Genomic DNA, 54355 nt, shown 5'->3' with positions numbered 1-54355 from the left:
CTTGATTTTCGCGGGCCGAGAGGCGAGGTTGCCGGCCGCCGGGATCGCCCCGGCAGCGGCCCGCGACGTTGGAGGATGATGTGGCAAATCAAGTACAGGATCTGACCCCGGACGAGGTCTCCAAGGGTGTTGCGGAAGGGCGCTATCTCCTCGTCGACGTGCGCGAGCCGAACGAGGTCGAGGCCGAGGCTTATCCCTACGGCGTGGTCGTGCCGCTCTCGACCTTCGATCCCAAAGCGATCCCCGATCCGGAGGGTAAGGAGGTCGTGTTCGCCTGCCGCTCGGGCAAGCGTTCGGTGACGGCCTCACTGGCGGCGCAGGCCGCGGGCCTGCCTTACGACAAACATCTGGCCGGCGGCATGCTGGGCTGGAAGGCGGCGGGTCTTCCCAGCAAGGTCGGCGGCTGACCCCGCCGATGTCCAAGAGCTCGTCCCTCAACAAGGTCTTCGCAGACCTTCCCGTCACCATCTTCGAGGCGATGTCGCAGGCTGCGCGCGACAATGCCGCCATCAATCTTGGGCAGGGCTTTCCCGACGATCCCGGGCCCGAGGACATCCGCCGCGCCGCGGCCGAGGCCTCGCTGAACGGCTACAACCAGTACCCGTCGATGATGGGCCTGCCGGAACTCCGTCAGGCGATCGCGACCCATTACGGCCACTGGCACGGCCTCGAGCTCGATCCGATGAGCGAGGTGATGGTGACCTCCGGCGGCACCGAGGCCCTGACCTCGGCCATCCTCGCCGTGGTCCAGCCCGGTGACGAGGTGGTGTGCTTCCAGCCGGTGTACGATTCCTATCTGCCGATTATCCGCCAGGCCGGCGGCATTCCGCGCCTGGTCCGGCTCGAGCCGCCGCATTGGCGGCTGAATGAGGACATGCTGAAAAGTGTCTTCAATTCAAAGACCAAGGCGGTGCTTTTCAACAACCCCCTGAATCCGTCCGCGGTGGTGTTTCCGCGGGAGGACCTCGAGCTGCTGGCGCGCTACTGCCAGGAGTTCGACGTCATCGCGATCTGCGACGAGGTCTGGGAGCACGTCACTTTCGACGAGCACAAGCACATCCCGCTGATCACCATCCCCGGCATGCGCGACCGCACCATCAAGATCGGCTCGGCCGGCAAGATCTTCTCGTTGACAGGCTGGAAGATCGGCTTCGTGTGCGCCGCGCCGCCGTTGCTGCGCGTTGCCGCCAAGGTGCACCAGTTCCTGACCTTCACCACCGCGCCGAACCTCCAGGCCGCCGTCGCCTACGGCCTCGGCAAGCCCGACGAGTATTTCCTGTCGATGCGCAAGGACCTGACGCGGAGCAGGGACCGCCTCGCCAAGGGCCTGGAGAGCCTCGGCTTCCCCGTGCTGAAGTCGCAGGGCACCTACTTCCTCACCGTCGACCTGTCCCCGCTCGGGCTGAACGAGAGCGACACCGAGTTCTGCTGGCGGATCGTGAAGGACTACAAGGTCGCGGCTATCCCGGTCTCGGCCTTCTACGAGCAGGACCCTGTGACCTCGGTGGTGCGCTTCTGCTTTGCCAAGAAGGACGAGACGCTCGACACCGCACTGGAGCGACTGTCGGACGCGGTGCGCGGGCGCAAGAGGTAGGGAGATGACCAACGTCAGCCGCTGTGGTTTTGGCCTTGCGATCGCCGCCGCGCTGACGTTGCTCTCCGCTCCTGCCGTGGCCGAGGAGCGGGTCGTCAACTTCTACAATTGGTCGAACTACGTGGCGCCCGACGTCCTCCAGGCCTTCACCAGGGAGAGGGGCATCAGGGTGGTCTACGACACGTTTGACGCCAACGAGACGCTGGAGACGCGCCTGATGGCCGGCAAATCCGGCTATGACGTCGTGGTGCCCACCGCCTATTTCCTCCAGCGCCAGATCAAGGCCAACATCTTCCAGAAGCTCGACAAGTCGAAGCTGCCGAACCTGGCCAATGCCTGGCCGGTGGTGACCGAACGTCTCGCGATCTACGACCCCGGCAACGTCTACGCCGCCAATTACATGTGGGGCACGACCGGCATCGGCTACAATGTCGCCAAGCTGAAGCAGATTCTCGGAGCGGATGCCAAGATTGACAGCTGGGACATCGTGTTCAAGCCGGAGAACCTCGCGAAATTCAAAGACTGCGGCGTCCACATGCTGGATTCCGCCGACGACATCTTTCCGGCGGCGTTGAACTATCTCGGGCTCGATCCGAACTCGACCAAGCAGGCCGACCTCGAAAAGGCCGCCGATGTCGTCACCAAGGTGCGGCCCTCCGTGCGCAAGTTTCATTCGTCCGAATATCTGAGCGCGCTCGCCACCGGCGAGATCTGCTTCGTGGTCGGCTGGTCCGGCGACATCATGCAGGCCCGCGCCCGCGCTGCCGAAGCCAAAAGCGGCATCGAGATCGGCTACGCCATCCCGAAGGAGGGCGCGCAGATGTTCTTCGATAATCTCGCGATCCCCGCGGATGCCAGGAACGTCAGCGAAGCCTACGAGCTGATCAACTATCTCTACCGTCCGGACGTGGCCGCCAGGAATACGGACTTCCTGTCCTACGCCAATGGCAACCTCGCCAGCCAGAAACTGGTCGATCCGAAAATATTGAACGACAAGAACATCTATCCGGACGAGGCGACGCTCGCAAAGCTGTTCGTCATCACGGCGCGTGAGCCCGCGACCCAGCGGGTCATCAATAGGCTTTGGACCAGGGTGAAGACGGGGCGGTAAGCACTACTGTCCGCTACCGCCACCTGCGGTGCAGCCACAGCCACTGCTCCGGATGCTCGCGCACCCAGTTTTCCACCACGCTCGTGATCGCCTGCGTGGTGCCCTGGATGTCGATCTTGCCGTCGGCGTCGCGCACCGGGTGGACCTCTTCGGTGATCTCGGCGGTGAAGCGGCCGCCGGGCAGGCGGATGACGCGGACGCCGTGGATCGGGCATTCGACCTGTCGTAACAGGCGCGCCAGCATCGGATTGGCGCGGGTCTTGCGGCCGAAGAAGGTGACCTCGACTCCGCCGGTCAGATACTGGTCGATCAGCATCGCGACGTGCTTGCCGTCCTTGAGCGCCTGGGCAAGCCGCAGCGGCGCGTCGCGCCCCGCCGGGATCAGCGTGCCCATGTTGACCTGTCGCATCTCCTGGATGATGCGGTCGGCGGAGGCGATATTCGGGCGGCGGTAGAGGATCGCTGCATCGAGCCCGTGTGCGACCGCGGCGAGCGCCGGTAATTCCCAATTGGCCAAATGTGCGGCGAAGATCAACGCTGGCTTGCCGTCGTCGCGGATTTGATCGAACAGCTCGATGCTGCGGCTGGGCAGTTCGATCCGACTGTTTTCTGGATGATCGCGGTCGTAATCCCAGACCTGGTCCATATGGGCGAATTCGGCGCCGACGCGACCGAGATTGTCCCAGACGCCCATCAGGATGGCTTCGATTTCCTCGGGCGACTTGTCCGGAAACGCCGCGGTGAGATTGGCGCGGCCGATGCGGTGCTCGCGCAGGCGCGGGCCGATCAGTTTGGTGACGCGTGCGAAAAAGTCCGAGGTCTTGGCTGGATCGAAATAACGCGTGGTGCGCAACATGCCGACGGTGGCAGCGCCGATCAGCCCTCCACCGATCGACTTTGCCGTCTGCCGCGCGCGGGCCTTCGTCCTCGCCGGAAGCAGCGCCATGCGTCCGGTCAGGCCGGTTCGCGGGTCAGGATCAGCGAGGCGTTCTGGCCGCCGAAGCCGAACGAGTTCGACATCACCGCGGTGACGCGGGCATCGCGTGCCTTGTTGCCGACGACGTCGAACAGGATCGTGGGATCCGGATTGTCGTAGTTGATCGTCGGCGGGATACGCTGATGCTCCAGCGTCAGCAGCGAGAAGATCGCCTCGACCGCGCCCGCGGCCGAGATGGTGTGGCCGACCATCGACTTGTTGGAGGTGACCGGAATCTTCGAGACGAGCTCGCCGAACACGGCCGATGTCGTATTGTACTCCATCTTGTCGTTCTCGGGCGTCGCGGTGCCGTGCGCGTTGATGTGGTCGATCTGATCCGGCGTCATGCCGGCATCGGCCAGCGTCTTGTTCATGCAGCCGATGATCGGCTTGCCGTCGGGCGAGGAGCGGGTGCGATGGAAGGAATCGGTGAGCTCGCCGCAGCCGGCGATTACGCCGAGTATTTTTGCGCCGCGCGCGGTGGCGGCTTCATAGCTTTCGAGCACCAGCGCACCGGCGCCTTCGGCCATGACAAAACCGTCGCGGTTCTTGGAGAAGGGACGGGAGGCCGCCTGCGGCGGGTCGTTCTGGGTCGAAAGCGCCGAGAGCAGCGAGAAGCGCACCAGCGCCTCCGGATTCACGGTGCCGTCGGTCGCCACGCACAGCGCGGCATCGGTCTCGCCGCGGCGGATCGCCTCGACGCCGAGCTGAATCGAGGTCGCGCCCGAAGCGCAGGCCGTCGACAACGAGATCGGCGAGCCCTTGGTGCCGAAGGTCTCGGCGAGGTAGGCCGCGACCGAACCGAACATGAAGCGGTGGTGATAGGCGCTGTACTTGCCGCCACCGGAGATGCGCAGCAGATCGTCGTAATTGAAGTCGGGTTTGCCGACGGCGCGGCCGAGTTCGCGGCGCTGCGGCCATTCGACTTCGACCGGTGCGACCGCAAGAAAGAGAGGACCCGGGAAATCCGCCTTGGTGCCGATCCCGGCCTGGTCCAGCGCTTCCTGCGTCACCAGTTCCGCCATCCGTTCGGACAGGCCGGTGGAGGAGAACGGATCGACGCTGACGAAATCCACCGTGCCGGCCATCGTGGTTTTGAGGCCGTCGACCGGAAAGCGCGTGATGGTGCGGATGCCGGATTCGCCGGCGACGAGCTTCGCCCAATTGTCGGTCTTGCCGTTGCCGAGCGAGGTCATGATGCCCATGCCGGTGACGACGACGACGGGACGCCCGAGTTTGTCGCGTGGTGCAGTCATGTCGATCCCCGCTTGAGCTGGAGCATGATCCGAAAAAGCGTGACGCGGTTTTCCGAGAAGATCATACCCAAACAATAACCTGCCAAAGCGTAACGCGCTTTAGCTTACTGCCTCGACCAGCGCCATGCCTTCGCCGCGCCAGTGTCCGGCCCCCACCACCACAATCTGGGTGGGCGCTCCCTGCATTTCAATCTCGGTGCCCGTGGAATCGTTCGGCGGAAACAGCGCGCCGCGAGAGATCGACAGCGCGGCGAGCGCGATGCCGAGCGGGAATTGCGTCTCCATGGTGTGGCCGAACATCGTGCCGGTCGAGCGCACCGGGAAATCGGCGTGGCCCTTCAGGAAGGCGCGCTCTTCTGATGTCGCAGGCTCCGCGCCGGTCGCGCCGGATATGATCGCGCCCTTGCCGTCGCGCTTCGGCAACTTTGCCCAAAGCTTCTCCAGCGTCGCGGCCATGTCGCCGGGGGTCTTACGACGGGCAAGGTCGGCAACGACGCTCGACAGCTTTGCGAATGGTTTTGCGCCGCGCGCTTCCGCATGGGCCTTCGATTCCAGCACCAGGAACGCGCCAGCCGAGCCGAGCGCGAAGCCGGCGTGGTCCTTGCGCGCCCACACGGGGGCGAACTTGTCCTTCAGATTGAAGTCGCCGAATTCGTAGAGGACCATCAGGTCCTTGCGCTCGCCATTGTGCGAGCCGCCGATCAGCGCGATGTCGCTCTCGCCGGAGGCGATGCGCGACAATGCAATGCGGGCGGCATCGGCGCCGGCAACCTCTTCACCCATGAAGGTGCGCGAGGTGCCGCCAATGCCGTGCACGATGGCGATGTTGCCGGCGAGCAGGTTGGAGAGCTGGGCCAGGAACAGCGTCGGCCTGAGATCGCTCATCAGCCGCTCATTGAGGAAGCCGGGCGCGTTGGCGCCCTTGGCCTCGGCCGTGAGCACGCCGGTGTCGACGTTGAGATCGCGTTCACCGCCGCCGGCGGCGACCACCATGTCGATCTTCGACAGGATGTCCTTGTTGCCCTTGATCCCGGCGGAGTCGAGCGCAAGCCCGGCCGCATAGGTGCCGATGCGCTGCCAGGCTTCCATCTGGCGCTGGTCGCCCTTCTTGGGGATCTGGCTGTCGAAGGTGACAGGCATCAGGGGGTGCACAATGTAGGGTGCAAAGCCCTTCTCGTCGACATTGATGCGCTTCTCCTGAAGCGCGGCCCAGTTGGCGTCCAGGCCCTCGCCGAGCGAGGTGGCCAGGCCAATGCCGGTGATCCAGACTTCCGTCTGGGCAGGCTTCGAAGCAGTCTCGGTCATGGCAATACGGCCTGTTGCGGAAAGCCGACGCGTTTGGCGACCGCGTCCATGTGGGCGCGCATATCCGCATGGGGAAAGGGAATCTGCGTGAAGGTCAGCGTCGAATTCGCGCGCAGCTTGCCGCCGACCTTGATCTTGGCTTCGGTCACGGCGTAGCCTGAGCCCTGATGGGCCAGGCTCGCCTCGATGCTCATGAGATCGCCGGGGAAGACCGAGCCGCGGACCTTGGCCTCCTTGACGGCAGCCAGGATCGGCATACGCTCGAATTTGAGCACGCCAAGCTGAAGCCAGCCCGAGGCCTGCGCCATCGATTCGATCAGGAGCACGCCGGGCATCAGGGGATAGCCCGGGAAGTGCCCTTCGAAGATGGTGCTCTCCATCGGGACCTGAGCCTCGACAACAATCGTCTTCGCGTCGACGTTGAGGTCGACGACGCGATCTATCATGTGGAAGTATTCGAGTTGCATGACCGCGCGCTTAGGCGCTCGCGCCCTTGGCCGCAACCAGTTCGTCGATGCGGGCGCACAGGTTTTTCAGCACGAAATACTGCTCGGTGGTCGCTTTGCCGTCGTTAACCTCCTGAGTCCACTTTTCCAGCGGCAGCTTGATACCGAACTGCTTGTCGATCGCGAACGCGATGTCCAGGAAATCGAGGCTGTCGATGCCGAGGTCATCGATGGCATGGCTATCCGGCGTGATCGTGTCGCGCGGGATGTCGCAGGTTTCAGCGATGATCGTAGCGACCTGATCGAATGTGGAGGACATCACTAAGCCTTTGATATATTGCAGATGTTTGTCAGATTTTCCAGAGTGGAACGATGGGTGGGCATCGCGCCCCGATGACGCCCTCAACCCCCCTCTGGCCGGGTCGAAAGCCCGTATATCGGAGCGCCGCCCTGAGTTCAATGGAGCCGGACGGGTGTGGGGACCGGGCTGGGGACGCCCCGGCTGAGCCGTTTCGGCCGAAGGAGCGCCAGCGGGCCTACCAGACGTCTTGCTTACCAGATGTCCTGCCTAGATGTGCGGCGTCGTGATCTTGACGCAGTCGCGGCGGCCCATCAGCACGCAATCCTGGGTCCGGCGCAGGTCGGCGATGCTCACCGCGAGCCAGATCCCGATCGCGGTCAGTGCGATGGTGAAGGCCAGCGCCGCGATATTGGCGAGCATGCGACGGCGGAAATCGTCCGGTTCGGTGCGGGGCTCCTCGTAGCGCGACAGGTCGAGCCGCTCGGGCGCGACGCGCAATTGCTGCACGCTAGCGTTGCCGCGGTGGGCCGTCGGGGAAGGCGAGGTGCGCGGCCTGAACTGGAGCACCCGGTGCTCGTCATCCGAGCTTATGGGCCGCTGGGTTGTCATGGTGCAGGGATCACTCCGAAGCAGCGATTTTTAGATAGCATACGTAGTGAACGCGTTGCAGAAAATTTTCTCAACGCGCACGTGCATTGCGCGTTCGCACTATCCTGCAGGACTGCGAACGAAGGACCGTGGAACCGTGGTCGTTCCGGGCCTGCAGAGGGTGCGATGCAATAATATCCACCGAGCCGAATGCATTTGCCGGCGCGGTGCCCATGACATAGTCCAGGGAACCTGACCACGCAGCTGCAACCATGTTAGGGGCCTTTCGACCATGACCAATACGCGCGAACCGAGAGTGCATCCGGTGTCGATCCTGTCGCTGCGGCCGACGCAGATGACGGTCGGGATGCGCGAGGTCAAGGAGAAGCGCAAGCGCTGGCGCGAGCACGACAAGAAGAAGCAGGCCGATCTGCTCGGCAAGCATATGATCCCCGTCGTGCACGGCCCCGACGAGCGCTATTACGTGATCGACCATCATCATCTCGGTCGCGCGCTGCACGACGAGGGCGTCAAGGAGGTGCTGGTCACCATTGTCGGCGACCTCAGGATGGTCGAGCGCGAAGCGTTCTGGGGCGTGATGGACAACAAGCGCTGGGTTTACCCCTACGACGCCAAGGGCGAACGGCGACCATTCCGCGATTTGCCCAAATCCGTCGTCGACCTCAAGGACGATCCTTTCCGGAGCCTTGCCGGCGAACTGCGCCGCATGGGCGGCTTCGCCAAGGACACCACGCCCTTCTCCGAATTCCTGTGGGCCGACTATCTGCGTCGAAAGCTGTCGCGCAAGGCTGTGGATGCCAATTTCGACAAGGCGCTCGAGAAGGCGATGTCCTCAGCCAAGAGCAAGGATGCGATCTATTTGCCCGGCTGGTGTGGGCCAGCGGACGATGATTAGGCGCAACGCTCGCAGCAGCGAGGCATGCGGCTCCGCAAACCGGATCTGATCACAGCCTCTTGAGCGAAACCATCTTCCGTCCGCACGAAGCAGTGCTGAAACCAAGCCGTGCCATCTGTTGGAATTGTCGAGCTCACACAGGAGGCCGAAATGCGCCATCTGGTTTTCGCCGTTGCCCTGCTCGTGGTCGCTTCAGCCGGGATCTCGGCGTCGTTTGCCGCAGTTCACCATGCCAAGACGTTGACTTTTTCCGAGCGCTTTGCCCCGGCGCTCGAGTTGATGGCGCAGCGCTAGGACAGGTTCACGCCAGTTCAACCAGCAGCGTCGCGATCGATTTTGCGCAACCGCACAAAGGCGGCCCAGGCCCGCGGATAATCCTTGTCCGCGGGATCAATCGTAAGTAGCGCGCGGCATGCTTCCTTGATCTCCTCGGGCGAAGGACGCTTGGCCGGAACCCCGGATGATTTGGCCTCCTCCCAGCGAGCCTCGATGCCTTTCGCAAACGCCAGGGCCTCGGCGCTCGTCCGCTTCTGCGCCGATTTCGCCAGCGGATGGTCCGAGGGGAAGTTCGGCCATGCAGCCGGCGGCTGATCGACACGCCACGTCAGTTCATCTGCTTGTCGCGCCTCCACGCCCGAACCTGAATGCTGTGCTGCTGGCGCCCATCCTGCCCCTGCCGAGGCTGGCGAACCCGATGAGCCGGCTGATCTCCGCGGGACCGCCGAACCTGGCGCGACCGCCGCTGTCTGTGCGGCCAGCTGGCCAAGCTGTTGTTCCATCGTTCCGCCGCTGGACTTGGGGATGACTTTTTCGATGGTCTTGATCATCGACAGCGCGCCTGGCGGTGTCAGCGTGTTCTGGTCGGCAATTTTGTCGTCGGCCGCGCCCGGGCAGGGCTTGTAAGCAGAGCGCTGCGACGTCATCCGGCCGTCGTCGTCGATACGGGCAAAATCGATCGCGACGGTGTAAACGAACGCGGCCTCGACATACTGCCTCTCCTTGTCCATCGCTTTTACGGAGCCGCATACGTATCTTGCCTGGTCTGCATCGATCGTTCGCAGGCCGTTGAAGTGAGCTGAATTCGGCGCAACGAGGACGCGCAAGACGGCAGCCCGCGCCTTGCCATGCTCCGATTCGAACATGCTCCATATCTCGTTCGCGTTGATGATCTCCGGCTGATAGTTCCATGCGTATCCGGCCGCGAAGAATGCCGTGCCAATACAGGTCGCGATAACAAATGCCCGCACGTTCATGAGAAGCCCCCCAACAGGCACGGCTCATCCGCGTCTCCGGGGACGGAAACTGCGCAAGTTGTCCCAAGGCGTTTGTGCTAGTTGAGGGTGAGATTCTTAATTAAACGTGTGCGATTGCGAAAACACAGAGTTCCCGTCAAGCGGGAACTCATCCGCTGCATTGTGGCGATGCGTTCCTTCCGCGCTCGCGGCGGTCGGTCATTTCTTCGGCAGCCGTCCCATCAGATAGAATTCGTCGTTCGGCCGCATGCCGGTGAAATTCGCCAGCCGGTTCGACAGTGCGAAGAAGGCGGAGATTGCGGCGATGTCCCAGATGTCGTCCTCGCTGAAGCCATGCGGCGCGAGCGCAGTGAAATCGTCCTCGGAAATCCGCTGCGCATCGGCCGAGACCTTCATCGCGAAGTCGAGCATCGCCTTTTGCCGCGGCGTGATGTCGGCCTTGCGGTAGTTCGTGGCGATCTGGTCGGCGATCAGCGGGTTCTTGGCACGGATACGCAGGATCGCGCCATGCGCGATCACGCAATACTGGCACTGATTGGCTGCCGAGGTCGCGACCACGATCATCTCGCGTTCGGCTTTGCTGAGGCCGCCGTCCTTCTCCATCAGTGCGTCGTGGTAGGCGAAGAAGGCGCGGAACTCGTCCGGGCGGTAGGCCAGCGTCAAAAACACGTTCGGCACGAAGCCGCTCTTCTCCTGGACGGCGAGGAGACGCGTGCGGATGTCGTCAGGGAGCGCATCGAGGGCGGGAGCGGCGAAGCGTTGCACAGGCTTTGTCATGGGCATGGATTCCGGCTTGGGGCCGGCAACCTTAGTCGATGCGGGTGCCATGCTCAACGTGACGCCAGGCTCGCAATGCCGGCGCTGGAAAACAAGCGTCGCTTTACCGCAGCGGCTTCTTCAGCAGCGAGAAGCGGTCCGGATCCAACCCCATCGACGGTTGCAGCATCGGGGCTTCGATGCTGGAGAGCGTCTTCGCGGGCGGCGCCGAGAACACCGGATCGTTCGGCACGTCGCGCTGCGAGGTGGCACCGCGCCAGCGCTCGAGCACGGCGCCGACGAAATGCATGTCGTGACCGGAGGTGACGGAGGGCACGCTGCTGATGGTGGCTTCGCCGCGCGGCAATTGATGCGGCGGCACCTCCTTGAAGCGCAGCCGCGTCGGCAGCGCGACACCTTCGCCGAATGCCAGCACTTCTCGGGTGCCGAGCGAGGGAACGAACGAAAGCAGGTTCGCGGCCGCATCCGACACCGCGGCGCGCAGCAGCGCCTGGTCGCGCTCGTTGGCAAGGCGCATCGTGAACAGCGTGTTGCACTGGGAGATGATGGTGGCGTCGAGCTCGGCCGGACGCTGGGTGATGAGGCCGAGATAGACGCCGTATTTGCGGCCTTCCTTGGCGATGCGCGACACCGCCTTGCGGGTCGGCCCGAAGCCGACATTGCGATCGGCCGAGGCGTAGCGGTGAGCCTCCTCACAGACGAACAGCATCGGCGAAACGCCATCGCTCCACAAGCCGAAGTCGAAGGCCATGCGGCAGAGCACCGAGACGACGGAATCGATGACCTCGGCCGGGAAGCCGGCGAGCTGCATCACCGTCATCGGTTTGCCGTTGGCCGGCAGGCGGAACAGATGACTGATCACCTCGGCCATGGTGTCACCGCCGACATTGGCGTTGTCGAACATGAAGGCGTAGCGCGGGTCGTTGCGGACCGCCTCGATGCGGGAGATCAGCTTGTGATAGATGATGCGCGAGGAGCGGTTCTCGAGCTTGCCCATGCGCTCGTCGATCAGCGACATCAGATCGACCAGGCGATAGGGCACCGGCGTATCGACGGTGTAGCCGATCTGCTTGGGATCGATGCGCTTCAGGCCAATGCGGTCGGCGTTCTGGTACTGGGTGTAGACGCCCTTGGCGAGCGGAATGACCTCGGCGAGGACGTCGAGCTCCTCAGGCACGCCGGCGCGGCCGCCGAACAGCACGTCGACGATTTCCTCGAAATTGAACAGCCAGAACGGCAGTTTCAGATTGCGCGGGTTGAGCACCAGCGCGCGGTCGCCGAAGCAGCGGCCATATTCGTTGTGCACATCGAGCAGGAAGATGCGCAGGTTCGGGCGTGCCTTGAGGATCTCGTTGAGCAACAGCGACACACCGGTCGATTTGCCGACGCCGGTCGATCCCAGCACTGCAAAGTGCTTGGAGAGCATTTCCTCGATGTCGACATAGGCGACGACGGAGCTGTCCTGCTGAAGGAAGCCGACATTGATCTGGTCGGAACCGGTGGGCGCGTAGATCGTGCGCAGCTCCTGGCTCGTGATCAGGTCGACCGAATCGCCGATGGTCGGATAGTTGGTGACGCCGCGCTGGAATTTGGCCTTGCCGGTCGCGTTGAGGATTTCGCCCAGCAGGTCGACCGAGGCGATGGCGATCAGATTGTCGTTGCTCGAGAGGTTCTCGCAGGACACCTCGGTGATCATGGCGACGATGACCGAGCTGGCGCAGCGGATACTGACGAAGCGGCCGACGGTGGCCCGAACTTCCGAGACCGGCATGCGGCTTTCAGCCAGCAGCCCGACCCGGGCGAGCGATCCGCGAACCGAAATCACGCGTCCAAAGGATGTCACAATGAATGAACCTGGCAAGAGCAACGGGTTGCCCGGACTATGCACGGCCGTCGCTGGACAAACGGTTAAGCGGCAGGCGCCGGCGCTTCGTTAAATCCGCGACAATTCGGGTGCGAGGTTTGTTCCCAATACATACTCCCTGGCAGTAGCGGCGGAAAATGCTGCTTTTTCCCGGCCGACGGGTGAGAGTGCTTAAGAGAGATTTTACCATTCGGGCAGTCGGTCCGCGGTTCCGGGACGGGTTGGTCATCCCGGATGGCCCGTCATCCGTTCCGGGCGGCGATGTTTGATTTGTTGACGGGACCTAATGATTTGTACATTGGTACAAATAAACCGGCGGCCTTGTGCCGCCCACCGGCGCGTGAGTGGATTGCAGCCTGTGCCAGATCGCGGGATCCGGTCCAGCGGATCGCAAGCCACATCTTGGAGGACACCATGCAGCCCGAACCGATCCTCGATCTCGCTCATCTCGGCCACATGGAGCTGTTGACACCCAAGCCGGACGAGAGCCTGAAATTCTTCGTCGACGTGATGGGCATGACCGTCAGCGGACAAAAGGGCGAGTCGGTCTATTTGCGCGGCTGGGACGATTACGAGCGCTATTCGCTCAAACTGACGGCGTCGAAGACATCGGGCATGGAGCACATGGCGTTACGTGCGCGCAGCCAGCAGGCGCTGGAGCGTCGCGTCGCGGCGCTGAAAGGGTCCGGCTTCGACATCGGCTGGATCGACGGCGACATGGGGCAGGGGCCGACCTTCCGCTGCCGCGATCCCGATGGACACATCGTCGAGCTCTACTACGAGACCGAATGGTATCAGGCGCCGCCCGAGCTGAAGCCCGCACTGAAGAACCAGGCGCAGCGCTTTCCCGCGCGCGGCGTCAATGTCCGCCGCCTCGATCACCTCAATTGCCTCGCCGTGGACATCAAGGCCAACCGGGAGTTCTTCGAGAATTATCTCGGCTGCCGCCTCACCGAGCAGATCGTGCTGAACGACGGCCGCGAAGCGGCGATGTGGCTGACGATGTCGAACAAGAGCTACGATTTCGCCTATTCGCTCGACCATTCCGGCACGGCCGGCCGCTTCCACCATGTCACTTACGCGCTCGACAGCCGCGAAGAGATTCTGCGCGCTGCCGACATCTTCCTGGAGAACGGCATCCACATCGAGACCGGCCCGCACAAGCACGCGATCCAGCAGACCTTCTTCCTCTATGTCTACGAGCCCGGCGGCAACCGCGTCGAAGTCGCCAATGCCGGCGCGCGCCTCATCCTCGCGCCCGACTGGAAGCCGATCGTGTGGACGGAAGACGAACGCAAGAAGGGGCAGGCGTGGGGCCTCAAGACGATCGAGTCGTTTCACACGCACGGCACGCCGCCGGTGCAGCACAAGAAGTAGCGCTCAGTTCGCGGCGGCTCTCACACGCGCAATCGTCTCCTTCACACCGATCCATGCTGGCCTGTCGGGTGCGAACTGCTTGCGCAGGAAGGTGACCAGCTCCTCGACCTGCGCATCGCTCATGCTGTTCTTGAAGGCCGGCATATAGCCGAGATTGCTCGACACCGGCTCGGCGATGCCGTGCAGGATGATTTGCACGAGATTGTCCGATGTGGCGCTGTGCAGGTTGCTGTTGAGGGCGAGCGAGGGGCGGCTGCCGAACAGCGCCAGGCCGCCGACCTCGTGGCAGACGGCGCAGGCGCCCTGATAGAGGCGCGCGCCGGTTGAGGACGCCATCGTGACTTGCGTTGAAGCTTCTAGCTTCAGAGCGATCGCATCCTGCGCTTTCGCGTCGGTCGCGGTGTCATAGAACGAGTTGAGATACACGGCCATGGCGCGGATGTCCTGATCGGGCAAGGCTGTGAGATCCCTGACAACAGGCGCCATCGGTCCGGCGGCGACGCCATGATACCGCGAGTGGCCCGTGCGCAAATAGGCGAACAGCTCGTCCTCGCTCCATGGGATCGGCGCGTGCGAGAGTGAGGTCAGCGGCGGCGCCTCCCAGCCCTCGGCAAAGCCGCCGGCGAGATAGGCGCCGCGCTGCTCGGCGCCGAGCGCGTTGCGCGGCGAATGGCAGGCGCTGCAATGGCCGAGGCCCTCGACCAGATAAGCGCCGCGATTCCAGACTTCGGACTTGGCAGGATCAGGTTTGAACTCGCGCGTCTGATGGAACAGCGTATTCCATCCGGCAAGTAGCGGGCGGAGATTGAACGGGAAGGCGAGCGTATTCGCAGGCTGCGTCGCGCGCACCGCAGGCTGTGCCATTAGATAGGCATAAAGCGCCTGCATGTCGGCATCGCCAGTCTTCGAAAAGTGCGTGTAGGGGAAGGCGGGATAGAGTTGCCGTCCGTCGCGATGCAGCCCGTCGCGCATCGCGCGCTCGAATGCGGGATAGGACCAGGCGCCGATGCCGGTCTCGACGTCGGGCGTGATGTTGGTCGCGTAGATCGTGCCGAACGGCGTCTCCAGCGCGCGGCCACCGGCGTTGAGCGCACCGCCGATCATGGTGTGGCACTCCGCGCAATTGCCGAGTGCGGCCAGTTGTTGCCCGCGCGCGATCGTCGCTGCGGAATAGACCGATGGGTCTGGCCGCGCGATCGGTGCGATGGCGCGGCCGGGCAAAACAGCCGCACCGATGCCAATCGCCGCGGTGCAGACGGCCGCGACCGTCGCGAAGATGCCGGCGCGTTTGGCGAATGGATTCTCCCAGATACGGGATGGTTGTGGCGCAGCGGGAGTGGGCAGCGCCTGCGGCGTGGTCGGCCCGCCGCTGTGCAATCCATTCAGGATGCGCTCGGGCGTGAACGGCGGCTCGCGAAATCGCACGCCGGTGGCATCGAAGATCGCGTTCGCAATCGCAGCCGCACTCGGGACCGAGGCGGATTCGCCGACGCCGAGCGGCGGCTGGTCCGGCCGCGGCAGCAACAACACGTCGATCTTGGGCACGTCAGGGAAGGGGATGATCGGATAGGCGCCCCATTCCCGCGCCGCGACTGCGCCGCGCTCGAACGAGACCTCCTCCATCAGTGCGCGGCTGGTTGACTGGATGACGTTGCCATGGATCTGGTGGCGCACACCGTCCGGGTTGATCATCAATCCGGAGTCCTGCCCAGCAACCACGCGCGTCACGCTGACCTCGCCGGTCGACTTGTTCACGGCAACGTCGGTGACCCAGGCCGACCAAGCCGCGCCATAGCCGGGGAATTTGCTGTGGACGTAGAGCGCATAGGCAAAGCCGCGCCCATGCACGATCTCGCCGTCTTTCTCTTCGCGCACCGGCCGCGGCGTCCAGCCCGCCCGCTCGGCGACCGCATGGACGAGATCGACCGCGCGCTGGTCCTTCAGGTAACGCAGGCGATATTCGATCGGATCGACGCCGGCCTCGGTTGCGGCCTCGTCGATATAGGATTCATGCGCAAAGGTGTTGGGCAGGGCCGAGACGCCGCGAAACCAGGACGCGCGCACGATCGGCGCCATGTCGTGGGCTACGACGCGCATGTGGCCGTAATCGTAAGGCGGGATCGCGGTGCGGTCGCCCATCTGGAGGACGTCCGGCCTCGGCGATATCCGTCCCGTCAGCAACAGCGCCAACGTCGGCGCGGCATTCGACGGATAGCGCGTAGCGAGATCGTAGGCAGCGACGTCGCCCGCCGCATCCAGACCGCCATTGACGTCGATGAGCTGCGCGGCGCCTTTGGGCTCCCAGGCGTGTTCCTGCTCGCGCGTCAGCTGTACGCGCACGGGCCGGCCGACCGCGCGCGAGAGCAACAAAGCGTCCGCGGTGACATCGTCGGCGCAGTTGCGGCCGTAGCATCCGGCGGCCTCCAACCTGATGACCTCGATCTCGCTCTCGGGACGCTCGATCAGCAGTGACAGGTCTGCGCGCAGCACGTGCGGGTTCTGCGTGCCCGACCAGACACGGATGTTGCCGTCCTGGAAGTCGGCGACCGCGCAGGACGGGCCGATCGAGGCATGCATCTGATATGGCCAGACGTAAGTGCGCCGCATCGGCTTGGCCGCACCGGCAATGGCAGCATCGACGTCGCCCTTGTCGATCAGCGTGCGCGGCGTGGACGGGCTGGCACGCAGCGCCGTTTCGACGTTGGCGAGATCGGTCAGATCCGGCGTCGGTCGCCAGCTCACCGCAAGCTGCTCCGCCGCGCGGATCGCGTTCTCCTCGCGCTCCGCGACGATTCCGACGAAATCGCCGATGCGTACGACGGCCATGATGCCGGGAATGTCGCGCACCGAGGATTCATCGACCGAAATCAGGCTGGTGCCGACGAACGGGCCGGCGTCGACGCCGGCATAGGGCGGGCGCACCACGCGGCCGTGCAGCATGCCCGGCATACGGATGTCGTGCACGAAGGTCAGCTCGCCCGTGGCCTTGGCGGGCAGGTCGACGCGTGGCATCGATTGGCCGACAATGGCGTAATCGCCGACCGGCTTGACGGCGACGTCGTCGGCAAGCTCGAGACGAATGGTCTCTCCGCCGATCAACTCGCCATAGCTGACGCTGCGATTGTCGTGCCCGCGCACGAGGCCGTCTTCGATCCTGAGATCGGCTGCCGGCAGCTCCAGGCGCTCGGCCGCACGTGCGATCAGGAAGTGACGCGCCTGCGCGGCGGCTTTGCGCAGGGGAACGGCAGTGATCTGAATGGTCTCGCTTGCGATCGTGGCGCCCTGGTTCGGCACCGTTGCGGTGTCGCCGAGCACCACGACGAGGCGGGCAAAGGAGACGTCGAGCTCTTCAGCCACGATCTGGCCAAGCGCCGTGCGGATGCCGGTGCCGAGATCGACATGACCATTGTAGGCTGTGACCGAACCGTCCGCGGTGATGCGGACGAAGGTCTCGGATGTGCACTCGTCCACCGTGCGGACGACGACGAGCGAGCCGGATTGCAGCTCAGCTCCGTTCGGATGCGGGGAGGCCATCAATCACCGGCCTCGGCAAGCTGACCAGACGCACGCATCACGGCGCGAAGGATTTCGATATGCGTGCCGCAGCGACAGAGATTGTAGCGCAGCGCCGCCAGCGCCTCCTGTTCGGTGGGCTGAGGGTTGATCGCAAGCAGCGCCTTGGTCGTCATGATCATGCCGTTGAGGCAATAGCCGCATTGCGCGGCCTGCTCGTCGATGAAGGCCTGCTGCACCACATCCGGCTCGGCGCGGGTGCCGAGCCCCTCGAGCGTCACGATGTCGCGGCCGGCGCAGCCACTGATCGGAATGACGCAGGAGCGCGCCGCAGCGCCACCGATCAGGACAGTGCAGGTGCCGCATTCACCGAGGCCGCAACCGTATTTCGGACCGTTGAGCGCGAGATCGTTGCGCAGCACGTAGAGCAGCGGCGTGTCTCGCGCCGCAGTGATCTCGTGGATTCTGCCGTTCACGGTGATGCGGATCGGTGTCTGCGTCATCCTCGTTCCCAAGTCGAGTCGTTGAGCGCCGCGGCCAAGGCTTCGCGAATTCCAAGTCCGCGCAAAATCTACGTTGCGACGATACCGTTTGTACACAAACGTGCAAGCCAGACATGCCGCAGTGCAGCGCGAGTGCCTTCTTTGTGGACAGGGCGGATAGGCAAATGAGGTTTTATGCGGCAGGCGTATGTTTTGCGCCGCACCGCCGCTTGACAGTCATCGGGAGGGCGCGCAACATCGTTCGTGTACAAATGATAACTGCACAGTCGGCTGGCTTTGACATGGTGACTGAACCTACGAGCGCCGCCATCGACAAGATCCGCTGCGATGCGTGTCCGGTGATGTGCTACATCAAGCCGGGCGCGGCGGGCGCCTGCGACCGCTATGCCAATCACGAAGGCAAGCTCGTCCGCGTCGATCCGCATGTGATCCTGGAGCGCACCGTGTCGCATGGCGGCAAGCTCGTTCCGTTCAGCCGCACCGAAGATTGGGACGGCAAGATCGTCCACGAGCCTTCCACCTTTGTAACGGCGATCGGCGCGGGGACCACCTATCCCGACTACAAGCCGGCGCCGTTCATCGTCTCGGCGGAGGTCGATGGCGTCGACATGGTGACTGTCGTCACCGAGGGCATCTTCTCGTACTGCGGCATCAAGGTGAAGATCGACACCGACCGTTATCTCGGGCCGGAGACGGCGACCGTCCGTGCACAAGGCGAGGCGGTCGGTCATGTCACCACCAGCGAATACGGTTCGCAGATGCTGTCGCTCGGCGGCGTGCACCATCTGACCGGCGGCTCCAAGAAGGAAGGCCGCGTCACCTGCGACACGCTGATGGACCTCGCAAATTGCAAGGCGGTCGAACTCACCATCGACGGCGGCGCGAGCGTGGTGGTGCAGGCCGGCCAGCCGCCGATCGTCAACGGCATGAAAGAAGAGCGCATGCGCGTCGGCTGCGGCTCGGCGACCATCGGCATGTTCGCCAAGCAATGGCACGGCAAGGTCGACGAGGTCGTCGTGGTCGACGACCATATCACCGGCGTGCTCTCGGAGCACCAGGCCGGCAAGCTGCTCGACATCGCCGATACCGGCATCAAGATGAATGGGCGCCGCTCGACGCCCGGCCGCTATTTCCAGGTCGCCGATCCCGGCACGGGTTGGGGCGGCACCAATATCTCCGATCCGCTCGCAATCCTGGGACCGTTCGACGCGAAGGAGGCCAAGCCTGGCCTCTCGATGCTGATGGTCTCCACGACGGGCGAGCATTCGTCCTATTACGTGCTCGACGAAGCCTTGAAGCCGGTCGAGACCGAGATGCCGGAGGACCTCAAGTTTTCGGTCGAGCGCATTCAGGAGAATTGCGAACCGGCGCTGTGTACGGTGCTGTTCATGGCGGGCGCCGGTGGTTCCTTGCGGGCGGGCGTGACCGACAATCCGGTGCGGCTGACGCGCTCGGTGAAGGACGCGCTGACGCGCGTCACCAGTGGCGGCGCGCCGGTCTATGTCTGGCCGGGCGGCGGCATCACCTACATGGTCGACGTGACGCAGATGCCGGCGGGGGCATTCGGTTACGTGCCGACGCCCGCGCTGGTGGCGCCGATCGAATTCACGATGAAGCTGTCGGACTATGCGGCGCTCGGCGGGCACATGGATTATGTGAAGCCGCTCGCCGAAGTTCAGGGCGGCGACGATGTCCGCCAATTGCCCTGGCAGAACCCGATCCCGGGACCCCGGGCATGACAAGGCTCCCGCAAATCGCGTTGCTGTCTGACGGCCGGCGGCTGCATTTGCAGGATGGACCGATTGACCTGATCGTCGAGGCGGGGGGGGCGGCCGACGCAGTGCGCGAGGCCTATAAGGCTGCGGCCGAACGGTTCACCGGGCTTCTCGACGAGCTCTGCGCGGAACTGCCGGAACTGCGGACCGCTGTCGAGGAGCGGACCTCGTTGAGAGGCGTTGTGGCGCGTCGCATGCACGCCGCGGTGGCGCCCTATGCCGGTGATGGCTTCATCACGCCGATGGCCGCTGTGGCCGGCAGCGTGGCGGAGGAGGTGTTGGGCGCAATGCTGAACGCTGCGGCGCTCGATCGGGCCTATGTCAACAATGGCGGAGACATTGCCCTGCATCTCGGCGAGGGCGAGCATTTTTCGGTCGGCCTGATGGACCGGCCCGATCGCGACGGCGTGATGCGGACAATCAGGGTGGACGCCGATGATCCCGTGCGTGGCATTGCGACCAGCGGACGGCACGGCCGCAGCTTTTCCCTCGGGATTGCCGATGCGGTGACCGTGCTGGCCGGAACGGCGTCGCAAGCCGACGCGGCCGCGACGATCGTTGCGAACGCCGTCGATCTGCCGGAGCATCCCGCCATCATCCGAAAACCTGCGAACGAACTTCAGCCCGACAGCGATCTTGGCGCGCGGCTCGTGACCCGCAACGTTGGTGGATTGTCGCAGAACGAGATCACCACCGCGCTCGAATCTGGCGCGGAATGTGCACGGCAATTATTCGATCGCGGATTGATCGAGGGTGCCGTGTTGCAGCTTTGTGGTGATATGATTGTCATCGGGACCAAGGATATTGAACGGCAACGATCGCGCCCGCTTGTACAAGAGAACGCGGTCCATGCCTGAACTGGGAAGCGGTTTGAGGAAACAATCATGAGCGCGATCATCCGCAAGATCGTCACCGTCGTCGAAGAGACGCAGATGGAGATGGGCCGCCAGGTCTCACCGCCGACGCGGCGTGCGGCGGCGATCGCCGTGATCGAGAATCCGTTTGCTGGAAAGTATGTCGAGGATCTCTCGCCGCTGATCGCGATTGGCGAGGAGCTCGGCGAGCTGCTCTCGAAGCGCGCGGTGGCGGCGCTCGGCATCGACGGGTCCAAGGCGCAGAGCTATGGCAAGGCCGCGGCCGTCGGCGAGAATGGCGAGCTGGAGCATGCAGCCGCCATCCTTCACCCGAAAATGGGCGCGCCGGTGCGTAAAGTGCTGGGCAAAGGCGCTGCGCTGATCCCGTCGTCGAAGAAGCGCAGTGGACCCGGCACGACGCTGGACGTTCCGCTGGGCCACAAGGATGCAGCCTTCGTGCGCAGTCATTTCGATGGCATGGAAGTGCAGATCAACGACGCGCCGCGCGCCAACGAGATCATGGTCGCGGTCGCCGTCACCGACAGTGGCCGTCCTTTGCCGCGCGTCGGCGGGCTGACCGTTGCGGAGATCAAGGGCGAAGACGGACTGCGTTAATCTTTTCAGAAAGTGGAGGTTGGGATGCGAGCAAAGAACTATTTTGTCGGGGCGGCGTTCGCGCTGTTGGCAAGCGGCATGGCTCATTCGGCCCTTGCGCAGGACATCAAGATCGGCGAGATCAACAGCTACTCGCTGCTGCCGGCGTTCACTGAGCCCTATCGCAAGGGCTGGCAGCTCGCGGTCGAAGAGATCAATGCGGCCGGCGGCATCAACGGCAAGAAGCTCATCGTCGTCTCCAAGGACGATGGTGGCAAGCCGGCAGATGCGCAGACCGCGGCCAACGAGCTGGTGTCGAGCGAGGGCGTGGCGATGCTGACGGGTACGTTCCTGTCGAACATCGGTCTTGCGGTCAGCGACTTCGCCAACCAGAAGAAGGTGTTCTTTCTGGCGGCCGAGCCTCTGACGGACGCCATCACCTGGTCGAAAGGCAACAAGTACACGTTCCGACTGCGTCCTTCGAACTACATGCAGGCCGCGATGCTGGTGGAAGCGGCCAGCAAGCTGCCCGCAAAGCGCTGGGCGACGATCGCGCCGAACTATGAATACGGCCAGTCCGCGGTCGCGGTGTTCAAGAAGCTGATGTCGGAGAAGCGGCCCGACATCCAGTGGGTCGATGAGCAGTGGCCGCCGCAGGGCAAGATCGACGCCGGTCCGGTAGTGCAGGCGGTTGCCGCGGCCAATCCCGAAGCGATCCTCAACGTCACCTTCGGCGCCGATCTCGTCAAGCTCGTGCGCGAAGGCAACACCCGCGGCCTGTTCAAGGGACGCGAGGTCGTCTCCTTCCTCACCGGTGAGCCGGAATATCTCGATCCACTCAAGGAGGAGACACCCGAGGGTTGGATCGTCACCGGCTATCCCTGGTACTCGATCAAGACGCCCGAGCACGACGCGTTCCTGAAGGCCTATCAGGCCAAGTACAACGACTATCCGCGCCTCGGCTCGATCGTTGGCTACCAGACCATCAAGTCGGCGGCGGCGATCCTGGCGAAGGCCAATTCGACCGATCCGGAGAAGCTGATCACTGCGGCGGAAGGACTTTCGATGCCGTCGCCGCTGGGCGAGATCACCTTCCGCAAGATCGATCACCAGTCGACGCTCGGTGCCTATGTCGGCAAGACCGCGCTGAAGGACGGTAAGGGCGTGATGGTGGACTCGTCTTACAAGAAGGGCGCGGACTATCTACCAAGTGATGCCGAAGTCGAGAAGCTGCGTCCGAAGGATTGATCCAAAGTGAGACCGGGGCCTCGTGGTTCGAGACGCGCGGCGCAGCCGCGCTCCTCACCATGAGGGTCCCGACCTCATCCTGAGGAGGCGCGTAGCGCCGCCTCGAAGGATGAAGCCTAATATTGCGACTTACGCTTAACCCGGACCGCAGATGGCCTTTTACGTCGTACAGTTTCTGACCGGTCTCGCCAGCGCAGCGTCGCTTTTCCTGGTGGCGTCGGGCCTGTCGATCATCTTTGGCGTGACGCGGATCGTGAATTTTGCGCATGGCGCCTTTTACATGATCGGCGCCTATGTCGCCTTCACGCTGACGGAGCGCCTGTCAGGTGCATTCGGCTTCTGGGGCGGCATCGTGGTGGCGGCGTTCGCGGTGGCGCTGATCGGCGTCATCGTCGAGATGGTGCTGCTCCGGCGCATCTATCACGCGCCCGAGCTGTTCCAGCTGCTTGCGACCTTCGGCCTGACCTTGATGGTCGAGGACCTCGTCGTCCTGATCTGGGGCCCAGACGATCTCGTGGGGCGCCGTGCGCCCGGCTTCAAGGGGGCGATCGACTTCTTCGGCCAGAACATTCCGAGCTATGATCTGTTTCTGATCGTGCTCGGACCGGTCGTGCTCGGCATTCTCTGGCTCTTGTTCCAGCGCACGCGCTGGGGCGTTCTGGTGCGCGCAGCGACGCAGGACCGCGACATGGTCGCGGCGCTGGGCGTCAATCAGAAATGGTTGTTCACGAGCGTGTTTGCGGTCGGCGTTTTCCTCGCCGCTCTCGGCGGTGCGCTCCAGATCCCACGCGATGCCGTGCATCATGCGATGGATTTGCGCATCATCGTCGAGGTCTTCGTCGTCGTGGTGATCGGAGGCCTCGGTAGCATCATCGGCGCTTTCGTCGCGGCTGTGCTGGTCTCCGAGCTCAACGCCTTCGGCATCCTGATCTTTCCAAAAATCTCTATCATCCTGGTCTTCCTGGTGATGGCGGTGGTGCTGATCGTGCGGCCCTGGGGCTTGTTCGGCAGGCCCGAGGCGCCGGCCCGCAAGACGCCGGGTCTCACCGTCAATCCCTGGCGACCGCTGACGTCGAATGAGCGGTTGGCTGCGTTTGCAGCGCTCGTCGTCGCGGCGACACTACCGCTGTTCGCCGGCAATTATGCACTGACCGTCGGCTCGGAGATCGCGATCTCAGTGATCTTCGCCGTCAGCCTGCACTTCCTGATGTCGGTCGGCGGGCTCGCGTCCTTTGGTCACGCCGCCTATTTCGGCCTCGGCGCTTACGGCGTCGCTTTCCTCGCCAAGATGGCCGGACTGCCGATGATCGTCTGCCTGTTGCTCGGTCCGCTGCTCGGCTGCATGGGCGCTGCCGTGTTCGGCTTCTTCGCGGTGCAGCTCTCCGGCGTCTATTTTGCGATGCTGACGCTCGCCTTCGCGCAGATCGTCTGGTCGATCGCGTTCCAGTGGGTGAGCGTCACCGGCGGCGACAACGGCATCCTGGGCGTCTGGCCCTCGAGCTGGGCGGCGAGCCCATCGCATTTCTATTGGCTGTCGCTCGGTGTTGCGGCGCTCGTGACGATCGCTTTGCGGGCCATGGTGTTCTCGCCGTTCGGCTATGCGCTGAGGGCGACGCGCGACTCGCTGCTGCGCAGCGAAGCGGTCGGCATCAACACCAAGCGTATCCAGTGGACCGCCTTCGTGATCGCGGGCACGACCGCGGGCATTGGCGGCGCGCTGTTCGCCTACCTCAAGGGCAGCGTCTTTCCGGACAATCTCGGCATCTCGCTCTCGGTCGACGCCCTTGTCATGGTGCTGCTCGGCGGCGTCGAGACGGTGTCGGGCGCGGTGATCGGCGCCATCGTCTACAAGGCCTTGAACATCTGGCTGGTCAGTCAGACCGACCTGTCAAAACTCGTGCTCGGCGGTTTCATCGTTCTGATCGTCGTCGTCTTCCCCAAGGGCATCGTCGGCATGCTGGAGATGCTAGCGCAGCGCCGCAGGAAGACGTCGCCGCCGGGGTCACCCTTGCTTGCCAAGCCGATCGAGTCCGCCGAATGAGCGTCGCGCCCCCACTTCTCGCGGTCGAAGGACTGACCAAATCCTATGGCGGCGTCCATGCCGTGCGCGGCGTCTCGTTCTCGCTGCGCGCCGGTGAAATCCTGGCGCTGATCGGACCGAACGGCGCGGGCAAGAGCACCTGTTTCGACATGCTCAATGGCCAGAACAAGCCTGATACCGGCCACGTCCGCCTGCTCGGCGAGGACACAACCGGCAGGAAGCCGCGCGAGATCTGGCGGATGGGCGTGGGTCGCACCTTCCAGATCACCGCGACCTTCGCGACCATGACGGTGCGCGAGAACGTGCAAGTCGCGCTGATCTCGCATGGCAAGCAATTGTACAATCTTTGGGGCTCGGCGCCGAACTTCGACCGCGGCGAAGCCGGGCGACTGCTCGAGCTGGTCGGCATGGGCGGTTACGCCGATCGCCCCTGCGGCGAGCTTGCCTATGGCGATCTCAAGCGGCTCGAGCTCGCCGTCGCGCTCGCCAACCAGCCAAAGCTGCTGCTGATGGACGAGCCGACCGCCGGCATGGCGCCGCGCGAGCGGGTCGATTTGATGCGGCTGACCGCGCAGATCGCCCGGGAAAAATCGATCGGCGTTCTCTTCACCGAGCACGACATGGACGTGGTGTTCGAGCACGCCGACCGCATCATCGTGCTCAACCGCGGCACGCTGATCGCCGAGGGCTCGCCCGCCCAGGTCCGCGGCAATCCGCAAGTGCAGGCGGTCTACCTCGGCGAGGGCCTGCTTTACGAGGCCGGGCATCGCGAGGGAGCATCGGCATGAAGCTCACGGTGCAGGACCTCAATAGTCATTACGGCCCGGCCCATATCCTGTTCGACATCGGCTTCGAAGTCGGCGAGGGGGAAGTCGTGGCATTGCTCGGCCGCAATGGCGCCGGCAAGTCGACGACGTTTCGCTCGATCGTCGGGCTCGTCGCGCAGCGCTCAGGACGGATCATGTTCGAAGGCAAGGATGTCTCGGCGCGTCCGACACATGAGATCGTGCGGGATGGGCTTGGTTACGTGCCGGAGGAGCGGCGTATCTTCACCGATTTGACGGTGGAAGAGAATCTCGAGGTCGGCCGCCAGCCGAAGCGCCCGAACGCGCCGCACTGGACTCGCGACAAGCTGTTTTCGCTGTTCCCTAACCTCGGCGAGATGAAAAATCGCCCGGGCGGCCGCATGAGCGGCGGCGAGCAGCAGATGCTCACCATCGCGCGCACGCTGATGGGCAATCCATCGCTGGTGCTGCTGGATGAGCCCTCGGAAGGCCTGTCGCCGAAAATCGTGGAGCAGATGGTCGAGGCCATCCTGACCATGAAGAAGGAGGGCGTCAGCATCGTCGTCTCCGAGCAGAATCTGCATTTTGCGCGGCTGATCTCCGATCGCGCCTATATCATCGAGCGCGGCCGCATCTGCTTCGGCGGCACCATGGCCGAGCTCGACGCGCGTCCGGATATCCGCGACGCGCATCTGTCGTTGTGAAGGCAAAGGGCAAGGGCATCGAGCGGATGGCGAGAAGCGTCGCGGCGAAGAAAAGCGTCAAACCGGCAAAGCCGCCTTATGTGCTCGACGAGCAGGTCGGCTTCATCCTTCGCCAGGTCTGGCAGCGCCACAGCGCGATCTTCTCTCGCGAGATCGGCACCAACATTACGCCGACGCAATGGGCGGCGCTGTCGAAGCTCGCCGAGGCCGGGCCATGCTCGCAGAACCAGCTCGGGCGCCTGACGGCGATGGACGTGGCGACCATCAAGGGCGTGATCGATCGGTTGACGGCGCGCGGCCTCACCGAGACCAGCCAGGATCCGGAGGATGGACGGCGGCTTCTGGTCAGCCTGACGCGCGCGGGCCAGCAATTGGCGGAAAAGGTCGCGCCGAATGCGCTTGCGATCACACGAGAGACGCTGGCGCCGCTCGAGGCAAAGGAGCGCGAGATGCTGATGGCGCTGTTGAACAAGCTGCGGTGAGGCGCGACTAACCTCGGTGAAGGTCTTGTCGAGGTTTTTGACATGAGAGCGGCGACCCGGTTTGCTATGGCTCTGGGCATGAGTGTGATGCTGGCGGGCCAGTCTGCTCCCGCCCTGGAGGCGCAAGCCTATGAGGGGTTCTGGGCGTCAACCAAAAAGGATTGCCGCGACGAGGACAGCGCCAACCGCATGAGCATCGAGGGCGGCAACCGTCTCTATTGGTACGAGACCCGGTGCCGCGCCAGCGAGATCACTGCCGACGGGAAGCTCGCCTGGAAAATGAAGCTCGCCTGCGAAGGCGAGGGTGAGAAGTATCGCTCCAGTCCCCGGGTTTCCATTGCCGCGGACGGCAAGCTGGTGATGGACAACAGCCCGGTCGGGCCGGGCAAGCGCCAGACCTATGTGCGTTGTGAGATAGCGAAACCGCGGTGATCCTGCTACGTCTTCCCCGGCCATTTTGCGCGATAGCGGATTTCGCTGCCATCGGCGAGCCGCCGCCACGTTCCGAACTCCGGCGTATGCGGAGCCGAGGCCGTCAATCCGATCGGGTAGATTCGGCTGGGCTGTCCCTGGATGTTGACGGCGAGTTGCCGGTGCGAGGTTCGGAACGCCAGTTCGACTTCGCCTGCGATGACGGGCTGATCGCCGTCACTATGGAAGCCAGCTGCGTTCAATTCGCCCGGCATGGTGTTGAGGTCCGTCTGCAATTCGATGGTGATATCTTGCGGTGATTTCGGCACTGTTGCGCCGGCCGGAAGGCGAACCTCGAAGACGAGCAGAGGAGTGGCGCCGTTTCGGTTGAGCCAGGGCGTGGCCGTCATGTACGCGACGCCCAGGTAGGTGGCGGCGGCGGCCACGCAAAGCAGGACCACGACACCAAGCGATTTCAGGCTGTTGCGCGCGAGACCGCTATTGCCTGCATCCGTGCCGGAACGCGTTACCAGCCAGCTGGCAAGCACCACGCCAGCGATCGCTCCGATGGGTGAGTAGACGAACAGTGCCAACAGGCCAGACGTGATCGGGTCCGCCCGGTTGCCCAGATCGAGCACTGAAAACAGCACAAAGGTCGCGACATAACCTCCGACCGCACCGGCTACACCGGCGGCAATCCGCGACGAATTCTTCATGTCTCCCTCGGCGTTCCAGCAATGAACTGCCTGCGTTAGACGCAGCAGGCCGACGACTTGTTCAATGCTGTCAAGGGAGCACGGGAGCGGCGAGCCGCTCCGGCTGCGTCACTTCGCCACCACCTCGGGCACCCTGCCGGCCGGCGGGGTGTTGCGGCTGCGCTGGGTGCGCACGATACCGTCAATGATGGTCATGCCGATGCCGGGGAGGTCGCCGAGTTGGACGCTGTCCAAAATGTTCTTGCCGGCCGAGTGCTGCGCCTTGTCCATGATGACGAAATCGGCCGAGCGGCCCACTTCGATCAGGCCGCAATCCAATTCGCGCATCCGCGCCGTGTTGCCGGTCGCCAGGCAAAACGCGACCTCGGCCGGGAGGTCGCCAAGCGAGGACAGCATCGACACCATGCGGAGAATGCCGAGCGGCTGCACGCCGGAGCCGGCCGGCGCATCGGTGCCGAGGATGACGCGGTGCAGATCGCCCATCTCGCGCGCAATGCGCAACGTGAACAGCGCCGAGCGCTCGTTGCCATTGTGAACGAGCTCGAGGCCGCGCTTGCAGCCCTCGCAGATGCAGCGGATCTGGTCGTCGGGAAGCGCGGTGTGACCGCCATTGATGTGGCCAACCACGTCGGTGTCTGCCTCAAGCACCACATCCTTGTCGATCAATCCGGAGCCGGGGATCGAAGGACCGCCGGTGTGGATCGTGCTCTGGATGCCATATTTGCGGGCCCAGCCGACCATTTTTCGCGCCGTGGGGCCGTCCTTGACGCCGCCCAGGCCGACTTCGCCGAGCAGCTTGACGCCGGCTGCGGCCAACTCCTTGAAGTCCTCCTCCACCATCTCGCACTCGATCACAGGCGCGCCGGCGTGAACCTTCACGCCGCCAGGCCGCAGATTCCAGAATGCACGCTGCGCGAAGATGGCCATCGCCTTCAACCCCACGACGTCGCGCGGGCGGCCGGGCATATGCACCTCGCCGGCGGAAATCATCGTGGTGACGCCGCCATGCAAATTGCTGTCGATCCAGCCGATCTGGTTCTGGCGCGGCGTCCAGTCGCCCGCAACAGGATGGACATGGCTGTCGATCAGGCCGGGCGCCACCGTGGTGCCGTTGGCCTCGACGATGGTGGTCGCGCCTTCGGTGTTGAGGTCCTTGAAGCGGCCGATCGCGGTGATCTTGCCGTTCTCGGCGACGATGGTGTCGCCGTCCAGGATCGGCTTTTCCAGCGCGCCGGACAGGATCAGGCCGATATTGCGGATCACGAGCTTCGAGGGTCCGGTGGCCTGGGGTGCGTCATGCGCCATGGAATGGGTCCTTGTCCTTAACTGCAACGCTTCCGATCTTGGGCAGCCTTGACCGCGGGATCAAGCCGGATTATTCATTAGTATACAAATGATCGTATACAAACGACGCATAGCTGCCGCCTTGAAAACCGCCACGACGCGCCACGGAAGGGTGAGATGAGCAATTTCAATCAGGAAGCCGTTTTGAGCGTCCACCACTGGACCGACACGCTGTTCTCCTTCAAGACCACCCGCAGCCCGACCTTCCGCTTCCGCAACGGCGAATTCACCATGATCGGGCTCAAGGTCGGCGAGAAGCCGCTGCTGCGGGCCTACAGCGTCGCCAGCGCCAATTACGAGGACACGCTGGAGTTCTTCTCGATCAAGGTCGCGGACGGCCCGCTCACCTCACGGCTCCAGCATCTAAAGGAAGGCGACGAGATCATCGTCAGCCGCAAGGCCACCGGCACGCTGGTGATCGACAATCTGGAAGACGGCCGCAACCTCTACCTCATCGGCACCGGTACGGGCCTTGCGCCGTTCCTGAGCGTGATCAAGGACCCCGAAACCTACGAGCGGTTCGAGAAGGTCGTGCTGCTGCACGGTTGCCGACACGTGAAGGAGCTCGCCTATGGCGAGATGATCACCGAGACGCTGCCCAAGGACGAGCTGATCGGCGAGTACATCCGCAACCAGCTGATCTACTATCCGACCGTGACGCGCGATCCCTTCCGCAATCGCGGGCGCATCACCGATCTCATCACCTCGGGCAAGCTGTTTTCCGACATCGGCCTGCCGGCACTGGAAGCCGCCCACGATCGCGTCATGATCTGCGGCAGCCCGGCGCTGGTGGCGGATACCCGCGTGCTCCTCGGCGAGCGGGGTCTTGTCGAGGGCAATCACGGCGAGCCGGCCCAATTCGTGGTCGAAAAGGCCTTCGCCGAGCGCTGAGCCCGGAACCCCGCGCAAGAAGACCGTATTTTCGCCGCCGCGCGCCCGTTGCGGCGTCGATTCGGCACGCGATACACTGTGGGAACGAATCAGCGGAGTTCCCACATGGTTGCGGACAGCGACAGCAATATCGCCTGGCACCGGGTTCAGTTGAAGAAGAACCGCGCCGAGTTGAAGACGCTCGAAACCGCGCGCTTCACGATGGGCGAGATCGCGTCTTCGAAGCGGAACGGCCAGACCCAGAAGGCGCTCGGGGAACTCAAGCGCAAGATCCTGCAATCCGAGCGCGTGATCGCCGATCACGACAAGCGCACGCGCCGTCCGCTCACCACCGACCTGCGAAGCCTCAGCAACGGCAGCTGGAGCAATTGGGACGCCTACACCAACCAGCAGCAGCGCAAGATCGGCCCGCGTTCGCCGGGGCGGGGGTAGACTCGACTCTCACGCCTGCACCGAAGCCGAAGCGGAGGTTCCGTATCCCTTGCGCGGGCGGCGTCGTGCACCATCTTGGTGAGACCCCGTCAACCGCTTCGGTGATCACATGGCACCACGCCTCGATTTCACCAGCGAGGCCTTCTTTCGCGATCCGCCCAAGGCGATCGCAACGTTGCGCATGTCCGGTCCTGTGGTCGCGGCGCGATTTCCTCTCGTCGGCGATGTTTGGATCACCACGACCCATGAGGCCACCGCGCAGGTCCTGAAGGACGGCACCGATTTCACGCTGCGCAAGGAGGATGGGGACGTCGCGGGTTTGCGCTGGTGGATGCCGAACTACGTCAGAACCATCGCCAACAACATGCTGACAATGGACGAGCCTGACCACACAAGGCTGCGCAGCATTGTTGACGAGGCCTTCCGCCGCCGCGCGATCGTCGCGATGGAGCCGCACATCCGCGCCATCGCGGACGGTCTCGCCGACGAGCTGTTCCTGGCAGGAAGCCCGGCCGATCTCGTCCAGCGCTATGCGCGCATCCTGCCGCTCGCGGTGATCTCCGAGCTGCTCGGATTGCCGTTGGCCGATCGCCCCCGCTTCATCGCCTGGGCCAATACGATGTCCTCACTTACGAACGTCGCCAGCTTCTTCCGCATGCTGTTCGCGTTCCGCAAGATGCGAGCCTACCTCGAACGGCAGCTGCAGATTGCCCGCGTGCGGGGCGGCGAAGGCCTGATCGCGGAGCTGGTTCAGGTCGAGCGCGAGGGCGGCCAGATCACGCCGGACGAAATGGTGTCGATGGTGTTCCTACTGCTCGCGGCGGGCTCCGAGACCACCACGCATCTCATCAGCGGTTCTGTCTACGAGCTCCTCAGAAATCCCGGCGTCCGCGACTGGCTGGCACAGGACTGGAGCCGCGTCGGGCTTGCGGTGGAGGAATTCCTGCGCTTCGTGTCGCCGGTGCAGTTCTCCAAGCCCCGCTATGTGAGGCGGGATATCGAGCTCGCGGGCGTGCGTCTCAAGAAGGGCGATCGCGTCATGGTGATGCTCGCCGCCGCGAACATGGACCCGGCGATGCATGAGCGCCCCGAGAGCCTCGATCCCGCGCGCAAGCCGAACCGTCACATGTCCTTCGGAACGGGCATCCATTTCTGCCTCGGCCATCAACTCGCGCGCATCGAGGCAGCGTGTGCCCTGGAAGCGTTGTTTGTGCGATGGCCGCGGCTTGGCTTTGCTGTGGACGTGTCTCAGATCCACTGGCGCAAGCGACCGGGCATGCGAGCGATCGCGAACCTCCCTGTCGCGCCCGACGGCCACGCAGCACAGGCGACAGCATCAGCTGGATCGATGTTGGTTCGTTCCCAGCCAGTGGCCTGCTGAGACTTACACCTTGCGGAAAATTTCTCTGCAGTCGTCGGTAGGAACGGCATGCCGTTGCTCTAGTTGTTTTTGCGACATCGAAAGCCGCGACGAGTTCCTCCGGTCGATGTCGCAGATCAACAACAGGAGACAGCATCATGACCGGCAAGATGCCACCTGTTCCCGCCGAGAATCAAAGTCCGAAGGGAACCGGCGACAGCAAGCAAGTGTCCTCGACTGCCCCGCGCGGCCAGCAGCGTGCGCAAAATCCGGACCAGCAAAGCCAGCAGGGCAACATCAAGCAGAACACCACCAACCAAGGCTATCAGCAAGATCGCTGAGGAGCGGACCCTCATGTCGACATCCACCAAGACACCGAACAGCATCCGTCAGGGCGGACCAGGCGCATCGCATGAGAATGCGAAGGCACCGCTCGAAGTGAAGAAGCCCGCGGCGGACGACCCGCAGCGCAACCACAGCCGCGTCTCCGGCGGAGGTGGCGAGCACGATTCACACCACAGGCATGACGAGGCCGGAAAAGGCGGAGGCAGGTGAGGCATGACCAACAAGCAACCCAAACTCTACGCACCGACGGAAAAGGATATGCAAAATAACCCCATGATCGGCGGATCGAAGGGCGCAACGATGGCCGGTATCTCGCCTGAGGACCTCGAGGACGCCTTGGGCGAGAACACGATCGAAGGCGACGTCGAGAACGACGTGAACGCCGCTGGCGACATCGACAAGGACATCGCACGCAGTGGCACGCACCGAAGAGGCCGATAGCTCCGGAGGACGAGCATGCAAGGCAAGAAGACCCACGAGCAACAGGTTCGCATCCTCGAGCGCAAGCCGGATGTTCCAGACGCGCGAGAGCTTGAGCGCGCCCTCGGCCACAATCCGGAGAATACGGCCGTTCACCGGGCGAGACCTGAGGCGCGACAGAGTGAATTCCCGGTGAGCCGAGGCGGCCTCAACCAGGAAAGCGATCACAACAAGCACAATGATTCCGGCCAAAGCGGACACAAGCCGCCGAAACCGACGCCGGCACAGCAGAAGCATTGAGCTGCACGGGCGATCAAAGCAAGAGGAGAAAAAGATGCCAGGTGGTCGTGGCAGCAAGACGCATTTCAGATCGGGCATGCACGGCAAGGGCGACGGCAGCGGCGCCATGACGGACGTGCCCAAGGAGAAGATCGGCGACAACATGGTGCTGTCAAACCGCGACAAGGCGCAGCACTCGGACATTCGCGGCATGGACGGCAAGGCGATCCAGACCGAACAATATCAGGACCACTCGGCCAACCGGCTCGACGAGGAGCCGGGCACCGACGAGACCTGAGAGCGGCGTTCCTTCCCGCTGAACTCGCGGACCGGCTTTCAGCCGGTCTGCTTTTTTGTCGACCCGAGATCACGCTCCCAGCCGAACACGGAACGGCCGTCGAGATCGGGCGAGGCCGCACGCTCTCCGGCGATATAGGATTCGACGGATGGCCCATGCGCGGTGCGCTCCAGCCGCCGCGCCTGGTCGTCGAGGCGCTTGATGGCTTGCATCTCTTCCTCGCGCCCGAGCTTTGCGTTCTGAATCGCCCCCTTCAGCACGCGAATGGTTTCGTCATAGACCTTGAGTGGAACAGGGTAGGGATGCCGGTCCTTGCCGCCGTGGGCAAGCGAGAAGCGCGCGGGATCGTTGAAGCGGTAGGGCGCGCCGTGCACGACTTCGGCGACCATCGCCAGCGAACGAACGGTGCGAGCGCCAACGCCGGGAGTCAGCAGCAGCTCCGGAAAGTCGACCGGGCCGCGCTCGGCCGCAGCAGCGAGTGTGCCGTGCAGGCGGCGCGCAAACACGTCCTTCGGCCGCACGTCGTGATGCCCGGGCATGATCAGGTGCGGCAGCGTCGCCTGTGCGGGCGCGGGCGCAGTTCCGGTGAGCCGCTCGAATTCGGAAAGGATACGATCCGGGCCGAGATCGCTCAGAAGCTCGAGCTGCGCGGTGCGCGAGATCTCGGCGCGATGGTCGGTGAGGTTGACGATCTCGCCTTGCCGCGGCCCGTCGATCGCGCTGTGCGGTGCGTCGACAAAACTCTTCAGCGCCTCGGAATGCCAGTGATAGCGGCGGGCCTGCCGCTTGTCGCCGTTCATGCCTTGCTGCACCACGGTCCATTTGGCGTCGGCGGTGACGAAGAAGCCGTGCAGGTAAAGGTCAAAGCCGTCCTGGACCGCGGCGCTGTCAACCTTCGCCACGAGGCGACTCGCACGCGTGAGCTTTGCGCCGTCGAAGCCGATTCGGTCGCCGAGCTGCATCAGCTCGTCCGGGGTCTTGCGCGAGTGCTGGCCACGCCCGCCGCAGACGTAGATTCCGAGCTCGTCCTGGAGCGGTCCCAGCCCGCGCTTCAGCGCGCCAATCACCGACGTCGTGATGCCGGAGGAGTGCCAATCCATCCCCATGACGGCGCCGAACGACTGGAACCAGAACGGGTGCGAGAGCCGCTGGAGGAATGCATCGCGTCCGTAGTGATGCACGATCGCCTGTGTGACGATCGCGCCGAGCGACGACATGCGGGTCGCCAGCCAGGGTGGAACCCGGCCGGTGTGAAGGGGAAGATCGGCGCTGCCGGTCCGTCGAGTCATGATTGACCACAAATAGCGCAGTTCGGCGATGATTGCACCAGAGGGATGCTGCATTGCACCGAGCGGGGGAGCGAACGACGCTGCAACGCGTTGAACGCAAGCGCGGATGCAATGCGGGGACATTAATGGATTGGCAGACCCTTTTGGCCGACATCGACAGGATGTTCGGGTGGATCCCGTCGTGGTTCGTCGGCCTCACTCTAGTCTTGGGCGCGATCCTGATCGCCCTGTCGATCTATCGCCTCTCGGTTTGGCTGTTCAACCGCGCCTTCGGAACCCGCCTCCCGCTCGTGAGCGTGTTCATCGCCCGCACCGCGGGCCCAACTCAGCTGGCCCTCAGTCTTGCCGCCGTAGCGTTGGTGCTGCCGCTCGCGCCGCTGGACGACGCCTTCCGCACGCCGCTGACGCGCCTGTTCGTCGTCGCCTTCATTGCGCTGATCGGCTGGATCTCGATCCGGATCGTGGATATGAGCGCGGCACGGTATCTCCAGAACTTTCGCGACGTCACCGAGAATTTTGTCGCGCGCAAGCACGTCACCCAGGTCCGCGTCTTCAAGCGCGTCACCGATATCATCATCGTCATCATCACGGTGTCGACCGCGCTGATGACATTCGACTCGGTCAGGCAATACGGCGTCAGCCTGTTCGCCTCCGCCGGTGCCGCCGGTATCATCGTTGGTCTTGCCGCCCGGCCGCTGCTGAGCAATCTGATCGCGGGCATGCAGATCGCAATCACCCAGCCGATCCGCATCGAGGATGCCGTCATCATCGAGAACGAGTGGGGCTGGGTCGAGGACATCGCCGCGACCTATGTGGTGATCCGGCTGTGGGACTGGCGCCGCATGGTGGTGCCGCTGTCTTATTTCATCGAAAAGCCATTCCAGAACTGGACCCGCGACACTGCGTCCCTGATCGGCGTGATTGCGTTTCATGTCGATTATCGTGCCGACGTGCCGCGGATCCGGCGCTGGCTGGAAGAAGCAGTGAAGGAGTCCAAGCTCTGGGACGGCGAGGTGGTCAATCTCCAGGTCGTTGACGCGGATGCTCGCACCATCGAGCTCCGCGCCCTCGTCAGCGCCAGGAACGCGCCGCAGTCCTGGGACCTGCGCTGCGAGATGAGGGAGAAGCTCATCGCCTTCATCCGGGACGAGATGCCGGAAGCGCTGCCGCGCGAGCGCGCGATCCTGATCCCGTCGGGAGGAGGCGACGATGACGCCGATTTCGTGCGGCGTCCCGCGCCGCCGGAGAAGATGCGGGCGAGCGCACGCATTTGACCTACTTGCGCGTCGGCCTTCGTGGCGCCGCGCAAGCCTGCCTGGCGCTGGATCGTGTCCAGCGCGCTGGTCCTCATGCGAAGCACCTCACTGCGCGCGGATGTCGGCGGCCTTCAGCACCGGCTCCCATTTGGTCGCCTCGGCATGCATGTAGGCGCCGAAATCCCTCGACGATGAGCCGACCGGGGCCGCGCCGATCTTGCCGAGCGTCGACAGTACGTTTGGGTCCTGCAGCGCCGCCTTCAGATCGCTTTCGAGCTTCGTGACGATCTCCGGCGGCATTTTTGCGGGACCAAGAACGCCCCACCAGACGGAGACGTCGTAACCCGGCACGCCCGACTCGGCGACGGTCGGAACATTGGGCAGCGCCTTGGAGCGTTCGGCCGAGGTCACCGCGAGCGCGCGCACCGCGCCGCCTTCGATCTGGCTGATGGCTTCCGCAAGTGGATTGATGCTGAGCGGAATGTCGCCGGCGATCACGGCGGTCAGCGCGGGGGCGCCGCCCTTGTAGGGGATCGCGACGATCTTGGTGCCGGACATGTATTTCAACAGCTCACCCGCGAGGTGCGCCGAGGTGCCGTTGCCGGACATGCCGTAGGAGAGCTTATCCGGCTCCTTTTTCGCCGCGATGAGGAGATCACTGAGCGTCTTATAGGGGCTGTCCTTGGCCACGACGATCGCGAGCGGGGAGGAGGCGACTTCGCTGATCGCGGTGAAATCCTTGAACGTGTCATAGGGCACCCTCGGATAGATGAACTGGTTGAGTGGATGGCCGCTCGCGACGAGGATCAGCGTGTAGCCGTCGGGCGCGGCCTGCGTCAGCGCTTGGGACGCGACGATTCCGCCGGCGCCGGGACGATTGTCGATCACCGGCTGCTGGCCCCAAGTCCCGGCCAGCGCCTGAGCCAAGGTGCGCGCGAGCACGTCGACGGCGCCGCCGGCCGCATAAGGCACCAGGATGTGGACCGGCTTGCTCGGATATTTGTCGGCCTGTGCGGCGGTCCCCGCGAGCAGCAGACCGGCGCCCACCATCAGACCGCTGATGGTCTTGTTGAAACCCAGCCATTTCCCAGCACTCCTTTGCACCCAGCGGCGGTCTCTCGGCCTTTCCGGGTGTCATCCATGGTTTTTGTTGACGAGACCTGATCTTTTGTACGATAGTACAAATCACATGATCCGCAACCCCGCCAGCAAGGAAACGGCCCGCAAGCCGAACATGCGCGAGGCGATCCTCGCCGCGGCCGAGGAGCTGTTCGCCACCAACGGCTTCAACGCCGTGTCGGTGCGCGATATCGCACAGGCCGCCGGCGCCAATCCCGGCAGCGTCACCTATCATTTCAAGACCAAGGACGGCCTGCTGCTGGAGATCTACCGGCGCCATTGCGGGCCAATGAATTTGCGCCGTTCCGAGCTGCTCGCGGCCGCCAAGCGCGTGCGCGATCTCCAGGATCGGCTCGAAGCGGTGGTGCGGGCCTATGTCGTGCCGGCCTTCACCTCGGGCAGTGATCTTGCCGGGGGCGGGGCGCGGTTCACGCGGCTGCGCGCGGTGATGTCCGCGGAGGGCAATGAAGTCGCGCGAAAGATCATCGCACAGACTTTTGACGACACCAGCCACGCCTTCATCGATGCTGTTCACGAAAGCCTGCCGCACGTTCCGCGCACCGATATCGTCTGGCGCAGCCACTTCCTGCTTGGCGCACTCTATTATTCGCTGGTGACGCCGGATCGCGTCTCGCGCCTGTCGCGCGGCGAGGCCGACGGCAGCGATGCCGCAAGTGCCATCGAGCAATTGGTGCAAGCCACCGTGGCCGCGTTCCAGGCGCCGGCGCTGGATCAGGCGCCAGCACGGCGACGGCCGGTCGTCAGCAGCAAGACTTGAAGACACGATCTGGTTCGGCGGTTTATCTGATGGCAATGATGTACACGCCGACCATTCCGCCGCCCGATCCGGACACGCGCACGCCGAAGTTCAGACTGCCGAACCTGTCTTGCGATGCGCATTGCCACATCTTCGGGCCCGGCGCGAAATACCCTTACGCGCCGGAGCGTTCCTACACGCCGCCGGATGCGCCGCTCGAGGATTTCCGCGCGCTGCATGCCAAGCTCGGCGTTGGACGCGCCGTCATCGTCAATGCGAGTGTGCATGGCACCGACAACACGGTGGCGCTTGACGCCATCGCGCAGAGCAACGGGGCCTATCGCGCGGTTGCCAATATCGACGACACCATCACCGAGCGCGAGCTTCGCGTGCTGCATGAGGGCGGCTTCCGCGGCTGCCGCTTCAATTTCGTCCGCCATCTCGGCGGGGTCCCGGACAAGCAGGTGTTCGACCGCATCGTCGCGCTGGTCGCACCGCTCGGCTGGCATATTGATCTGCATTTCGATGCGATCGACCTGCCTGAACATGCCGACACGCTGATAAGGCTGCCGCTGAGCTACACCATCGACCATATGGGACGGGTGAAGGCGTCCGAAGGGCTCGACCAGCTGCCGTTCAAGATCCTGGTCGAGCTGATGCAGCGCGACGAGAAATGCTGGGTCAAGATCTGCGGCTCGGAGCGGGTGTCATCGGCCGGTCCGCCGTTCACCGACGCCGTGCCGTTCGCGCGAAAAATTGTCGAGACGGCGCCCGACCGCGTCATCTGGGGCACCGATTGGCCGCATCCCAATGTCAAGGCGATGCCGAACGACGGCGATCTCGTCGACCTAATCCCGCTGTTCGCGCCGGAGCCGGAGTATCAGCAGAAGATCCTCGTCGATAATCCAGCGCGGCTGTTCGAGTTCGGCCAATGACGGCGCTAGCGATCGACAAGCCGCGCGGCCGCGCCTGGTGGAAGGAGCTCTGGATCCAGGTGCTCATCGCCATGGCGGCCGGAATCGCGCTTGGGATCGTCAATCCCGAGGGGGGCGCCAGGATGCAGCCGCTTGGCGACGCCTTCATCAAGGCGATCCGGATGCTGATCGCGCCGATCATCTTCTGCACGGTCGTCCATGGCATCGCGCATATGGCCGATATGGCCCGTGTCGGGCGCGTCGCCGTCAAGGCGATCGTCTATTTCGAGATCATGACCACGATCGCGCTGATCATCGGTCTCATTGCGGTGAACTTGCTCAAGCCCGGCGTCGGCATGAACATCGATCCCGCCAGTCTCAATGCCAGCGCGATCGAGCCCTATGTCAAGCAGACGGGCGTGATCGGCTTTGTGCCGTTCCTGATGAACATCGTGCCCGCGACGTTCATCGGCGCCTTTGCCGAGGGCAACATCCTCCAGGTGCTCTTCATCGCCATACTGTGCGGATTTGCGCTGGTGCAGCTCGGCGAGCGCGCCGCGCCGCTGGTCCATCTCATCGACATCGCCGCCAAGATGGTATTCACCATCGTCGGATTCGTGATGTGGGCTGCGCCGATCGGCGCCTTCGGCGCCATCGCCTTCACGGTCGGCAAGTTCGGCGTCGGCTCGCTGGCCTCGCTGGGCAAGCTCCTCGGCGGCTTTTATCTCACCTGCGTGATCTTCATCATCGTGGCGCTCGGCCCGGTCGCGCGTCTGTGTGGCTTCTCGCTGCTCAAGCTGATCCGCTACATCTGGGAAGAGCTCTTGATCTGCATCGCCACGACATCGTCCGAGACGGTGCTGCCGCGGATGCTGACCAAGCTGGAGCAGGCCGGCTGCGAGCGCAGCGTCGTTGGGCTGGTGATCCCGACCGGCTATTCCTTCAATCTCGACGGCACCTGCCTCTACCTTGCCGCCGCCTCGGTGTTCCTGGCACAGGCGACCAACACGCCGTTTGGGCTAGCCGAGCAGATCGAGCTGCTTCTGATCCTGCTCGTGACCTCCAAGGGCGCGGCGGGAATCGCGGGCGCCGCCTTCGTCGTGCTGGCGGCAACGTTGTCCGCCACCGGCAGCATTCCGGTGACGAGCGTGGCGCTCGTGCTCGGCATCCACCGCCTGATGTCGCAAGGGCTGACGCCAACCAATCTGATCGGGAACGCGGTCGCGACGATCGCGATTGCCAAATGGGAAGGCGCACTCGATGCCGACCGCCTGAGGCGCGTGCTCGACGGCGAGGAATCCGCTGTCGCGACTCGATGAACCGATGACGTTGACGAACGATAGAGGGGAGTTTGTCCCATGAAAACAGGTCTCGTGATCACGGCCCATCCGGGCGATTTCGTCTGGCGCGCCGGCGGCGCCATCGCGCTGCATGCGAAGAAGGGCTACCGCATGAAGATCGTCTGCTTGTCTTTCGGCGAGCGCGGCGAGAGCCAGTTCGCCTGGAAGGAGAAGGGTGCGACGCTGGAATCGGTCAAGGCCGGCCGCAAGGACGAGGCGGAGCGGGCGGCCAAGCTGCTCGGCGCCGAGATCGAGTTCTTCGATTGCGGCGACTATCCGCTGAAGCTCGCCGAGGCGCATTTCGACCGCATGGTCGACGTCTACCGCGAGCTCAATCCGAGCTTCGTGCTGACGCATGCGCTGGAGGATCCCTATAATTTCGACCATCCGAACGCGGCGCATTTCGCGCAGGAAACCCGCGTGGTCGCGCAGGCGATGGGCCACAAGCCCGGCGCGCAGTACAAATATTCGGCCCCGCCGGTGTTTTTGTTCGAGCCGCACCAGCCGGAGCAATGCAACTACAAGCCGGACCTGCTCCTCAAGATCGACGAGGTCTGGAAGGAGAAGTACGAGTCGTTCCAGATCCTCGCCGCGCAAAAACATCTCTGGGGCTATTACGAACGTGTCGCACTCAATCGCGGCATCCAGGGCAGCCGTAACACCGGTGTGCCGATGACGTATGGCGAGGCCTATCAGCGGCTGTTTCCGACGGTTGCGGAGGAGTTGGCATGAAGCCGGTCGTCGTTCGCAACATCAAGCGTGCCGATCCCGCTGGGATGGCGGAGTACGGCGTCTCGACTGTGCACGAGGCCTATGATCGGCTCGGACTGATGAAGCCGTATCTGCGGCCGGTCTGGGCCGGCGCGGCGATCGCCGGCCCCGCCGTCACCGTGCTGGCGCAGCCCGGCGACAACTGGATGATTCATGTCGCGGTCGAGCAGTGCACGAAGGGCGACATCCTCGTCGTGGGCTGCACCACCGACAACACCGACGGCATGTTCGGCGAGCTGCTCGCAACCTCGCTGCAGGCGCGCGGCGTGCAGGGATTGATCATCGATGCCGGCTGCCGCGACGTCAGGGCACTGCACGAGATGAACTTTCCGGTGTGGTCGCGCGCGGTCTCGGCCAAGGGCACGGTGAAGGCGACGCTCGGCTCGGTCAATGTCCCCGTGGTCTGCGCCGGCGTCAACCTCGATCCCGGCGACATCATCGTGGCCGATGACGACGGCGTCGTGGCGGTGCCGAAGCGCTACGCGGCCGAGGTCGCCGAGAAGGCGAGGAAGCGCAACGCGGACGAAGGCGGCAAACGCAAGCGGCTGGCTTCGGGCGAGCTGGGCCTCGACATGTACAGCATGCGCGAGGCCTTGGCGAAGGCCGGGCTCGTCTATGTCGACAATCCCGAGGACGTCTAAAACAATCAGCGGAGTGGGCCGATGGATCGTCTCAAGCTGAAGGCCGTGCTCGGCAGTCACCCCCATGTCCAGGCGGTGAAGAGCGGCGAGCTCCGCTCCAACCGCTTCGACCTCGACTTCATCGATTACACGCCGACCAACACTGCGTTCAAACCGATGGTGCGCGAGCAAGCCTTCGACGTCTGCGAGATGGCGATCGTCACCTATCTGATGGCGAAGGCGCATGGCAAGCCCTTGGTGCTGCTGCCTGCCACAATGCTCGGCCGCTTTCAGCATTCCTACGCGCTCTATAGTTCTGCGCAGGGAACTCTCGGGCCGTCCGATCTCGAAGGCAAGCGCGTCGGCATCCGTTCGTTCACGACCACGACCGGCGCCTGGATCAGGGGCATCCTCGCCAACGACTACGGCGTCAACCTCGACAAGATCCGCTGGGTCACGTTCGAAGACCCGCATGTCGCCGAATATGTCGACACCACCGAGCGCGCGCCGAAGCACAAGAAGATCCTTCAGATGCTGCTCGACGGCGAGCTCGACGTCGTCCTTGGTGAGGCCTCGAACGATCCCAAGCTGAGGCCGCTGTTCCCCGATCCGGCCGCGGAAGCCGCCATATGGTACGCGCGCCGCGGCGTCGTGCCGGTCAACCATCTCGTGGTCGTGACCGAGCAGCTAGCGAAATCGCGTCCTGACGTAGTTTCGGGCATTTATGATCTCCTCAAGCAAAATAAGGCGCAGGCGGGGCCTGCGGCAACGCCGGACCTGGTTCCGTTCGGAATCGAAGCGAACAGAAGGTCGCTGGAGTTGATCGTCGACTACGCGTTCCAGCAGGCGCTGATCCCGCGCCGCTATGCGGTTGAGGACCTGTTCGACGCAACAACGCGAGGACTGAACTGATGGCGGGCGATCCCAAGCGATGGCAGGTCGGGCTGGTCGGTTATGGCGAGGTCGGCAGGATTCTGGCCGAGGATTTGCGCCAGCAGGACATCAAGGTCACAGCCTTTGACATCAAGCTCGCGGGCGAGCAGGGTGGTTGGCTGCACGAGCATGCTGAAAAATTCGGTGTGGGGCTCGCAGCCTCGCACGCCGAGCTGACCGCCAAGTCCGATTTCATCATCTCCGCGGTCACCGCGAGCCAGGCCGTGCCGGTGGCAAAGGCCTGCGCGGCCGCGATCAATCAGGGCACCTGGTTCCTGGATTTCAATTCGGCGTCTCCCGCCGCCAAGCAGCGCGCTGCCGCGCTGATTGATGGCGCCGCCGGACGTTATGTCGAGGGCGCGGTTATGACGTCGGTGCCGCCTTATCGCATCAAGGTGCCGCTGCTGCTCGGCGGTCCCGGGGCCAGGGAGCTGGAGCCGCTTTTGAACGGGATGGGTTTTGCGGCCAAGGTTGCGGGCGACAAGCTCGGGGTTTCATCGGCGGTGAAGATGTGTCGCAGCATCATGATCAAGGGCCTGGAGGCCATGGTGATCGAAAGCTTCACTACCGCGCGCGCCTATGGCGTCGAGGATGCGGTACTGGCTTCGCTGGCGGAAACCTTTCCCATGATCGATTGGGAGAAGCAGGGTGCTTATTGCTTCCAGCGTGTGATCGAGCATGGCCGCCGCCGCGCCGAGGAAGTACGCGAGGTCGCCGAGACCGTGCGTGAAGCGGGGCTGACGCCGTGGTCCGCGCAGGGCACCGCCGAGCGGCAGGCCTGGGTGGCGGACCTCGCCGACGAGGGCCTGTTCGGAACGAAGGGTACCAAGGAGTTCGCCCGCAACGCTGACTGGCGCACCGAGGCGGACCGAATCCTGGCGAAGATCAATCGCGAGAAATAGGGCGGCTCCTGCTCAGGACTTCGCCGTGCGAGAGCCAGTGAGTTCGTCGCGGGTGCGTTCGATCAGCGCCATCAGGTCTTCGGCCTTGCGGGCCAGCCGATCGTTCGCGACTTCGGTCCGGAATTCTGCGCGGATCGATCGAATACACTTGTCGGCGGTATCGAGCGTCAGGAGCATGCGCGTCAAGTCATCTTGGGTCCGGATGCTCACCAGATCGAGGTTTGACAGGACATGCCCGATGCCGTCGAGCCGTTTTATAGCGGCCTCGCCGGGCGTTCTCGCTCGAATGGCGTGATGGTCGATGCTGCTGAATGCGCTGAACATGTCGATGCTTCCCCGTTGAATGCAGACTTCAGTGCAGGTTCTGCTTTCAACGGCACCGCGGGACTGGCAATATGCTCAGCTATCGGCAATCAGCGCGGATCGACTATCCGGTATTCTACCGGATTCGGAACATGAGAACGATCGACGGTAACATCTAACGGAAAAAACGCGGCAATTCGCCCCGCTTCAATGCAGATATGCGTCCAGAGCGGCTCAGGAGCCGGGGCGGAACACAGTGGGCCGTTGCCGCGCAAAAGTCTGCCGGCAGCTCTTGAAGCCCATTACGACATCCGGCAGCTCGGCGACGGCGAAGCGGCTGTCTTGCGTATCGAGCACGATGAGATCGGCGGGGTTTCCGACCTTGATGCCGTAATCCCCAAGGTTCATCAGCCGCGCCGGCAGCTCGGTCACGAGATCAAGGCAGGTATCGAAGTCGTTCACCGAGGCATGCGCGACGTTGGCGTAGAAATTCGCCATTCGCAGCAGTGAGGCATCGCCGAACGGCGTGAAGGGATTGAGCACGTTGTTGGTCGCGATCGAGCACAGCACGCCGTCGGCGGCGAGCTTGTGGGCGAGCGTCAGCCCGCGTGGCGCGTTGTGGGTCGCTTCCCGCCCCATCAGGTACAGATCGGTTGCCGGCAGCACGGTGACGGCAACGCCAGCCTTGGCCAGCTGCGCGGTGGCGGCCCTCAGCCGCTCCGGTGGCAGTGCGGAGAGTTTCGTGGCGTGGCCGATTGCCACGCGCCCCCCATATTTGCGCCGCTCGGTCTGCCGGCAGACCTCGTCGAGGTGCCACCAGGAGGGATCGAGATCGAAATCGAGATGGAGATCGACGTCCAGGTCGAACGCCTCGGCGAGGTCGAAGATGCGTGCGAGATGGGCGTTCGGGTCGGTGTCCGTGTAGGGGCAGCCGCCGATCACCTCCCCACCATCGCGCAGCGCCTGGATCAGAAGCTCCTCGCTGCCGGGATCGTTGGTGAGGCCTTCCTGCGGAAAGACACAGAGCGACAGGTCGATCGCCCAGGCATAGTCACGCTTCAGCGCCTTCACCGCCTCGAAGCCGCGCAATCCGATGCGGGGATCGATCTCGACGTGGGTTCGCATGCGCGTGGTGCCGTGGACGATAGCACGTTCGAGTACCCGGGCGCCGCGCGCGTAGACGTCCTCGACCGAGAAACCCTTCTTCATCTCGGAGACGGCGCGGATCGCTTCGGAGACGCTGCCGTGATCATGCCCGCAGCGGCCGAGCAGGCAGGCCTTGTCGAGATGGATGTGGCTGTCGACGAAGCCGGGCAGGGCGAGGCGTCCGCCGACATCGACTTCGGCAGCCTCGCAAGCGAGCGTCGGTTCGATGGCGGTGATCCGGCCGCGCGTGACGCCGATGTCCATCGGGTCGGCGGCACCACGCAGCAAGGCGTTGCGAAAGATAAGGTCAAAGGCGGATTGGGCGGTCATGGCTCTTGCGGAAGGAATTTAGTGCATTCGGCCGCGTTTGGCGGCTCCAGATTGTCGGCAGTGTAGCGACGGAAATGTTCAAAATATATGCACGTATTCCCCGAGAGCGGCGTTAGTATTCCGCAAGCCCTGGAGAATGAGCCATGTCCGCTGCCGCAAAAGCCGAAGCCGGTCCGTCGTCCGACGCCGAGATCGTGGAAGCCTATCTCACGGCGTCGATGATCCCCGATCCGGACGCCGCGGCTGCCTATATGGCGCCGGGCACGGTGATCACCTTTACCGGTGGGCGCGAGTTCGATCATCCGCGCGGCCCGACCGCTTTCAACGCCAAGCGCTACCGCTGGGTCAAGAAGAAGATGGACCGTTTCGACGTCTGCCCCGGCGACGGCGAGACCGTGGTCTATAGCGTCGGCACGCTCTACGGCGAATGGATGGATGGGTCCGCGTTCGAGGGCAACCGCTATGTCGACCGCTTCGTGGTGCGGAATGGCCAGATCACCAAGATGGACGTCTGGAACGACAGCGCCGAGCGGATCCTGGTCCAGCGCGGCATCGACGCGTAACAGCCATCCTGGCGCTTGAGCGCCCCGACTCCAGGGGGACAAAAGGCCGGTCCACCATATCGCAAGCCGCGATACCTGATAGATGCAAGCTCGTGTGGCGGCTGCCGCGCGCCTGCGCTATCAACGGTGCGATTGCTGCGCCCGGCATGGGGGCGCAAGCCTCCTCGAGGAGTTCCCGATGCGTTTACCCACCGTTGTCCTGGCCCTCACATGCCTTGCAACTGCCGCCTCCGCCGAAGACCTGTCGGGTACGCTTCAGAAGGTCAAAGAGACCAAGAAGATCACGCTGGGCTACCAGGAGGCCTCGGTCCCGTTCAGCTATCTCGACGGCAACCAGAAGCCGGTCGGCTTTGCCATGGATATCTGCCTCAGGATCGTGGATGCCGTGAAGAAGCAGCTCGGTATGCCCGACATCGCCGTCGACACCCTCGCCGTGACGTCGTCGAACCGGATTCCGCTAATGGTCAACGGGACGCTCGACCTGCATTGCTCGGCGACCACCAACAATGCCGATCGCCAGAAGCAGGTCGCCTTCACCAACACGCACTTCCTCAGCGCAACGCGATTTGCGGCCAAGAAAGCCGCAAAGATCAACACCATCGACGATCTCAAGGGCAGAGCGGTGACGGCGGTGGCCGGCTCGGTCAACCTGACACAGCTCGCCAAGGTCAACACCGAGCGCAATCTGGGCATCAATGTGATGCCGGCCAAGGACCAGGCCGAAGCCTTCCTGCTGCTGGAAACCGATCGCGCCCAGGCCTACGCGCTCGACGACGTGCAGCTCGCGGTGGCGATCGCGCGCTCGAAGGAACCACAGCTCTTCATGATCAGTGAGGAGACGTTCTCGAAGCCCGAGCCTTACGGGATCATGTTGCGGCGAGAGGACGCTCCATTCAAGGCGCTCGCCGATCGCGCGACTGCGGAGCTGTACGCCAGCCAGGAGATCGAGGTCCTCTACAAGAAGTGGCTGGAATCGCCGACTCCGCCGAACGGCCTCAACTACAACGTCCCGATGTCGGGCGCCTTGCGCAACGCCTTCAAGAAGCCGAGCTCCAGCTTCGATCCCGATGTGTACGTGGTGAATTGAGTGAGGGCGCCACGGCGCTGGTTGTAATCGGGCTGCGTGTCAGCGTGCCCTCGCCCCTTGCGGGAGAGGGCAGCTCCGCTGGTTGATGCAGACTCACTGGGGTGAGGGGTTTGTCTCCGCGGAAGCAGACCCCTCATCCGGCGCTTCGCGCCACCTTCTCCCGCAAGGGGAGAAGGAAAGAGAGCGAGCCGCACGAGCGGAATGCTTCGTCCTACGCATTCGAATATTTCTTCAGCTCGAACCGCGCGATCTGGTTCCTGTGCACCTCGTCCGGCCCATCCGCAAGCCGCAGCAAGCGCGCGGTCGCATAGGCCTGGGTTAATCCGAAATCGTTCGACGTGCCGCCGCCGCCGTGGGCCTGGATCGCCCAGTCGATGATCTGGCAGGCCATGTTGGGCACGGCGACCTTGATCATCGCGATCTCCGCTTTCGCCACCTTGTTGCCGACGGTGTCCATCGCGTAGGCGGCGTTGAGCGTCAGCAGCCGCGCCTGCTCGATCATGATCCGGGCTTCTGCAATGCGTTCCTGCGTCACCGTCTGCTCGGAGACCGGCTTGCCGAAGGCGATGCGGCTGCGCACCCTCCGGCACATCTTCTCCAGCGTGCGCTCGGAGAGCCCGATCAGCCGCATGCAATGGTGGATGCGCCCCGGGCCGAGGCGTCCCTGCGCGATCTCGAAGCCGCGGCCCTCGCCGAGCAGCATGTTCTCTTTGGGCACGCGCACATCGGTGAAGACGACCTCAGAGGCACGGTCGGGCACACCATAGAAGCCGAACACGGGCAGGGGGCGCTTGACCTCGACGCCCGCAGTGTCCATCGGCACCAGGATCATGGATTGCTGCTTGTGGCGGTCAGCATTGTCGGGATCGGTCTTGCCCATGAAGATGCAGATCTTGCAGCGCGGGTCGGTCGCATTGGTGGTGTACCATTTGCGGCCGTTGATGACGTAATGGTCGCCCTCGCGAACGATCGAGCTTTCGATGTTGGTCGCATCGGATGAGGCGACGGCAGGCTCGGTCATGGCGAAGCAGGAGCGGATTTCGCCTGCGAGCAGCGGCTTCAGCCAGCGCTCCTTGTCCTCCTTCGTGCCATAGCGCTCCAGCACCTCCATGTTGCCCGTGTCGGGCGCCGAACAGTTGAAGACTTCGGGTGCGAGATGCGAGCGGCCCATGACCTCGCAGAGCGGGGCATATTCGAGATTGGTCAGGCCGGCACCGTGGCCGGAGTCCGGCAGGAACAGATTCCAGAGGCCTTCGGCGCGCGCCAGCGGCTTCAGCTCCTCGACGACCGGATAGACTTCCAGGGACCCAGCTCCTCCGCCTCGCGATAAAAGCGCTCCTCATTAGGATAGATGTGCCGATCCATGAAACTGTCGAGCTTGCGCTTGAGCTCGACGACTTTGGGGGACATCGGGTAGAGCATCTTTGGCCTCCTCGATCGATGGGCGGGGCGATGCGCGGTCGGCTCAAGCGACGCGATACTCTCTGAATTTCTCGCGCAGGGCCGATTTGAGCACCTTGCCGGTGCCGGTCATCGGGAATTCGTCCAGAAATTCGACGGCGTCAGGCATCCACCAGCTCGCGATTTTCGGACGCATGTGGTCGAGCAACGTCTTGCCGTCGACGGTCGCGCCCTTTTTGCGGACGACGAGGAGCAGCGGCCGCTCCTGCCATTTCTCATGGTTGATCGCGACCACGGCGGCTTGCAGCACATCGGGGTGAGACAAGGCCACGTCCTCGAGTTGGATCGAGGAGATCCATTCGCCGCCGGACTTGATCACGTCCTTGGAGCGGTCGGTCAGCGTGACGTGGCCCTGGGGGTCGATTACGGCCATGTCGCCGGTGATCAGCCAGCCGTCGCGGTCGAGGCCTTCGTCGAGTTTCATGTAGCCGGACGCAACCCACGGTCCCCGCGCGCGCAGATGGCCGACGCTCTTGCCGTCACGCGGCAGCTCGTTGCCGCCGTCGTCGACGATGCGCAAGGCGGTGCCGAAACAGGCGCGGCCGGACACCTGGCGGCGCTCGAACTTCTCCTTGTCGTCGAGATGCTCGGAGCCTGGCCGCAAGCCCGGCATCGAGCAGCCCAAGGCTTCAGTCATGCCCCAGGCCTGGACGTAGTCGATGTCATATTCGCGCTTGAGCTTCTCGACCATAGCGCGCGGCGGCGCCGAGCCCGACGACAATGTTGCACGAAGTGTCGAGAACCTGTTGCCGGTGCGCCCGAGCCAGTCGAGCAGGATCAGCCAGAAGCTCGGTACGCCCGCCGACAGCGTCACCTTCTCGCCTTCGAGCAGTTCATAAAGCTTGTCGGGCTCGTAATTGCGACCGGGCAGCACCAGCTTCGAGCCGGTATAGGGCGCGGTGAACGGCATGTTCCAGCCGTTACCGTGGAACAGCGGCGCCATCGGCATCATCACCTCGCGCACGCCTTCCAGGTGCCCGGGCAGGAAGTCGAAATTGCAGGAGACCATGGTCTGCAGGATCGCGGCGCGGTGCGAATAGATCACGCCCTTCGGATTGCCCGTCGTGCCGGAGGTGTAGCAGATGGTGGACGCCGATTTTTCGTCGAACTCCGGCCAGGCGAAGCCGGCGTCGTTCTCGTTCTCCAGCAGCTCCTCGTAGCAATGCACGTTGGCAAGCTTGGTCTGCGGCATCCGCTCGCGCGAGCACATCACGACATAGGCTTCGATCGATGTGAGCTGCGGCGCGATCGCCTCCACGATCGGCAGCGTGGCACGGTCGATGAACAGCAGCCGGTCCTCGGCATGATTGACGATGTAGACGAGTTGTTCGGGAAACAGCCGCGGGTTGATGGTGTGCAGCACATATCCCATGCCCGGCGCGGCGTAGAACATCTCGAAATGCCGGTGCGTATTCCAGGCCAGCGTGCCGACGCGGTCACCGGACATCATGCCGAGCCTCTTGAGCGCCAACGCCATGCGCTTGATGCGCGGATGGGCGTCGGCATAGGTATAGCGATGGATGTCGCCTTCGATCTCGCGAGCGACGACCTCAGCCTCGCCGTGATAGTCGGCGGCATACTGGATCAGGCCGCTGATCAGGAGCGGCATATCCATCATCAATCCCTGCATCGTCTCCTCCGGACCGCCATGTCGCTGCATGACGTACGCTTGTGATGTGCGCTTGAGGTTAGCGGAACGCCACGCGACGTTCACGCAAAAAGCGAGAGACGCGATTGCATGCGTCACTTTTTCAGGGCTAAGTGATGCGAGCTGCCGGCGAAGCAGTGTCCGCCGGGGGAGGAAACGGATGACAGCGGAAAGACACAAGACCGGTGCAGCCGGCGAATCTACAATCGACATTGCCGCACTCCGTGCGCGCTATCGCGACGAGCGCGATCGCCGCCTGCGCGCCGAAGGCAAGGCGCAATATGTCGAAGTGACCGGCGAGTTCGGGCGCTATCTCGACGATCCCTGGGCCAATTCCGGATTTGCCCGCGAGGCCGTCAGCGAACAGACCGAGGTGCTGATCGTGGGCGGCGGCTTCGGCGGCCTTCTGTGCGGCGCGCGACTGCGCGAAGCTGGCATCGATGATTTCCGGGTCGTGGAAAAGGCAGCCGATTTCGGCGGCACCTGGTACTGGAATCGCTACCCTGGCGCGGCCTGCGATACCGAGAGCTACATCTACCTGCCGTTGCTGGAAGAGACCGGCTACATGCCGGTGCGCAAATATGCGCGAGCCCCCGAGATCTACGAGCATTCGCGCCGCGTCGGCCGTCATTTCGGCCTCTATGAGCGCGCGCTGTTTCAGACCGTCATCACCCACATGGAATGGCGGGAGCAGGAGGCACGCTGGCTGGTCGAGACAGATCGCGGTGATTGCATCCGCGCGCGCTTCGTCATCCTTGCTGGCGGCCCGCTGAGCCGTCCGAAGCTGCCGGGCATTCCCGGTATCGAAAGCTTCAAGGGACACAGCTTCCACACCAGCCGCTGGGATTACGCCTACACCGGCGGCACGGCCGAAGGTGATCTTAGTGGTCTTGGCGACAAACGCGTCGGTATCATCGGCACCGGGGCCACCGCCGTGCAATGTGTGCCGCATCTCGGCCGCTCGGCCAAGGAGCTCTACGTCTTCCAGCGTACGCCGTCGGCGATCGGCGTGCGCGACGACCGCCCGACGGATCAGAGCTGGGCGCAGGGGCTCAGGCCCGGCTGGCAGCGCGAACGCATGGACAATTTCACCGCCGTGATCTCGGGCGAGCCATTCGAACAGGATCTGGTGCAGGACGGCTGGACCGGCCTGCTCGGCGAGATCCTGCTGGCGCCGCGCCGCCAGCCGCAGCCGGTGACTTCGATCGAGGAGGCGCTCAAGGTCATCGAGCAGGCCGATTATCGCAAGATGGAAGAGATCCGAGCGCGCGTCGATGCGATCGTCAAGGATGAGGCGACGGCTTCGGCGTTGAAACCCTGGTACAAGGCATTCTGCAAACGGCCGTGTTTCCACGACGAATATCTCGACACCTTCAATCGTCCCAACGTGCATCTCGTCGACACCAGGGGACAGGGCGTCGAGCGCATCACCGAGAACGCGGTCGTGGTCGACGGCAGGGCTTATGAGCTCGACTGCCTGATCTATGCCAGCGGCTTCGAGGTCGGCACCGACTACGCCCGCCGCATGGGCTTTGAGGTCTACGGCCGTGACGGCGTGAGCCTGTCGGCGCGCTGGCGCGATGGCGTCAAGACGCTGCACGGCTTCTACAGTCGCGGCTTCCCGAATTGCTTCCTGATCGTCATGGTGCAGGCCGGCCAGAGCGCCAACTTCCCGCACATCATCGACGAGCAGTCGCAGCACATCGCCTATGTGATAGCCGAGGCGCGCAAGCGCAAAGCCCGGACGCTGGAGCCGACGCTCGATGCCGAGAACGCCTGGGTCGAGGAGGTGGTCAAAGCTGCGCTCGGCCGCCAGACCTATCTCGCCGAATGCACGCCCGGCTATTACAACAATGAAGGCGTGTTCGATCCGATCGCGGCGAGAAACAGCCAGTATTGGCGCGGGCCGGTGGCATTCCTGCGGCTGCTGGACAAGTGGCGCCAGGAGGGCAATTTGGATGGACTGGAACTGTCGTATGATCACGCCCTGGAGCCGGCGCCTTCGTCCGGGTAAGCTCGGGCATTGGATCACCCAGGGAGAGGACGTCGGACATGATCAGGGGCAGAACTGTAGCTGCGGCGGTTTTTGGGGCGATGACGCTGCTCGGCTGCCTGGCGCCCGCCGCCCACGCCGCGCAATGCGGCAGTTCGTCGGCCGGCTTCGAGGCCTGGAAGCGCGAGTTCAGCGCGGAGGCGCAGGGCAAGGGCGTCGGCCAGACTGCGCTCTCGGCGCTAATGCAGACCAATTACGCCAGTGCCACCATCGCGGCCGACCGTGGCCAGCGCAGCTTCTCGCTGACGCTCGACCAATTCCTCGCCAAGCGCGGCGCCACCACCATCGTTGCCAAGGGTCGCCAGCTCAAGCAGTCGCAAGCCGCCTTGTTCACCTCGATCCAGCAGCGCTATGGCGTCCCGCCGGGGCCGCTGATCGCGATCTGGGGCATGGAGACCGGGTTCGGCAGCCAGCGCGGCAACCAGAACATGCTCTCTTCGATCGCGACGCTCGCCTATGACTGCCGCCGTCCCGAATTCTTCACTGAGCAGCTCTATGCGGCGCTGAAGCTGATCGATCGCGGCACGCTGTCGGGGGCAACCCGCGGCTCGATGCACGGCGAAGTCGGTCAGACCCAGTTCATGCCCAAGAACATCCTGGCCTACGGCACCGGCAATCTCGAAGTTGCCGGCAATGCGCTGAACTCGACGGCGAATTTCCTCAAGGCCCATGGCTGGCGTGCAGGAGCGGGTTACCAGCCGGGCGAGCCGAATTTCGCTGCCATTGAAGCCTGGAATGCCGCCGGCGTTTATCAGAAAGCGATCGCCCTGATGGGACGGCAGATCGACGAGGGCGGAGGTACGGCCGCCTCGCGCTGACAGAGCCGCGTTTCGAAGGGGCTCAAGCTTCTTGGTTTTGGCGCGTTTGCTTTATGCGAACCGGCATCCACTTCGCTTGAGAACGCTCCTGCTCAGCAAGGCGTGATGCGCCGGCAAGAGAAAGTTGTTGCCAACTGGAACCGACGGCACGAGGTTTGCTTTGATCGAACAGGGCTGGGCATGAGGAGACTCAACATGGCAACCCAGATCGTGATGGACCAGACTGGCGACACGCGCCACGAGTTTGATCCTGGCAATGCCGAAGCGCTGGCGCGAGCCGAGCGGCGCTTTCGGGAGCTGACCGGAGCGGGCTTCACGGCCGCGCTGCGAACCGGACCTGGCGAAGTCACCCGGATCCGATCGTTTGACCCGACCGCGCAGGAAACGCTGTTCTATCCCCGCCTAGTCGGCGGTTGATCTGAGCTGCTCATGATCGCGGCAGTTTGGCTCCGTGGGCCGGCGCGTGCGCGTCTGCATGCGCTCCGCGAACTCTATCGGCGCTTCTTCGGCGAGAACACGCCGGATGCTCGCGGTCGCCGGCTCCTGGCCGAATGGCTGTCACCGGCGCAGCGCGCCCAATTCGAGCAGCACCGGTATTTCGATGTCGTCGGCGGCGATACCGGCAAGACCTATCGCATCCATTATGGCACCGCCGCCAACGTCCATGAGATCGACGAGGCCGGAAATGCGACGATGGGGTGGTGCTTCGTCCCGTCAGGCTTTCTCGTTCCCGGCGACGTGATGCTCGCACAGAAGATCGCGCTCGAAACCGACGAAAGGGGAGCTCTCGCGCTCGCCAACAGGTTTCCGCCAGCGACGCATTCGGAGCACTTCTACCGACGGCCGTTCTAGGGCGTGGCTATCAGTAATGGGTGGAGCGATAGGCATCCACCGCGTGCGCTGCAAAAACGCCGACGCTGCAAAGCGCGAGCAAGGCTGAGATCAGCTCGATCATAACTCGTCCTCCTGCGGCGGCAGGGAGACGAGGTGCTGACAGCAGGAATAATCCCAGATCAGGTTGAGGAAGAATTGCATGGTGGCCGTCCCTGTATGCTTTTGACAACGAGATAACCGACCATCTGTTTCAGGCGTGTTTCGTCGCATCTGGAAACGGGTTTCTTGGGGAACCCCGGGCTGGTTTGTGCGCTGCGGAGCCGCTACATCCCGCTCTTGCTCAATCCCATTAGCCGCGAGGCGGCGCATCACATTGCGAGGCGAAATCATGGCGCAGGTCGAGTGGTTCGACGATCTCACCATTGGAATGCAGTTCAAATCCCCCGAAGTTCACGTCACCGAGGCCGACATCAAGCGGTTCGCGGCCGAGTTCGATCCGCAGCCGATGCATCTCGACCACGAAGCCGCCAAGCAGACCCTGTTCAGGGGTCTCGCTGCCTCGGGATGGCACACCGCCGCGATTGCCATGAGCCTCGCGATCCAGACCCGCCCGTTCGGCCCGCATCCGTTGATCGGCGCCGGCGTCGACGGGCTGCGCTGGACCATCCCGGTGCGGCCCGGCGACCGCCTGCATCTGGTCGGGGAGGTCATGAGCCTGACGCCATCGAAGTCGAAGCCGCAGGGCATCGCACTGGTGAAATGGACGATGTTCAATCAGAACGGCGAGGAGGTTTACACCTTCACCCCGATCGCGATCGTGCCGCGGCGAACCGCCTGAAGCCCTTGCGGGTCACCGGCAGAGGTGGTCATCTCAGTCCAGGGAACACGCTGGAGGCTGACATGAAACGATATCTTCTCGCCGCCGGGCTCCTGGCAGGCGCCTTGAGCGCAGTCGCTTTGACCGCAAGACCGGTGCAGGCGCAACAATCCAAGGTCGGCGACTGGACCATCGAAAAGCGTACGCAGGACGCGCATTGCAATGCGAGCCGCGGCTACAAGGACAAGGAAGACGAGAACCGGGACTACGTCATCGTCATCACCCATTCCGAGAAGGCGATCGTGATCGTGATGATCTATGACGGTTGGGAGTGGGACAAGGTCGGCGAGATCCTCCGGGCCGATGTCGGCACCGACGACGCCGATATCATGAAGAAGGCGAAGTGGGAGGTCATGGACAAGACCACCGTGCGCGGCATCTTCGAATACGATCAGTCCATGATGGACCGGCTGTCCAAGGCCAAGCGTCTCTCGCTCGATTTCGAGGACGATGACGATGACAGCATCGAGATGCAGGTGCCGCGTGCCGGCGAAGCGCTGGCGGCGCTGAAGTTCTGCGAGGAGAATCGCAAGTAAACTGCCGGAACCGAATGCGAGGCCGGCGAGATCGGTGGC

General features: G+C 63.8%; 57 protein-coding genes and 1 pseudogene. 39 read left to right on the top strand and 19 right to left on the bottom strand.

The window, feature by feature from the left end:
• Positions 1-80 precede the first annotated feature (80 nt).
• The 3 genes from BcanWU425_RS24605 to BcanWU425_RS24595 are packed head-to-tail and all read left to right on the top strand — an operon-like array spanning position 81 to position 2705.
• Positions 81-407: a rhodanese-like domain-containing protein gene (locus BcanWU425_RS24605; protein WP_063996571.1), complete on the top strand. Its 327-nt coding sequence runs from the start codon at positions 81-83 to the stop codon at positions 405-407.
• Positions 408-415: 8 nt separating this feature from the next.
• On the top strand, positions 416-1594 hold the full coding sequence (locus tag BcanWU425_RS24600; RefSeq protein ID WP_231188630.1) for an aminotransferase: 1179 nt from the start codon (positions 416-418) through the stop codon (positions 1592-1594).
• 4 nt (positions 1595-1598) lie between these two features.
• Entirely contained in the window at positions 1599-2705 is a 1107-nt protein-coding gene (locus BcanWU425_RS24595; protein WP_231188628.1) for a polyamine ABC transporter substrate-binding protein, read from the top strand.
• Between the two features lie 13 nt (positions 2706-2718).
• Here the strand turns inward: BcanWU425_RS24595 and BcanWU425_RS24590 are convergent, their stop codons facing one another.
• The 6 genes from BcanWU425_RS24590 to BcanWU425_RS24565 form a co-directional block, all read right to left on the bottom strand.
• The gene (locus BcanWU425_RS24590) at positions 2719-3651 is read right to left on the bottom strand and encodes a lipid A biosynthesis lauroyl acyltransferase (RefSeq protein WP_204510907.1); all 933 of its coding nucleotides are present in this window, start codon (positions 3649-3651) and stop codon (positions 2719-2721) included.
• An 8-nt stretch (positions 3652-3659) separates the two neighbouring features.
• Positions 3660-4937, bottom strand: a complete 1278-nt coding sequence (locus tag BcanWU425_RS24585; RefSeq protein WP_018459333.1) for a beta-ketoacyl-ACP synthase — start codon at positions 4935-4937, stop codon at positions 3660-3662.
• Positions 4938-5036: 99 nt separating this feature from the next.
• Positions 5037-6242 carry a beta-ketoacyl-ACP synthase gene (locus BcanWU425_RS24580; RefSeq protein ID WP_085362160.1) on the bottom strand — a complete coding sequence of 402 codons (1206 nt, stop codon included), beginning with the start codon at positions 6240-6242 and terminating at the stop codon, positions 5037-5039.
• Complete coding sequence (locus BcanWU425_RS24575) at positions 6239-6709, bottom strand: 3-hydroxyacyl-ACP dehydratase FabZ family protein (protein WP_085352753.1); 471 nt, start codon at positions 6707-6709, stop codon at positions 6239-6241. The genes BcanWU425_RS24580 and BcanWU425_RS24575 overlap by 4 nt, the downstream gene beginning before the upstream one ends.
• Positions 6710-6719: 10 nt before the next feature.
• On the bottom strand, positions 6720-7007 hold the full coding sequence (locus tag BcanWU425_RS24570; RefSeq protein WP_007592476.1) for an acyl carrier protein: 288 nt from the start codon (positions 7005-7007) through the stop codon (positions 6720-6722).
• Positions 7008-7256: 249 nt separating this feature from the next.
• Complete coding sequence (locus BcanWU425_RS24565; RefSeq protein ID WP_085352754.1) at positions 7257-7598, bottom strand: hypothetical protein; 342 nt, start codon at positions 7596-7598, stop codon at positions 7257-7259.
• Positions 7599-7869: 271 nt separating this feature from the next.
• On the opposite strand from BcanWU425_RS24565, the gene BcanWU425_RS24560 reads away from it, so the two are divergent.
• Entirely contained in the window at positions 7870-8493 is a 624-nt protein-coding gene (locus BcanWU425_RS24560) for a ParB-like protein (protein ID WP_063992858.1), read from the top strand.
• Positions 8494-8643: 150 nt separating this feature from the next.
• Complete coding sequence (locus BcanWU425_RS24555; RefSeq protein WP_204510908.1) at positions 8644-8787, top strand: hypothetical protein; 144 nt, start codon at positions 8644-8646, stop codon at positions 8785-8787.
• 17 nt (positions 8788-8804) lie between these two features.
• Here the strand turns inward: BcanWU425_RS24555 and BcanWU425_RS24550 are convergent, their stop codons facing one another.
• The 3 genes from BcanWU425_RS24550 to BcanWU425_RS24540 form a co-directional block, all read right to left on the bottom strand.
• Positions 8805-9746, bottom strand: coding sequence for a hypothetical protein (locus BcanWU425_RS24550; RefSeq protein WP_231188626.1), 942 nt, complete (start codon positions 9744-9746; stop codon positions 8805-8807).
• Positions 9747-9944: 198 nt separating this feature from the next.
• On the bottom strand, positions 9945-10523 hold the full coding sequence (locus BcanWU425_RS24545; RefSeq protein WP_204510910.1) for a peroxidase-related enzyme: 579 nt from the start codon (positions 10521-10523) through the stop codon (positions 9945-9947).
• A gap of 103 nt (positions 10524-10626) precedes the next feature.
• Positions 10627-12366 (bottom strand): ATP-binding protein, encoded by a 1740-nt coding sequence (locus BcanWU425_RS24540; RefSeq protein WP_204510911.1) that lies wholly within the window; start codon positions 12364-12366, stop codon positions 10627-10629.
• Between the two features lie 435 nt (positions 12367-12801).
• On the opposite strand from BcanWU425_RS24540, the gene BcanWU425_RS24535 reads away from it, so the two are divergent.
• Entirely contained in the window at positions 12802-13764 is a 963-nt protein-coding gene (locus tag BcanWU425_RS24535; protein ID WP_085353038.1) for a catechol 2,3-dioxygenase, read from the top strand.
• 3 nt (positions 13765-13767) lie between these two features.
• On the opposite strand, the gene BcanWU425_RS24530 is transcribed toward BcanWU425_RS24535, so the two are convergent.
• Both BcanWU425_RS24530 and BcanWU425_RS24525 read right to left on the bottom strand, forming a co-directional pair.
• Positions 13768-17298: a molybdopterin cofactor-binding domain-containing protein gene (locus tag BcanWU425_RS24530; protein WP_204510912.1), complete on the bottom strand. Its 3531-nt coding sequence runs from the start codon at positions 17296-17298 to the stop codon at positions 13768-13770.
• Positions 17298-17780 (bottom strand): (2Fe-2S)-binding protein, encoded by a 483-nt coding sequence (locus tag BcanWU425_RS24525; RefSeq protein ID WP_085395874.1) that lies wholly within the window; start codon positions 17778-17780, stop codon positions 17298-17300. The genes BcanWU425_RS24530 and BcanWU425_RS24525 overlap by 1 nt, the downstream gene beginning before the upstream one ends.
• A gap of 281 nt (positions 17781-18061) precedes the next feature.
• Here BcanWU425_RS24525 and BcanWU425_RS24520 point away from each other — a divergent pair, with 281 nt between their 5' ends.
• The 9 genes from BcanWU425_RS24520 to BcanWU425_RS24480 all read left to right on the top strand — a co-directional run bounded on the left by BcanWU425_RS24520 (position 18062) and on the right by BcanWU425_RS24480 (position 26695).
• On the top strand, positions 18062-19519 hold the full coding sequence (locus BcanWU425_RS24520) for a 6-hydroxynicotinate reductase (RefSeq protein WP_162496408.1): 1458 nt from the start codon (positions 18062-18064) through the stop codon (positions 19517-19519).
• Positions 19516-20412, top strand: a complete 897-nt coding sequence (locus BcanWU425_RS24515; protein WP_204510913.1) for a UPF0280 family protein — start codon at positions 19516-19518, stop codon at positions 20410-20412. Before BcanWU425_RS24520 ends, BcanWU425_RS24515 begins: the two co-directional genes overlap by 4 nt.
• A gap of 27 nt (positions 20413-20439) precedes the next feature.
• Positions 20440-21024: an amino acid synthesis family protein gene (locus BcanWU425_RS24510; protein ID WP_085352760.1), complete on the top strand. Its 585-nt coding sequence runs from the start codon at positions 20440-20442 to the stop codon at positions 21022-21024.
• Between the two features lie 24 nt (positions 21025-21048).
• Positions 21049-22251: an ABC transporter substrate-binding protein gene (locus BcanWU425_RS24505; protein ID WP_018459318.1), complete on the top strand. Its 1203-nt coding sequence runs from the start codon at positions 21049-21051 to the stop codon at positions 22249-22251.
• A 151-nt stretch (positions 22252-22402) separates the two neighbouring features.
• Positions 22403-24292, top strand: a complete 1890-nt coding sequence (locus BcanWU425_RS24500; RefSeq protein WP_085352762.1) for an ABC transporter permease — start codon at positions 22403-22405, stop codon at positions 24290-24292.
• A complete protein-coding gene (locus BcanWU425_RS24495; RefSeq protein ID WP_018459316.1) occupies positions 24289-25080 on the top strand; it encodes an ABC transporter ATP-binding protein in 792 nt (263 codons plus the stop codon). Before BcanWU425_RS24500 ends, BcanWU425_RS24495 begins: the two co-directional genes overlap by 4 nt.
• Positions 25077-25781: an ABC transporter ATP-binding protein gene (locus BcanWU425_RS24490; protein WP_007592446.1), complete on the top strand. Its 705-nt coding sequence runs from the start codon at positions 25077-25079 to the stop codon at positions 25779-25781. Before BcanWU425_RS24495 ends, BcanWU425_RS24490 begins: the two co-directional genes overlap by 4 nt.
• A gap of 26 nt (positions 25782-25807) precedes the next feature.
• On the top strand, positions 25808-26263 hold the full coding sequence (locus tag BcanWU425_RS24485) for a MarR family winged helix-turn-helix transcriptional regulator (RefSeq protein WP_007592445.1): 456 nt from the start codon (positions 25808-25810) through the stop codon (positions 26261-26263).
• 42 nt (positions 26264-26305) lie between these two features.
• Positions 26306-26695: a hypothetical protein gene (locus BcanWU425_RS24480; protein WP_204510914.1), complete on the top strand. Its 390-nt coding sequence runs from the start codon at positions 26306-26308 to the stop codon at positions 26693-26695.
• A gap of 5 nt (positions 26696-26700) precedes the next feature.
• On the opposite strand, the gene BcanWU425_RS24475 is transcribed toward BcanWU425_RS24480, so the two are convergent.
• Positions 26701-27390, bottom strand: a complete 690-nt coding sequence (locus BcanWU425_RS24475; protein ID WP_085352764.1) for a hypothetical protein — start codon at positions 27388-27390, stop codon at positions 26701-26703.
• Positions 27391-27498: 108 nt separating this feature from the next.
• Positions 27499-28695, bottom strand: coding sequence for an amidohydrolase family protein (locus tag BcanWU425_RS24470; RefSeq protein ID WP_018459312.1), 1197 nt, complete (start codon positions 28693-28695; stop codon positions 27499-27501).
• Positions 28696-28851: 156 nt separating this feature from the next.
• Here BcanWU425_RS24470 and BcanWU425_RS24465 point away from each other — a divergent pair, with 156 nt between their 5' ends.
• From BcanWU425_RS24465 to BcanWU425_RS24430, 8 genes are all read left to right on the top strand, one after another.
• Positions 28852-29625: a ferredoxin--NADP reductase gene (locus BcanWU425_RS24465; RefSeq protein ID WP_018459311.1), complete on the top strand. Its 774-nt coding sequence runs from the start codon at positions 28852-28854 to the stop codon at positions 29623-29625.
• Positions 29626-29730: 105 nt separating this feature from the next.
• Complete coding sequence (locus tag BcanWU425_RS24460) at positions 29731-30057, top strand: hypothetical protein (RefSeq protein ID WP_204510915.1); 327 nt, start codon at positions 29731-29733, stop codon at positions 30055-30057.
• A gap of 109 nt (positions 30058-30166) precedes the next feature.
• A complete protein-coding gene (locus BcanWU425_RS24455; protein WP_231188621.1) occupies positions 30167-31438 on the top strand; it encodes a cytochrome P450 in 1272 nt (423 codons plus the stop codon).
• 137 nt (positions 31439-31575) lie between these two features.
• Positions 31576-31758, top strand: a complete 183-nt coding sequence (locus BcanWU425_RS24450) for a hypothetical protein (protein ID WP_231188618.1) — start codon at positions 31576-31578, stop codon at positions 31756-31758.
• A 13-nt stretch (positions 31759-31771) separates the two neighbouring features.
• Complete coding sequence (locus tag BcanWU425_RS24445) at positions 31772-31972, top strand: hypothetical protein (RefSeq protein WP_204510917.1); 201 nt, start codon at positions 31772-31774, stop codon at positions 31970-31972.
• 3 nt (positions 31973-31975) lie between these two features.
• Positions 31976-32203 (top strand): hypothetical protein, encoded by a 228-nt coding sequence (locus BcanWU425_RS24440; protein WP_204510918.1) that lies wholly within the window; start codon positions 31976-31978, stop codon positions 32201-32203.
• Positions 32204-32218: 15 nt separating this feature from the next.
• Complete coding sequence (locus BcanWU425_RS24435) at positions 32219-32482, top strand: hypothetical protein (protein ID WP_018459305.1); 264 nt, start codon at positions 32219-32221, stop codon at positions 32480-32482.
• Positions 32483-32516: 34 nt separating this feature from the next.
• Positions 32517-32759, top strand: a complete 243-nt coding sequence (locus BcanWU425_RS24430; protein ID WP_026233777.1) for a hypothetical protein — start codon at positions 32517-32519, stop codon at positions 32757-32759.
• 38 nt (positions 32760-32797) lie between these two features.
• Here BcanWU425_RS24430 and BcanWU425_RS24425 read toward each other — a convergent pair whose 3' ends face one another.
• Entirely contained in the window at positions 32798-34048 is a 1251-nt protein-coding gene (locus BcanWU425_RS24425) for a DUF763 domain-containing protein (protein ID WP_026233776.1), read from the bottom strand.
• A 125-nt stretch (positions 34049-34173) separates the two neighbouring features.
• Between BcanWU425_RS24425 and BcanWU425_RS24420 the strand changes: the two genes are divergently transcribed.
• Positions 34174-35322 carry a mechanosensitive ion channel family protein gene (locus BcanWU425_RS24420; protein WP_204510919.1) on the top strand — a complete coding sequence of 383 codons (1149 nt, stop codon included), beginning with the start codon at positions 34174-34176 and terminating at the stop codon, positions 35320-35322.
• A gap of 87 nt (positions 35323-35409) precedes the next feature.
• Here BcanWU425_RS24420 and BcanWU425_RS24415 read toward each other — a convergent pair whose 3' ends face one another.
• Positions 35410-36354: a tripartite tricarboxylate transporter substrate binding protein gene (locus tag BcanWU425_RS24415; protein ID WP_326955996.1), complete on the bottom strand. Its 945-nt coding sequence runs from the start codon at positions 36352-36354 to the stop codon at positions 35410-35412.
• Positions 36355-36493: 139 nt separating this feature from the next.
• On the opposite strand from BcanWU425_RS24415, the gene BcanWU425_RS24410 reads away from it, so the two are divergent.
• Genes BcanWU425_RS24410 through BcanWU425_RS24380 form a run of 7 tightly spaced genes read left to right on the top strand, consistent with a single transcriptional unit; the run spans position 36494 to position 42660 of the window.
• Positions 36494-37201: a TetR/AcrR family transcriptional regulator gene (locus BcanWU425_RS24410; protein WP_085385611.1), complete on the top strand. Its 708-nt coding sequence runs from the start codon at positions 36494-36496 to the stop codon at positions 37199-37201.
• Positions 37202-37230: 29 nt separating this feature from the next.
• Positions 37231-38115: an amidohydrolase family protein gene (locus BcanWU425_RS24405; RefSeq protein WP_018459299.1), complete on the top strand. Its 885-nt coding sequence runs from the start codon at positions 37231-37233 to the stop codon at positions 38113-38115.
• Complete coding sequence (gene dctA, locus BcanWU425_RS24400) at positions 38112-39413, top strand: C4-dicarboxylate transporter DctA (protein ID WP_085395880.1); 1302 nt, start codon at positions 38112-38114, stop codon at positions 39411-39413. Before BcanWU425_RS24405 ends, dctA begins: the two co-directional genes overlap by 4 nt.
• Before the next feature lie 39 nt (positions 39414-39452).
• Positions 39453-40166: a PIG-L deacetylase family protein gene (locus BcanWU425_RS24395; protein WP_204510920.1), complete on the top strand. Its 714-nt coding sequence runs from the start codon at positions 39453-39455 to the stop codon at positions 40164-40166.
• Entirely contained in the window at positions 40163-40846 is a 684-nt protein-coding gene (locus tag BcanWU425_RS24390) for a 4-carboxy-4-hydroxy-2-oxoadipate aldolase/oxaloacetate decarboxylase (protein ID WP_204510921.1), read from the top strand. Before BcanWU425_RS24395 ends, BcanWU425_RS24390 begins: the two co-directional genes overlap by 4 nt.
• A gap of 21 nt (positions 40847-40867) precedes the next feature.
• Positions 40868-41737 (top strand): ABC transporter substrate-binding protein, encoded by an 870-nt coding sequence (locus tag BcanWU425_RS24385; protein ID WP_085395883.1) that lies wholly within the window; start codon positions 40868-40870, stop codon positions 41735-41737.
• Positions 41737-42660: an NAD(P)-dependent oxidoreductase gene (locus tag BcanWU425_RS24380; RefSeq protein ID WP_204510922.1), complete on the top strand. Its 924-nt coding sequence runs from the start codon at positions 41737-41739 to the stop codon at positions 42658-42660. The genes BcanWU425_RS24385 and BcanWU425_RS24380 overlap by 1 nt, the downstream gene beginning before the upstream one ends.
• Positions 42661-42672: 12 nt before the next feature.
• Here BcanWU425_RS24380 and BcanWU425_RS24375 read toward each other — a convergent pair whose 3' ends face one another.
• Positions 42673-42984, bottom strand: a complete 312-nt coding sequence (locus tag BcanWU425_RS24375; protein WP_204510923.1) for a hypothetical protein — start codon at positions 42982-42984, stop codon at positions 42673-42675.
• Between the two features lie 213 nt (positions 42985-43197).
• Positions 43198-44439 (bottom strand): amidohydrolase family protein, encoded by a 1242-nt coding sequence (locus BcanWU425_RS24370; RefSeq protein ID WP_204510924.1) that lies wholly within the window; start codon positions 44437-44439, stop codon positions 43198-43200.
• A gap of 143 nt (positions 44440-44582) precedes the next feature.
• Here BcanWU425_RS24370 and BcanWU425_RS24365 point away from each other — a divergent pair, with 143 nt between their 5' ends.
• Positions 44583-45002 (top strand): nuclear transport factor 2 family protein, encoded by a 420-nt coding sequence (locus BcanWU425_RS24365; protein ID WP_018459291.1) that lies wholly within the window; start codon positions 44583-44585, stop codon positions 45000-45002.
• 178 nt (positions 45003-45180) lie between these two features.
• Positions 45181-46089 (top strand): amino acid ABC transporter substrate-binding protein, encoded by a 909-nt coding sequence (locus tag BcanWU425_RS24360; protein WP_085352769.1) that lies wholly within the window; start codon positions 45181-45183, stop codon positions 46087-46089.
• 211 nt (positions 46090-46300) lie between these two features.
• On the opposite strand, the pseudogene BcanWU425_RS24355 reads toward BcanWU425_RS24360, so the two are convergent.
• Together BcanWU425_RS24355 and BcanWU425_RS24350 are read right to left on the bottom strand one after the other, a co-directional pair.
• Positions 46301-47511: pseudogene (locus BcanWU425_RS24355) on the bottom strand (acyl-CoA dehydrogenase family protein).
• A gap of 43 nt (positions 47512-47554) precedes the next feature.
• Positions 47555-49180: a long-chain fatty acid--CoA ligase gene (locus tag BcanWU425_RS24350; RefSeq protein WP_026233773.1), complete on the bottom strand. Its 1626-nt coding sequence runs from the start codon at positions 49178-49180 to the stop codon at positions 47555-47557.
• Positions 49181-49358: 178 nt separating this feature from the next.
• On the opposite strand from BcanWU425_RS24350, the gene BcanWU425_RS24345 reads away from it, so the two are divergent.
• The 6 genes from BcanWU425_RS24345 to BcanWU425_RS24320 all read left to right on the top strand — a co-directional run bounded on the left by BcanWU425_RS24345 (position 49359) and on the right by BcanWU425_RS24320 (position 54316).
• Positions 49359-51212 carry a flavin-containing monooxygenase gene (locus BcanWU425_RS24345; protein ID WP_231188608.1) on the top strand — a complete coding sequence of 618 codons (1854 nt, stop codon included), beginning with the start codon at positions 49359-49361 and terminating at the stop codon, positions 51210-51212.
• Positions 51213-51250: 38 nt separating this feature from the next.
• A complete protein-coding gene (locus tag BcanWU425_RS24340; RefSeq protein WP_204510926.1) occupies positions 51251-52069 on the top strand; it encodes a lytic murein transglycosylase in 819 nt (272 codons plus the stop codon).
• A 195-nt stretch (positions 52070-52264) separates the two neighbouring features.
• Entirely contained in the window at positions 52265-52486 is a 222-nt protein-coding gene (locus tag BcanWU425_RS24335; RefSeq protein WP_007592399.1) for a hypothetical protein, read from the top strand.
• A 12-nt stretch (positions 52487-52498) separates the two neighbouring features.
• Positions 52499-52921: a hypothetical protein gene (locus tag BcanWU425_RS24330; protein WP_018459285.1), complete on the top strand. Its 423-nt coding sequence runs from the start codon at positions 52499-52501 to the stop codon at positions 52919-52921.
• A 370-nt stretch (positions 52922-53291) separates the two neighbouring features.
• Positions 53292-53741: a MaoC family dehydratase gene (locus BcanWU425_RS24325; RefSeq protein ID WP_018459282.1), complete on the top strand. Its 450-nt coding sequence runs from the start codon at positions 53292-53294 to the stop codon at positions 53739-53741.
• Positions 53742-53803: 62 nt separating this feature from the next.
• Entirely contained in the window at positions 53804-54316 is a 513-nt protein-coding gene (locus tag BcanWU425_RS24320; protein WP_204510927.1) for a hypothetical protein, read from the top strand.
• The last annotated feature ends 39 nt before the right edge of the window (positions 54317-54355 follow it).

It is taken from the genome of Bradyrhizobium sp. WU425, from assembly GCF_021052305.1.
Lineage (GTDB): Bacteria > Pseudomonadota > Alphaproteobacteria > Rhizobiales > Xanthobacteraceae > Bradyrhizobium > Bradyrhizobium canariense_D.
This window is presented reverse-complemented; position numbering and strand designations above follow the sequence as displayed.

What these genes read in the sequence shown, in the direction of transcription:
- BcanWU425_RS24440 (WP_204510918.1), top strand. Translation starts at nt 31,976, where the DNA reads ATGACCAACAAGCAACCCAAACTCTACGCACCGACGGAAAAGGATATG.
- BcanWU425_RS24505 (WP_018459318.1), top strand. Translation starts at nt 21,049, where the DNA reads ATGCGAGCAAAGAACTATTTTGTCGGGGCGGCGTTCGCGCTGTTGGCA.
- BcanWU425_RS24460 (WP_204510915.1), top strand. Translation starts at nt 29,731, where the DNA reads ATGGTTGCGGACAGCGACAGCAATATCGCCTGGCACCGGGTTCAGTTG.
- BcanWU425_RS24570 (WP_007592476.1), bottom strand. Translation starts at nt 7,007, where the DNA reads ATGTCCTCCACATTCGATCAGGTCGCTACGATCATCGCTGAAACCTGC.
- BcanWU425_RS24485 (WP_007592445.1), top strand. Translation starts at nt 25,808, where the DNA reads ATGGCGAGAAGCGTCGCGGCGAAGAAAAGCGTCAAACCGGCAAAGCCG.
- BcanWU425_RS24390 (WP_204510921.1), top strand. Translation starts at nt 40,163, where the DNA reads ATGAAGCCGGTCGTCGTTCGCAACATCAAGCGTGCCGATCCCGCTGGG.
- BcanWU425_RS24340 (WP_204510926.1), top strand. Translation starts at nt 51,251, where the DNA reads ATGATCAGGGGCAGAACTGTAGCTGCGGCGGTTTTTGGGGCGATGACG.
- BcanWU425_RS24580 (WP_085362160.1), bottom strand. Translation starts at nt 6,242, where the DNA reads ATGACCGAGACTGCTTCGAAGCCTGCCCAGACGGAAGTCTGGATCACC.
- BcanWU425_RS24595 (WP_231188628.1), top strand. Translation starts at nt 1,599, where the DNA reads ATGACCAACGTCAGCCGCTGTGGTTTTGGCCTTGCGATCGCCGCCGCG.
- BcanWU425_RS24425 (WP_026233776.1), bottom strand. Translation starts at nt 34,048, where the DNA reads ATGACTCGACGGACCGGCAGCGCCGATCTTCCCCTTCACACCGGCCGG.
- BcanWU425_RS24335 (WP_007592399.1), top strand. Translation starts at nt 52,265, where the DNA reads ATGGCAACCCAGATCGTGATGGACCAGACTGGCGACACGCGCCACGAG.
- BcanWU425_RS24385 (WP_085395883.1), top strand. Translation starts at nt 40,868, where the DNA reads ATGGATCGTCTCAAGCTGAAGGCCGTGCTCGGCAGTCACCCCCATGTC.
- BcanWU425_RS24470 (WP_018459312.1), bottom strand. Translation starts at nt 28,695, where the DNA reads ATGGCGCATGACGCACCCCAGGCCACCGGACCCTCGAAGCTCGTGATC.
- BcanWU425_RS24550 (WP_231188626.1), bottom strand. Translation starts at nt 9,746, where the DNA reads ATGAACGTGCGGGCATTTGTTATCGCGACCTGTATTGGCACGGCATTC.
- BcanWU425_RS24590 (WP_204510907.1), bottom strand. Translation starts at nt 3,651, where the DNA reads ATGGCGCTGCTTCCGGCGAGGACGAAGGCCCGCGCGCGGCAGACGGCA.
- BcanWU425_RS24330 (WP_018459285.1), top strand. Translation starts at nt 52,499, where the DNA reads ATGATCGCGGCAGTTTGGCTCCGTGGGCCGGCGCGTGCGCGTCTGCAT.
- BcanWU425_RS24375 (WP_204510923.1), bottom strand. Translation starts at nt 42,984, where the DNA reads ATGTTCAGCGCATTCAGCAGCATCGACCATCACGCCATTCGAGCGAGA.
- BcanWU425_RS24525 (WP_085395874.1), bottom strand. Translation starts at nt 17,780, where the DNA reads ATGACGCAGACACCGATCCGCATCACCGTGAACGGCAGAATCCACGAG.
- BcanWU425_RS24575 (WP_085352753.1), bottom strand. Translation starts at nt 6,709, where the DNA reads ATGCAACTCGAATACTTCCACATGATAGATCGCGTCGTCGACCTCAAC.
- BcanWU425_RS24370 (WP_204510924.1), bottom strand. Translation starts at nt 44,439, where the DNA reads ATGACCGCCCAATCCGCCTTTGACCTTATCTTTCGCAACGCCTTGCTG.
- BcanWU425_RS24455 (WP_231188621.1), top strand. Translation starts at nt 30,167, where the DNA reads ATGGCACCACGCCTCGATTTCACCAGCGAGGCCTTCTTTCGCGATCCG.
- BcanWU425_RS24360 (WP_085352769.1), top strand. Translation starts at nt 45,181, where the DNA reads ATGCGTTTACCCACCGTTGTCCTGGCCCTCACATGCCTTGCAACTGCC.
- BcanWU425_RS24515 (WP_204510913.1), top strand. Translation starts at nt 19,516, where the DNA reads ATGACAAGGCTCCCGCAAATCGCGTTGCTGTCTGACGGCCGGCGGCTG.
- BcanWU425_RS24475 (WP_085352764.1), bottom strand. Translation starts at nt 27,390, where the DNA reads ATGAAGAATTCGTCGCGGATTGCCGCCGGTGTAGCCGGTGCGGTCGGA.
- BcanWU425_RS24560 (WP_063992858.1), top strand. Translation starts at nt 7,870, where the DNA reads ATGACCAATACGCGCGAACCGAGAGTGCATCCGGTGTCGATCCTGTCG.
- BcanWU425_RS24435 (WP_018459305.1), top strand. Translation starts at nt 32,219, where the DNA reads ATGCAAGGCAAGAAGACCCACGAGCAACAGGTTCGCATCCTCGAGCGC.
- BcanWU425_RS24350 (WP_026233773.1), bottom strand. Translation starts at nt 49,180, where the DNA reads ATGCAGGGATTGATGATGGATATGCCGCTCCTGATCAGCGGCCTGATC.
- BcanWU425_RS24490 (WP_007592446.1), top strand. Translation starts at nt 25,077, where the DNA reads ATGAAGCTCACGGTGCAGGACCTCAATAGTCATTACGGCCCGGCCCAT.
- BcanWU425_RS24420 (WP_204510919.1), top strand. Translation starts at nt 34,174, where the DNA reads ATGGATTGGCAGACCCTTTTGGCCGACATCGACAGGATGTTCGGGTGG.
- BcanWU425_RS24365 (WP_018459291.1), top strand. Translation starts at nt 44,583, where the DNA reads ATGTCCGCTGCCGCAAAAGCCGAAGCCGGTCCGTCGTCCGACGCCGAG.
- BcanWU425_RS24415 (WP_326955996.1), bottom strand. Translation starts at nt 36,354, where the DNA reads ATGGTGGGCGCCGGTCTGCTGCTCGCGGGGACCGCCGCACAGGCCGAC.
- BcanWU425_RS24500 (WP_085352762.1), top strand. Translation starts at nt 22,403, where the DNA reads ATGGCCTTTTACGTCGTACAGTTTCTGACCGGTCTCGCCAGCGCAGCG.
- BcanWU425_RS24465 (WP_018459311.1), top strand. Translation starts at nt 28,852, where the DNA reads ATGAGCAATTTCAATCAGGAAGCCGTTTTGAGCGTCCACCACTGGACC.
- BcanWU425_RS24405 (WP_018459299.1), top strand. Translation starts at nt 37,231, where the DNA reads ATGGCAATGATGTACACGCCGACCATTCCGCCGCCCGATCCGGACACG.
- BcanWU425_RS24530 (WP_204510912.1), bottom strand. Translation starts at nt 17,298, where the DNA reads ATGGCCTCCCCGCATCCGAACGGAGCTGAGCTGCAATCCGGCTCGCTC.
- BcanWU425_RS24410 (WP_085385611.1), top strand. Translation starts at nt 36,494, where the DNA reads ATGATCCGCAACCCCGCCAGCAAGGAAACGGCCCGCAAGCCGAACATG.
- BcanWU425_RS24585 (WP_018459333.1), bottom strand. Translation starts at nt 4,937, where the DNA reads ATGACTGCACCACGCGACAAACTCGGGCGTCCCGTCGTCGTCGTCACC.
- BcanWU425_RS24495 (WP_018459316.1), top strand. Translation starts at nt 24,289, where the DNA reads ATGAGCGTCGCGCCCCCACTTCTCGCGGTCGAAGGACTGACCAAATCC.
- BcanWU425_RS24345 (WP_231188608.1), top strand. Translation starts at nt 49,359, where the DNA reads ATGACAGCGGAAAGACACAAGACCGGTGCAGCCGGCGAATCTACAATC.
- BcanWU425_RS24510 (WP_085352760.1), top strand. Translation starts at nt 20,440, where the DNA reads ATGAGCGCGATCATCCGCAAGATCGTCACCGTCGTCGAAGAGACGCAG.
- BcanWU425_RS24320 (WP_204510927.1), top strand. Translation starts at nt 53,804, where the DNA reads ATGAAACGATATCTTCTCGCCGCCGGGCTCCTGGCAGGCGCCTTGAGC.
- BcanWU425_RS24480 (WP_204510914.1), top strand. Translation starts at nt 26,306, where the DNA reads ATGAGAGCGGCGACCCGGTTTGCTATGGCTCTGGGCATGAGTGTGATG.
- BcanWU425_RS24555 (WP_204510908.1), top strand. Translation starts at nt 8,644, where the DNA reads ATGCGCCATCTGGTTTTCGCCGTTGCCCTGCTCGTGGTCGCTTCAGCC.
- BcanWU425_RS24380 (WP_204510922.1), top strand. Translation starts at nt 41,737, where the DNA reads ATGGCGGGCGATCCCAAGCGATGGCAGGTCGGGCTGGTCGGTTATGGC.
- BcanWU425_RS24395 (WP_204510920.1), top strand. Translation starts at nt 39,453, where the DNA reads ATGAAAACAGGTCTCGTGATCACGGCCCATCCGGGCGATTTCGTCTGG.
- dctA (WP_085395880.1), top strand. Translation starts at nt 38,112, where the DNA reads ATGACGGCGCTAGCGATCGACAAGCCGCGCGGCCGCGCCTGGTGGAAG.
- BcanWU425_RS24600 (WP_231188630.1), top strand. Translation starts at nt 416, where the DNA reads ATGTCCAAGAGCTCGTCCCTCAACAAGGTCTTCGCAGACCTTCCCGTC.
- BcanWU425_RS24565 (WP_085352754.1), bottom strand. Translation starts at nt 7,598, where the DNA reads ATGACAACCCAGCGGCCCATAAGCTCGGATGACGAGCACCGGGTGCTC.
- BcanWU425_RS24325 (WP_018459282.1), top strand. Translation starts at nt 53,292, where the DNA reads ATGGCGCAGGTCGAGTGGTTCGACGATCTCACCATTGGAATGCAGTTC.
- BcanWU425_RS24535 (WP_085353038.1), top strand. Translation starts at nt 12,802, where the DNA reads ATGCAGCCCGAACCGATCCTCGATCTCGCTCATCTCGGCCACATGGAG.
- BcanWU425_RS24520 (WP_162496408.1), top strand. Translation starts at nt 18,062, where the DNA reads ATGGTGACTGAACCTACGAGCGCCGCCATCGACAAGATCCGCTGCGAT.
- BcanWU425_RS24430 (WP_026233777.1), top strand. Translation starts at nt 32,517, where the DNA reads ATGCCAGGTGGTCGTGGCAGCAAGACGCATTTCAGATCGGGCATGCAC.
- BcanWU425_RS24545 (WP_204510910.1), bottom strand. Translation starts at nt 10,523, where the DNA reads ATGACAAAGCCTGTGCAACGCTTCGCCGCTCCCGCCCTCGATGCGCTC.
- BcanWU425_RS24445 (WP_204510917.1), top strand. Translation starts at nt 31,772, where the DNA reads ATGTCGACATCCACCAAGACACCGAACAGCATCCGTCAGGGCGGACCA.
- BcanWU425_RS24450 (WP_231188618.1), top strand. Translation starts at nt 31,576, where the DNA reads ATGACCGGCAAGATGCCACCTGTTCCCGCCGAGAATCAAAGTCCGAAG.